Genomic DNA, 57,427 nt, shown 5'->3' with positions numbered 1-57,427 from the left:
ACGTCTCCCTCGTCCTGACCACGCTGAAGCGGGGCGGCATGCTGGCCCCCTGGCTCCAGGACTGACACCGAAACCGGCTCACGGGCCGACCCCGTTCCAGGCCCGACACCCCACCGGCCGGCCTCAGACGGCGACGACCCGCACCCCGGCCTCCTCGAACCGACGCACGGTCTCCGGCGCCGCCGCCGAGTCCGTCACCAGCGTGTCCACCGACCCCGTCGCACAGATCCAGGCGAAGGCCCGCCGCCCCAGCTTGCTGGAGTCGGCCGCGACCACGACCCGCTCGGCACGCTCGCACAGCAGCCGGTTCACGGCCGCCTCCGCCTCGTCGTGCGCGGCGGCGCCGTGCACGACGTCCAGCGCGACCACACCGAGGACGGCCACGTCCAGCGTGATCCGGTCGAGCACGCCGTCGGCGAGCGGGCCGACGAGTTCGTACGACTGGGCGCGGGCCACCCCGCCCGTCACCACGATCTTGAACTGTGGCCGCACGGCCAGCTCGCTCGCGATGTTGAGCGCGTTCGTGACCACGGTCAGCGCGGGCGCGCCGGACGCCGGATCACCCCGTCCGGCCAGATCGCCCCTGACGGCCAGCGCCCGCGCCACCTCGGTGGTGGTCGTGCCGCCGGTCAGGCCGACCGCCTCGCCGGGGGCGACGAGATCCGCCACCGCCTTCGCGATGCGCTGCTTCTCCGTGGCGCGCCGGGCCGTCTTGTAGCGCAGCGGCAGCTCGTACGACACGCCGTGCACGACCGCGCCGCCCCGGGTGCGCACCAGCATCTGCTGCTCGGCGAGCTGGTCGAAGTCCCGCCGGATCGTCGCTGCGGACACCCCCAGCTCGGCGGCCACCTCCTCGACGTCCAGCCGCCCCCGCTCGACCAGCAGTTCGAGCAGGGTCTGCCAGCGGGCGTCGCGGGACATGGGCCCTCCTCTTGCGCGCGGACGCGCCTGTGCTCGAAGATGCTCGAAAGTCGACCATACATTGCAACAACAAGCATGATCCCGGTGCCTCCCGGGGAGGGTGACCGTATGACCCATGTCGAGGACGAACTGCGCACCCAGCCCGAGTGCTGGACCCGAGCCGCCGCCGGGGCGGTCGAACACGCCGGGGTCCTGCCCGCGCCGGGGGAGCGGGTGGCGCTCGTCGGCTGCGGCACGTCGTACTTCATGGCGCAGGCCGCCGCCGTCCTGCGCGAGCGGGCCGGGCACGGGGAGACGGACGCGTTCGCGGCCTCGGAGTTCCCCCACGGACGCGCCTACGACCGGGTCGTCGCCCTCACCCGCTCCGGCACCACCACCGAGGTGCTGGAACTGCTGGACGCGCTCCGGGGCCGTACACGCACGACGGCGGTCACCGCCGACCCCGCCACCCCCGTCATGACGACCGCGGACGACAGCGTCGTCCTGGACTTCGCCGACGAGAGGTCCGTCGTGCAGACCCGCTTCGCCACCACCGCCCTCACCCTCCTCCGCGCCCATCTGGGCCTGCACACCGAGGCCGCCGTCGCCGACGCGCGCACCGCGCTGGCGGCACCGCTGCCCGAAGGGCTCGTCGACAGCACCCAGTTCACCTTCCTCGGCCGGGGCTGGACCGTGGGCCTCGCCCAGGAGGCCGCGCTGAAGATGCGGGAGGCCGCGCTCGCCTGGAGCGAGGCGTACCCGGCGATGGAGTACCGGCACGGCCCGATCAGCGTCAGCACCCGCTCCACGGCGACCTGGATGCTCGGCGAGGCGCCCGAGGGGCTGGCCGCGCAGGTGCGGGAGACCGGCGGGACCTGGGTGGTCGGCGGGCTCGATCCGCTTGCCGAACTGGTCCGCGCCCAGCGGCTCGCCGTCGCCGTGGCCGCCGCCCGCGGCCTCGACCCCGACCGCCCGCGCCATCTCACCCGCTCGGTGATCCTCGACGCCCCCGACACGAACGCCCGCTGAAACAGGAGGAGTCGTGCCGCTCACTACGACCGGTGAACTGATCACCGGGGCCGCCGCCGCGCACTCCGCGGTCGCCGCGTTCAATGTCATCACCCTGGAGCATGTCGAAGCGGTCGTCGCGGGCGCCGAGTCCGTCGCCGCGCCCGTCGTGCTCCAGGTCAGCGAGAACGCGGTCGGGTTCCACGGCGGGGACGTGCTCCCACTGGCCCGCGCCGCGACCGCCGCCGCCGAGCGGGCCGCCGTGCCCGTCGCCCTCCACCTCGACCACATCCGGAGCGAGGGCCTGCTGCGCCGGGCCGCCGACGCCGGGTTCAGCTCCGTGATGTACGACGCCTCCCACCTGCCCTACCTGGACAACCTCGCCGCCACCCACACCGCAGTGGCCTGGGCGCACGGTCAAGGGCTCTGGATCGAGGCCGAGTTGGGGCAGGTGGGCGGCAAGAACGGCTCGGCGCCGCTCGACGCGCACGCGCCCGGCGCCCGGACCGACCCCGACGAGGCACGGGCCTTCGTGGCCGATTCGGGCGTGGACGCCCTCGCCGTCGCCATCGGCAGCTCGCACGCGATGACCACCCGCACCGCCGCCCTCGACCACGCCCTCCTGAAACGGCTGGCCGCCGCCCTCGACGTCCCCCTCGTCCTGCACGGCTCCTCCGGTGTCCCGGACCACGAACTGCGGACGGCCGTCACCGGCGGCATCGCCAAGGTCAACATCGGCACCGCGCTCAACATCGCCCTGACCGGCGCGATCCGTGAACATCTCGCCGCCCGCCCCGAGGTCGTGGACCCGCGCCGGTACCTCGCGGCGGGCCGGGCGGCGATGACGGAGACGGTGGCCCGCCTCATCGGCGTCCTGCGGACGGAGGCGACCGCTCCGTCCGCGTCCCCGTGACGGCCCGTACGCGTCCGTCGCGCGTGGGATTGTGACCGTCTTGCGAAGCGCGCCGCCGGGGACCGGAGTGTGACGCCCGTCACTGATATTTTTCCGGACATGCGGGAGACGGAGATCCACCTCGGTGAGCCGCCGGATGTCGCCCTCATCGGTGTCGGCGTGCACGGCGTCGCGAGCCGCACGGACGTGTTCCGGCTGCCGGAGCTGTGGCAACTGCACCTCTACCAGTACGAGGCCGAACTGACCGTCGACGGCACGGCCCATGTCATCCGCCCCGGCCGGGTCAGTCTGGTCCCGCCCGGCACCACCGTCCGCTACCGCTACCGGGGCCGCTCCGAACACCTCTTCGCCCATCTGCGCATCGCCCCGGCCGGACCCGCCCGCACGGTCCCGGTGGTGCAGGACACCGGCCCCGAACTCCCCACGCTCACCGGCCTGTTGCTCCAGGCGGTGGCCGCCGCCCCGAGCGAGCCCGACCGCACCCGCGCCGAACTGTGGACCGCCCTGTGGCGCGTCGCCCACCTCACCCCGCCGGCCGCGGCGGCCCCAGGCCCGCATCCCGCGGTCACCACCGCCATCGCCCACATCGAGGCCCATCTCGCCGCGCCGTTCACCATCCCGGAGGTGGCCCGCGTGGCCGGTGTCTCCCACAACCATCTGACCCGGCTGTTCCACGCCGAGACCGGCGGCACGGTCGTCGCCTACATCCGCCGCCGCAGACTCGAACGCGCCCACCATCTGCTCCGCGCCACGACCCTCTCCATCCCCGCCGTGGCCGCGTCCGTCGGCATCCCCGACCTCCAGGCCTTCAACAAGGCGTGCCGCCGGGAACTGGGCGCCTCCCCGCGTGCCCTGCGCGGCGCCGCGACCCTCCCGGCCGGGGCCGCCAGGTGAGGTACCCCCACGACGCCGCGAGGCCGCCCTCCGGGCGACGACGGGAAGGTGACGACGGGGCCTAGCCCTGCCTGACGGCCCGCAGCACCACGAACTTGGCGTCGCTCGCGACGAGTTCACTGTTGCCGAAGATCCGCCGCAGCGTCACGTGATAGCCCAGATGACGGTTCCCGACCACCCACAGCTCACCACCCGGCCGTAGCGCCCGCCGCGCCCCGGTGAACATCCGCCGGGCCGTGGCGTCGGTCGTCGCCTGATGGGAGTGGAACGGCGGATTGTTCAGGACGAGATCGACACTGCCCGCCGCGAACCCCTCCAGCCCGTCGCCGACCACGAACTCGGCCTTCCCGCCCGCTGTCCCCTCGGTCGTCCCGCCGCCCGGCCGGTTCGCCCGGTACGTGTCCTCCGCCGAGGCCACCGCCTGGTACGACTCGTCCACGAACACCACCTCGGCGTCCGGGTCGGCCAGCGCGACCGCCGTACCGACCACGCCGTTGCCGCACCCCAGATCGACGACCCGTCCACCGCCCGTGTCCCCCGGCAGGTGCCGCAGGAAGAACCGGGTGCCGATGTCGAGCCGGTCGGCGCAGAACACCCCCGCGTGATTGACCACGGACCGCCCGGCCAACAGGCCGGTGTCATCGGGGAGTTGATAGGAGTACGGCCATGGAACGGCACCCCGGGCCTTGAGGACCGCAGCGTCCGGAGTGCAGAAGATCAGCCGCGCCTTCTGCTGGGCGAGCGAGGTGCGGGTCGGGCCGAGGATCCGCTCGAACAGCCTGAGCGTCGAGGTGTGGATCTCCTTGACCATCCCGGTGCCGATCACGACCGTGCCCTCGTGCACGGCGGGCGCGAGCCGGTGCAACTGGTCCTCCAGCAGCGCGAGGCTCTTGGGGACCCGGACCAGGAGCACGTCGATCCGGTCCGGGGGAGTGTCCCGGGTGGTGAGCAGCCGTACAGCGTCCGCAGCCACACCGTTGCGCCCCAGGTTGGCCCGTGTCGCCTCCCGGCTCAGGAACGAGTCGGTGATCTGCGTCGGCCCGTGCCCGGCCGACGCGGTGGCCAGCGCGGTGGTCAGCGCGCCCCAGCGGTCCCCGACGACCACGACCGCCCCGTCCAGCACGGTCCCGCTCTCCGCGAGGTGGCGCAGCAGATACGCGTCGGACGCGTCCCAGGCGCGCAGCTGGTCACGGGGGTCCTCGGGAAAGCGGGCCAGGGTGTATTCGCCCCAGGGCGCGGTCATACGGTCGCTCATCGTGTGCCCAGGCTAACCGAGCACCGGCCCACGCCCGGCCGCCGAACGGTCCCGCGCGCAGCGTCGGCTTCTGGATGCCCGCCGAGCGTGGGACCGGCCGCCCACCTGACTCCGCACGGTCCGCACGCCCGGCGGCGCCACGATGACCGCCCGGCAGGTCTGCCTCGGCCACCACTGGTACCCGTACGCCTACGCCCGCACGGCCGTCGACGGCGCACCCGTGAAACCGTTCCCGCCCTGGCTGGGCGAGCTGGGCCGGCGCGCGGTCATGGACGTCCTGGGCGCGGACGCCCGGGTCACCGGCGCCCCGGGTGAGGAGGTCGCGTCCGCCGCGTCCGACATCGCGCTGATCAACTTCTACGACGGCGACGCCCGCATGGGCACGCACCGGGACGCCGACGAGCGGCCGGACGCGCCGGTGGTGTCGCTGAGCCTCGGTGACACCTGCGTCTTCCGCTTCGGCGACACGGAGACCCGGTCGCGGCCGTACACGGACGTGGAGCTGCGCAGCGGTGATCTCTTCGTGTTCGGCGGGCCGGCACGGCAGGCGTACCACGGGGTGCCCCGGGTGTGCGCGGGGACCGCGCCCGCCCGGCTGGGGCTGACCGGCCGGCTGAACGTCACCCTGCGGGTCGGCGGGTTCGACGACGGCTGACGGCCGCCGGCGTGGTTCCGCGCCGTGCGGATCATGGGAGACTCGCCCTCATGGACGGGAAGGCGGCCCCCAAGGCGGCGGGCGAAGGGACACCGACGGCGACACGCACCCGGCTGGACCGGGGGAGGGGCGCACTCGGTCCGGCGCTGGAACTGGTGCACACCGGCCGGGCACCGACGAGGGCCGTGCTCACCGCCGAACTGGGCGTCACCCGCGCCACCGCCGGTGCCGTCGCCGCCGAGTTGGAGGCGCTGGGGCTGATCCGGGTCGACGCGCACCCGGGCGCCGCCGCCGGATCGCAGGGCCGGCCCTCGCACCGCCTCGAAGTCGCCGAGGAGGGGCCCGTCGCGCTCGCCACCCAGGTGCACGCCGACGGCTGGCGGGCCGCGCTGGTCGGGCTCGGCGGACGGATCGTCGCCACCACACCCGCCTGCGAGATCGTGGACGCCGACCCGGCGAAGGTGCTCGGCTCGGTCGTCGACGCGGGCGCCGAACTGCTGCGGGAGACCGGCCGGCGATGCGTGGGCACCGGTCTCGCCGTGCCGTCCGCGGTCGCCGAACCGGCGGGGCTGGCACTGAACCCGCTGCACCTGGCCTGGCCGGCCGGGGCGCCCGTCCGGCAGATCTTCGCCGAGCGGGTCCGCGCGGCCGGTATCGAGGGGCCCGCGTTCGCGGCCAACGACGTCAACCTCGCCGCCCTCGCCGAGCACCGGCACGGCGCCGGGCGCGGCTCCCGCGATCTGCTGTGCGTGGCCACCGGGCACCGGGGCGTCGGCGGTGCGCTGGTCCTCGACGGCCGCCTGCACATGGGCAGTTCGGGCCTCGCCCTGGAGGTCGGTCACCTCACCGTCAACCCCGAGGGCCGCCCCTGCCACTGCGGTAGCCGAGGCTGCCTCGACGTCGAGGCCGACCCGCGCGCCTTCCTCACCGCCGTCGGCCGCGACCCGGGCCCCGAGGGCTCACTGCTCCAGCAGGCCAACGAGCTGATCCGCACCCGGTACGGCGACCCGGTCGTCCGTACGGCCGCCGAGGCCATCATCGACCGTCTCGGCCTCGGGCTCGCGGGCCTGGTCAACATCCTCAACCCGGACCGGATCATCCTCGGCGGGATGCACGGCTCCCTGCTCGACGCCGACCCCGACCGGCTGCGCGCCGTCGTCGCCGACCGCAGCCTGTGGGGCCGGCAGAGCGGGGTCCCGCCGATCCTGGCCTGCACCCTCGATCACAACAGCCTGGTCGGAGCGGCCGAGTTGGCGTGGCAACCGGTGCTCGACGACCCGCTGGGCGCGCTGGTCTGACCCCCCTCACACGGGCCGGGAGCCCCGCAGCATGATCGTGCGGGACACCACGAACGTCACGGGGATCGCCGCCCCCGAAGCGAGCAGCGGGGCGAACCGGCTGCCCGCGTGCAGGACGTCCACGATCACATAAACGCCCGTCGTGGTGAGCAGGAAATTCGTGGCATTGGTCAGCGGAAACAGCAGGAATTTACGCCAGGTCGGACGGGTGCGATAGGTGAATCGCGCGTTGAGGAAAAAGGAACCCGTCATGCTCAGGATGAATGCAAGAACATGCGCGCCGAGATAGGGCAGCCAATGGAGAAACAACAGGTAAAGGCCGTAGTAGGTCAGGGTGTTGACCACGCCGACCAGGGCGAAGGTGATGATCTGTCCTGATATGCGGCGCTCCGGCCCCGGGTGGGCCTCGGGGAGCGTCCTGGTCCGTGTCGCCGTCCCCATCAGCGAATGGGGTCCTTCGTCGTGCCGCACGCCGCGTGCCCCTCCGTCCGCTCCATCCGCGCCGCCTCCTCCACATTGGTCGCCTTCACCAGGAAGTGCGGGCGCCCCTTCACCTCGTAGTAGATCCGGCCGGTGTGCTCCCCGATCACCCCGAGCATGATCATCTGTACGCCGGCGAGCCCGGTGACGGCCATGACGATGGTGACATAGCCCGGAGTCTCCACGCCGTTGACGAGTGCCGAGCCCACGATCCACGCCGTTTGGAGCCCCGCGCACACCAGCAGGCACAGGCCGACGTACAGGGCGGCCCGCAGCGGCCGGTTGTTGAAGGAGAGCAGCCCGTCCAGCCCGTAGTCGAGCAGCGACCGCAGACTCCAGGAACTGCGGCCGTGCTCGCGCACCGCGTTCTCGTACGCGAAGGTCGTGCCCGGGAAACCGACCCAGGCGAAGAGGCCCTTGGAGAACCGGTTGTACTCGGTGAGGTCCAGGACCGCGTCCACCACCCGGCGGGACAGCAGCCGGAAGTCGCCCACGCCGTCGACGAGTTCGACGTCCACGAGCCGGTTCACCAGCCGGTAGTACAGGCGGGCGGTGGCGGTGCGCACGAGCCCGTCGCCGGTGCGGGTGCGGCGGGCGTGACCTGGTCGTAGCCCTGTTCCCGTAGGCCGACCATGCGGCGGATCAGTTCCGGCGGGTGCTGCAGATCGGCGTCCATGACGATCACGGACTCGCCCGAGGCGTGCCGCAGTCCCGCGAGCAGCGCCGCCTCCTTGCCGAAGTTGCGGCTGAACGAGACGTACCGGACGCGCGCGTCCTGCTCGGCCAGTTGCTTCAGCACGGTGAGCGTGCGGTCCCGGCTGCCGTCGTCCACGTACACGAACTCCATGTCGTGGCCGAGCGGGAGCAGTTCCTCCGCGACCTTCTGGATCTCCTCGTGGAAGCGCGCGACGACGGCTTCCTCGTTGTAGCAGGGTGCGACGATCGAGATGAGCATGTTCTCCCCCCAGGGGTGCGGTTCAGCGCGCGGTGGTCAGCCGCTCGTGTGCGGTCGGGTCGTCGTCGGGCGCGGGTCGAGTGGTGGCCGGGGGTACGGGGACGGGCGCGGCCCGTTCCCGTCGACGGCGGACCAGGCCGGTCGCCCCGATCAGAAGCGTGGCGCTGAGCGAGACGGCCCCGACCGCCGTGCCCAGGCGCAGCCCCGGTGGATGGAAGGCGCAGGTCACACTGCTCGCGGAGCCGTACAGGGGCACGGCGATCAGCCCGTAGTGGTTCTTGGCGGGCAGGGCGGGGGCGTCGTCGGCGGCACAGCGCCAGCCGGAGATCCGGGGCGCCGCGATGTCGGCGATCCCCGTGCTGTGGGCAGGCAGTTCGGCCCTGATGGTGCCGTCCTCCACGCTCACGCTCGTGGCACCGGTGGCCTTCAGCCCCGCCACGGCGGTGCGCAGCCGGGCGGTGTCCAGGCAGCCGACCGCGCCGTCCGGGACGAGACTCGTCCGGTCGGGCGACAGCTCGATCCGGAACTGTCCGGAGTCCCCGACCGTGCCCAGCCGCTGCATCGGGGCGATCTTGGTGACGGGTTGATCGGACCGGAACCGCCCGGTCAACTCCCCACCGGAGCCGGAGCCGGAGCCGGAGCCGGAGCCGGAGCCGGCACTCGCACTCGCACTGGCACTCGCGCCCGTACCGGAATTGGCGCCGTCGGTGAGCCGCGCGGTGCCCGAGAGATGCGGCGCCCACAGGTACAGCTCGGCCCCCGCCGGGCAACCGCCCGTGATGGTCGGCTTCTTCGGCGCGCTCGCGTACGGCAGCGGGCCCACCATCACCCCGGGCCGCCCGTCGTCACTGGGCGACGGCGGTTTCCCGGCCGCCGTGCGCACGGTGAGCCGGGGCACGGTGTACACCCGCGAGCCCAGCAGCAGTTCCTGGTTGCGGTACGGCGACGCCCCGAAGCCGGAGAGGTCCGTGGGGCCGTCGGCGCGGTCGGTGTGCGGCCGTACCGTCACCAGTGGCGGCACGTCCCGCCGGGTCACGGTCACCCCGCTGCCGTCCTGCGGGAACCAGTTCTGGTGCGGGTCCGGCGGGGAGTGCACCCGGGCGCCGACGGAGAAGACCACGTCCGTGACGGCGTTGTCCAGGCTCTGCGCACTGCGGCCCCGCGAGGTCCAGCCGCCACCGAGCGCGGTGAGCGTCCGGCTGAGCACGTCGGAGGTCAGACTGCTGTAGTACTGGGCGCCCTGCCCGCCCACCAGCAGCGGATCGTTGCCGACGGTCTGCTCCCGGCCCGGATCGGTCCGGTGGCGGGGCCAGCCGTCAGCCTCGGCGATCGCCGCCGACTGTGCCCGCTGCCGCGCGCCCCACGGCGCGTAGTCGTCCATGTGCCCGAGGCGCAGCCGGGTGTCGGCGGCGGCGGTGACGGCGGCCTCGCCGAACTGCGTGCACACCAGCAGCGCCACGGCGAGAACCGCGAGCGGCCTGCCGTCCCTCCGCCGCAGCCCGAGCAGGATCAGCCCGCCCAGCGCGCCGGCGGCGGCGAGCAGGGCGAGCGGCAGGGTGAAGGCGCGCGTGGTCCGCTCACTGCCGCTCGCGACGACGATCACCAGCGCCAGCACCGCACCCGCCGCGCCCAGCGCACGCGGCCCGGGAACGCCGTACGACAGGGAGTGCCAGGCGGCGATCACCAGCAGCGCGCAGAGCACGAAGGCCTGCCGGTTGACGAGCAGCCCGCCGTCGGCCCCGCCGTGCGGCAGGTCCCACAGGTGCGCGTGGAACGGCACGTACTGGTTGCCGAGGTCGTTGACACCGCGGGTACGCGGCCCGAACGGGTAGCCGCGGGCCACCGCGTCGCCGGCGCAGAGCACGGCGACGGTGAACACGGCGGCGAACAGCGCGGCTTTTCCCTGCGGGCGGAGTCTCGCCGCGGAACGGGTTTTCTGTTTCACGCCCGGTCCCTGTCCGCTCGGCGCACCGAGTTCCGTTGGACTACCCACTTCATTTTTCGACGGACCCCTCATTTCGGTTCGCCGAATTAGAGGCCCGGGGATCGTTGAAGGTTGTGCCGCAGATGAGAAGTGAAAGCAATAATTCCGAACGCCGTGAGGGAGAGGAAAATTCGAATTGCTTGTGAGGGTACGAGAGTTGTCGCCGAGATGATCAGGAGGTGAACTCGGCCGTGAGGCTCCACAGGGCCGCCACCTGTGGCCGCCGCAGATCCGCCCGCCGCACGCACAGCCCGATCGGGAACGGCGCGGGCGGCGGGTCGGCGGGGATCACCGTCAGCCGGTCCCGTACGGCGCTGTGGTCGAGCACCAGTCGGGGGATCACCCCGGTGCCACAGCCCAGCGCGACCAGCGCCAACAGCGCCTCGTGGCCCTCCGGTTCGGCCGCCGGCTCGGGGGAGACGCCGTGGGAGCGGAACCAGCGGTCGGCGGCGTCGCGGACCAGGCCCCGGTGGGGCAGGACGAAGGGGCCGTCGAGTCCGGGGTCCGGGCGGTCGTGCGCGGTGACGAACACCAGGTCCGTCGTGGCCACCGTCCGGCTCACGAGTGGCTCCGGCAGCCGCGCCGGGATGCCCGCGACCGCCACGTCCGCCTCGCCCTCGTCCAGCCGGGCCAGCGCCGCCGCCGCGTCACCCGTGCGCAGATCGAGGCGCACCTGCGGATGGGCCGCGCGGAACGGCGCCAACAGGTCCGGCAGCAGTGCCTGACACGCGGTCACCGTCGCGAACACGGCCAGCCGACCGGTGAGTTCGGCGGGGTCCGGATGCTCCTCGCGATACGCGCGCCACAACTCCAGCGCCCGCACCGCGTATTCACGGAAGCGGTGCCCCTCGGCCGTCAGCGAGACGCCCCGCGGGCCCCGGTCGAAGAGCCGGTGCCCGAGGTCGGCCTCCAGCCGCTGCACGGTCCGCGTCAGCGTCGCCGGGCTGACATGGCAGTCCAGGCTGGTCCGGCCGAAGTTCAGGGTCCGGGCCAGATGCAGGAACAGCCGCAGCTCACGATGATCGTCCCGCATACCCGCCCACCTGGCTCTTTCATCATCCGCAACACACCGCTGCGAAGGTTGCGCTTGCCGCAACACTCGCCCGGACCCTACAACTCCTCCATGACCACCTCCACCGTCTTCGCCCTCGAAACCATGGACGTGCCCGGCGGCACCGAGACCATCCTGCGCGGCGGCCGGCACCTGTTCCCGCTGCTGCCCCGGGCCCTCGCCGGTGTGCGCCGCATCGGGGTCGTCGGCTGGGGCCCGCAGGGCCGGGCCCAGGCCCGCAATCTGCGCGACTCCCTCGCCGGCACCGACATCACCGTGGCCGTCGGACTGCGCCCCGGCTCCGCCTCGGCCGCCGACGCCCGCGCCCACGGCTTCACCGAGGAGGACGGCACCCTCGGCGACTGGCTCGCCGTCACCGCCGACAGCGACCTCGTCGTCCTGCTGATCGCCGACGCGGCCCTCGCCGCCCACCACCGGAAGATCTTCGCCGCCCTGAAACCCGGCGCCACGATCGGCCTCTCCCACGGCTTCCTCCTCGGCCACCTCCGCGAGACCGGCGGCGACTTCCCTCCCGGACACGGCGTCGTCGCCGTCTGCCCCAAGGGGATGGGCGACTCGGTCCGCCGTCTCTACGAGCAGGGCGCCGAGATCAACGGCGCCGGGATCAACAGCAGTTACGCCGTCCACGCCGACCCCGACGGCAACGCCACCGACCGCGCCCTCGCCTGGTCGGTCGCCCTCGGCTCCCCGTACACCTTCCGGACCACCCTGGAGAGCGAGTACCTCTCCGACATCGTGGGCGAACGCGCCGTCCTGCTCGGCGCGGTCCACGGCATCGTCGAGAGCCTGTACACCCGCTACCGGCTCGCGGGCGACGACGGGACGACCGCGTACGCGCGGTCCTGCGAGAACATCACCGGCCCGATCGCCCGCACCATCTCCCGCGCCGGGCTCCGCGCGGTCCGCGAAAGCCTCGACGCCTCCGGCCGGGACGTCTTCGACCGCGCCTACACGGCCACGTACGGGCCCGCCCGGGAGATCGTCGCCGAGATCTACGACGAGGTCGCCGACGGCACCGAGCTGCGCAGCGTGATCCTGGCCGAACGCCGTCTGGGCACCCGCCCGATGAGCCGGATCGGCGGCTCACCGATGTGGTCCCTGAGCGACCGCGCGCACGCCCGCCGGGACGAGCGCGGTCTGCCCGGGGGCCCGGTGGACCCGTTCACCGCCGGTGTCTTCGTCGCCACCATGACCGCCCAGGTCGACGAGTTCGCCGAACGCGGCCATCCCTGGTCGGAGATCGTCAACGAGTCCGTCATCGAGGCGGTCGACTCCCTCCTGCCCTACATGCGCGCCCGGGACGTCGCGTACATGGTCGACAACTGCTCCCGCACGGCCCGCCTCGGCGCCCGCCGCTGGGGTCCCCGCTTCCAGACCGCCTACGAGCAGATCGCCTACCCGGCCGCCGAACACCCCGCGGACCGAGCCCTGTTGGCCGCCTTCGACACCAACCCCGTCCACGAGGCCCTGGCCTCGGCGGCGAAGCTGCGGCCGGCGGTGGACATCTCCGTGGGCTAGCCGGGTGGGCGTCGCCCACCGCGCGGTCTACCGCGCGGGAAGTACCCGCACTGCCGCCGACCGTACGACGCCCCGCACCCCCTCCCGGAGAGAGCCTCGAAGCATCTCGAAGAACGCGCGGCGCACGAAGAGCACGAAGAGTGCGAGGCGCGCGATGGACACGACCAAGGAGATGAGTCCGAGATGCGGACCCTCGCGAGCTGGGACGGCGGCCCCGGGCCCTGGCCCCTTCTCTTCCCGCTGATCTGGGCGGCGCTCGTGGTCGGCGCCGTCACCCTCCTGCGCCGCACGCTCGGGCGCGGCCATCGGGGGCCGTGGCGCGCGGATCCCCGCCGGTACGGCGGCGACCCCCGCCCCTCCGGCGACTCCCCGATCGCGGTGCTCGGCCGCCGCTTCGCCTCCGGTGAGATCGACGAGGACGAGTACTGGCGCCGACTGTCCGTCCTGGACGAGCAGTTCGGCCCGGCAGCCAAGGGCGGTGCGGGCTGACCGTCGCGCCCACCCGCCCCGGCCCACGCGTCCACTCCGCCGTACGACGGGATGGTCACCGCCCGGTCAGCCTGCGACGGCCGACCGGGCGGGAGCGTGTTCGGACCTGCGCCCACGCGCGGCGGGCCTGCGTCCGGTGTCGTACGGCTGTCCGGTGTCGAGGGCCGGCCCGACGTCGAGCGTCCGCCCGGCGTCGTACGGCGAGATCTTCGGCACCGCCGCCGAGGACGCCGGCAGCGTGAACCACACGACCTTCCCCGTCTCGCCGTGCGGGCGCACACCCCAGCTCTCGCTGACCGCGGCGACCATCGCGAGACCGCGACCGCAGGTGGCGAAGGGCTCCGCGTCCTGGACGACCGGGAGGCGGGGGTCGTTGTCGTGCACCGAGACCGTGAGCCGGCCGAGGAGCAACTCCATCTCCACGGTGCACATCTTGTCCGGCTCGGCGTGCCGGTGGACGTTGGACAGCAGCTCGGTCACCCCGAGTGCGGCCCGCTCTATCAAGGGATCCAGATGCCAGTAGCGCAATTGCGCAGATACGATTCTGCGGACCTGGCCGATCCGCGACGGCAGGGCTTGGAGCTCCACCGTGCAGTGCCTGCTTTGCTGGCTGATCACGGCTGCGACTCCCCGAAGTTGAGTCCGGAAGAAGATCGGAGTACGGATCCAGCGAGGTGGCTGGGCGAAAACCGCCGCCTGCTGACATGGCCGGCGGGCTGGTTCGCAGCGTTATCGCCGGTAAACCCAGAGTGATGTGAGACCAGAGTGACCCAGGGGGTCCCGTCCCGCAACTCGCGGTTCGTCAGCCGCGCCCCGCGGCCCTGCGCACCGCCTCTATGAACCGGCGCGCCGAGGGCGGTCCCGGCTTCCCCGGGGCGGGGTCGTGCTCGTTCAGCGTGAGCGTGTAGCGGGTGCCGTTGACGTCGGCCAGCGCCCGGTCGTCGTTCGCGAACCAGGGCTTCGAGGCGCGTACCGCCTGCACCGGCGCGCTGTCGATCTCGCTGCCGTAACTGGTCAGCAACTGCAGCCTGCCGCCCTCGATCCGGACCTGCCCCGCCCGGGTCAGCTGCCGCAGCCGCTTTCCGATCCGCACGCCCGTGGCCGTGAATTCCGGCTCGGCCATGTACCCCGCCCCCTAGTGCGCCTCGACTGTCCTCTGTCGTGATCCGTGTCCGGCGGACCGTGATCCAGTGTGCCCGAGGCCGCCTCCCCCCGGGTGACCCCCGGGCATCGACCCGGCCCGTGCGGTGAAGTCTGCACGTCCCCCGCGTCGAGCACCAGTGCGCACGGTGGACCGGGGGCGGGGTTCCGGCGCACGCGCGGCATGCGCCCCCCATGCGCCCCGCGCATACTCGCCACAGGAGTGTCTTTGAGGTGCTCAAAGGACTGTTTATGCAGGTGAGAAGCGTGCGGAAGGTGCTTATGATCGGGTTGTCCGACGCCGCGATCCGCCGTCGGCGCAATGCGTGAGGAGCACGCCGTGAGCACCCCCCACCCCACCCGTCCTGGCGCGACCCTCGACGTCGATCACAGCGACACCGAGTACCGAGGCTGGCTCAAAGAAGCCGTGCGGAAGGTCCAGGCCGACGCCAACCGTTCCGCCGACACCCATCTGCTGCGCTTCCCGCTGCCCGAGAGCTGGGGCATCGACCTGTATCTCAAGGACGAGTCGACGCACCCCACCGGCAGCCTCAAGCACCGCCTCGCCCGTTCCCTCTTCCTCTACGGCCTGTGCAACGGCTGGATCCGGCCGGGCCGCCCCGTCATCGAGGCCTCCAGCGGCTCGACCGCCGTCTCGGAGGCGTACTTCGCCAAGCTGATCGGCGTCCCCTTCATCGCCGTCATGCCCCGCACGACCAGCGCCGAGAAGATCCGTCTGATCGAGTTCCACGGTGGCCGCTGCCACTTCGTGGACGACTCACGGAGGATGTACGAGGAGTCCGCCCGCCTCGCGCGGGAGACCGGCGGCCACTACATGGACCAGTTCACCTACGCGGAGCGGGCCACGGACTGGCGGGGCAACAACAACATCGCCGAATCCATGTTCCGCCAGCTCCGGTTGGAGCGCTTCCCCGAGCCCGCCTGGATCGTCGCCACCGCCGGCACGGGCGGCACCTCCGCGACCATCGCCCGGTACGTCCACTACATGCAGTACGACACCCGTATCTGTGTCGCCGACCCCGAGAACTCCTGTTTCTTCGAGGGCTGGACCACCGGCGACCCCGACGTCACCTGCGACTGCGGCTCCCGTATCGAGGGCATCGGCCGCCCACGGATGGAGCCCAGCTTCGTCCCCGGCGCCGTCGACCGCATGATGAAGGTCCCCGACGCGGCCACTGTCGCCGCCGTACGCGCCCTGGAGAACGCCATAGGCCGCAAGGCGGGCGGCTCCACGGGCACGGGCCTGTGGAGCGCCCTCAAGATCGCGGCCGAGATGGTCACGGCGGGCCGCCAGGGCAGTGTGGTGACCCTGCTCTGCGACCCGGGCGACCGCTACCTCGACAAGTACTACTCGGACGACTGGCTGAGACAACAGGGCCTGGACATCGCCCCGTTCACGACAGCGATCGAAAGACTGCTGACTACAGGCAGGTGGATGGACTGAGAGCCCTTATCCGTCGCCGGGCCCTGCAGCGCACCTCAAGGGGCGCGGGGAACTGCGCGACCAGCCACAGACAGCCCGCACCCTCAAACCGTCCTCATCGACAACGGCGCTCACACATCGGCATCGTCGTCGGCGTCCTCCCCGGCCACCACCAACCGCCGCAGATGCTCAGCGATCTCGGCCCGCGCCTGCGCGGCCAACCCCGCGTCGGTCACCAACGTGTCCACCTGCTCCAACGCGGCGAACGAACTCAGCCCGACCGTCCCCCACTTGGTGTGGTCGGCCACCACGACGACCCGCCGCGCCGACTGCACGAGCCGCCGGTTCGTCTCGGCCTCCGCCAGATTCGGCGTGGACAGCCCCGCCTCGACCGATATCCCGTGCACCCCGAGGAACAGCACATCGAAGTGGAGCGCCGCGATCGCCTGATCGGCCACCGGCCCCACCAGGGAGTCGGACGGCGTCCGCACGCCCCCGGTGAGCACCACGGTCGCCGCGCCCTGCCGGGGCCCCGACGAACGCTGGGCGGCGTGGAAGACATCGGCGACCCGCACCGAGTTGGTGACCACGGTCAGGTCCGGCACGTCCACCAGCCGGTGCGCCAGCGCGTACGTCGTCGTACCGCCCGACAGGGCGATCGCCGAACCCGGGGCGACCAGCTCCGCGGCGGCCCGCGCGATGTCCTCCTTGGCGCTCAGCTCCAGCCCGGACTTCGCCTCGAAACCCGGCTCGTGCGTGCTCGCCTCGGCCACCGGGACCGCGCCCCCGTGCACCTTCTCCACCGCGCCCTGGCGGGCCAGCGCGTCGAGATCGCGGCGCACCGTCATGTCCGACACGCCCAGCCTGCGGGTCAGCTCGTTGACCCGGACCCCGCCCCGCCGTCGTACCTCGTCGAGGATCAGGGCTCGGCGCTGCTCCGCGAGGAGGTTCTGGTTCTCACTCACGCCCGCTCCGGTCCTCTCGCCCCATCACGCCCGACACGCCTTCCCTACCCCCTCCGACGAGGACATTCCCCCGTCCCCGGTCCCGAGGACGTCCCATATTCGCACGCCCCACCAGGGGCGACGCCACTGTCTGCACAGTCACGTGCACGTACACGCTCCGTTCCTCGCGCCCGCCACTATCACACGGATCGGGGAGATTCGGTGTCCACAGGTGTACGAGGCCCGCTCAGCGGCGATCATCAGTGCCTGCACATCACACCTGACTTGCGGCGCATCACGGGGGAAGCGGAACAGTGGATCGTGCGAGGGAACATACGACACATACGGAACCCAGGGAACATCCGCAGCCCGCCGAGGCGCAAGATCAGCCGGAATCCGACCGGTCCACGCCCGACGGCACCGCCCTCGAACTCCTGGTCCACGGCGTCGGCGGCACCACCCCCGAACGCATGCTGGACGACCCGCGCACGGTCCGGATCACCGGTGACGACACGGCCGCCGTCTTCCGGCGCATCGACGACGCCGACGCGGAGAAACGTCCCGCCGACAGCCGTGGCAGGCCCGTCCCCGAGGCCTATGTCTGGTGCAACCTCACGTCCGGAAACGGCTCCCGTGCCCTGTGGCTGTTGCTGCTGCCGTTCATGGTCGTCAACCTCGCGCACTGGATGCGCCCCAGCGCCCGCGACCGCCGACGGACGGTACGTCTCTACGGCCTCCTCGTCCGGCTGGCCGGTCTGACCCTGACCGTGCTGCTCGTCGCGGCGGCCTGCGAGGTCGCCCTCGACCTGACCGCCTGGCAGTGCGCGGGCGCACAAGCGTGCGCGCGGGCGCACACCTGGCTCGGCTTTCTCTCCCCGGCCGTCTCCGACGACGGCTGGTGGAGCCAGCCGGGCCGCCGCCTCGCCCTGGCGGCCCTGGTGCCCTCCGCCCTGACCGGCCTCCTGTGGTACCTCTCCCACCGCACCTGGAGCGAGTACGAGTCGCAGCGCCCCATGGACCGCGACGACGGCACCCGCCCCGACGACGACAGGGCGCCCCGTATCGCGCCCGACGTCGAGGACACGGCACGGGTCGCGCTCGGCCGGCCCGGCTTCTGGTACGGACGCCGTCTGGTGGCCAGGCTGCGGGCCGCGCACGCGGCGGCCGGCTTCCTGACCGTCGCGGCGGGCGTCGGCACGTCAGCGGCCCGCCACGACCGCCGCGCGGGCGGCCCCGCCCTCCTGGAACTGCTGGGCTGGCTGCTGAACGGGGCACTCGTGGCCCTCGCCGTCGTCGTGGTGTGGGTGGTGTGCCGCCGGGGCCGCAGCGAGCGGCGCCTCGACAGAGGCCTGGACGAGCATCTGGTCCGCCGACTGCCCGCCTGCGCGATCGCCGTGCTCCTCCTGGCCGTGGTGTACGCGGGCTGGTCACGCCCCGGCTGGCGGTCGGCGGGGCGGCTGCCCGGTGACATGACCTTCGGCGGGATCACCCTGGTCCAGAGCCTGCTGGTGATCGCGCTCGGCGTGGTCGCCCACACCCTGTACCGCTCCCGCCCCGATCCCCGCACCGCCATGTACGGCCTCGCGGGCCCCGCCGTCGCGATGCTCGCCTGCGCCCTCGGCGGAGTGATGTCCGCCGGGGTCGCCCAGCGCGTCGCCGACTGGCTGGGCGGCACCACCGACACCCTGCCCGGCCCACCCGTCCTCCTCACCTGGCAGGCCTCTGTCATCCCACCCCTCCTCCTGGTCGTCCTCGCTCTCCTAGGCTGGCTCGCCCGCCGCACCTGGGTCCTGAGACGGACGGAGACCGCGGCGGTGGAACGGGAGTACGACGTAACGGAGGAACGAGCGCGGGGGAAGCGCCCGGGGGCGGACGGGCCGGGCGAGGAGCAGGAGTCCCGGGACGCCGGGCGCACCCGCCGTATCGCCCGCACCCGGGCCATGGCGGCGCTCACCGACCGGGCGCCCCGGATCATCGGCATCACCTCCACGGTGACCCTGCTGCTCGGCGCCGGAGCCCTCACCGGTGCCCTGGTGACGCGCGAGACACCGGCGAGGGCGGCGCACGGCTCGCCCGACTTCGTCGCGGGCGCCGCCCAGACCGCCCAGACGCTCGGCTCCTGGCTGATCGGGGTGGGCTTCCTGCTGTTCGTCACCTGGGGGCGCCGGGCGTACAAGGACGCCTCCGCGCGCCGCACGATCGGCATCCTCTGGGACGTGGGCACGTTCTGGCCACGTGCCGCACACCCGTTCGCACCGCCCTGCTACGCCGAGCGGGCCGTGCCCGACCTGACCTGGCGGATGGCCACCTGGACCCGCACCACGGGCGGCCGGCTCGTCATCTCCGGCCACTCCCAGGGCAGCGTCCTCGCGGCGGCAGCGGCCTGGCAGCTGACCCCGTCGGTCCGCAAACGGGTCGCGCTGCTCACCTACGGCTCACCGCTGGAGCGGCTCTACGGCCGCTGGTTCCCCGCCCACTTCGGTCCCGAGCCGCTGGCCTCCCTGCACCGCGAGGTCGACTGCTGGCGCAATCTGTACCGCCGCACCGACCCCATCGGCGGCCCGGTGCGGCTGACGAGCCGGCACGGCCCGCGGGTCGACGCCGAGCCCTTCACGGACCCGCTCGCCTACGGCCGTACGGGCGCCCACCCGCTGCCCGCCCCGATCCTCGGCCACTCCGACTACCAGGCGGACCCGGCCTTCGCCCACGAGCGACAGGAACTGCTCGCCCGTATCGGCCCGGAGCTGCCGAAGCCCCGGCAGTCCTAGGGCCTGTCGTTTGGTCACGCCGGCTTCGGGCCACGGTGCCTGGTGACCGCCGGTGAGCGGGGTGTGGTGCGTGCGGCTGCGAGGCGGAGGAGGGAGTCGACGCGATGGGGGTACCTCCCGCTCAAGCGAAGTCGGGAGTGGGGGAGTCGGCGACCGACGACAACGCGGCTGGGGGTCCCCCCACGCCCTCAAGGCAGTGAGGGAGTGCGTGCCACGCCCCGCGGCCCAGGCGTGATCCAAACGGCAGGCCCTAGTCGTCCGGGCAGGTCACATCCCGCTCCGGGCGCTGTCCGGTGCGCAGGAAGGCCGTCACCGCGCGGTCGCCGCACGCGTTGCCGTGGGCGAGATACATCCCGTGGCCGCCGCTCTCCACCGTGACGAGCCGGGCCCGGTCGCCCAGCGCGGACCGCAGGTTCAGGGCGCCGGAGTAGGGGGTGGCCGGGTCCCGCCGGTTCTGGACCATGAGGATGTTGGACGGCCCGTCGTCGGTGATCCGGGTCGGCTCCTCCGCCGGCCGGTCCTTCCAGAAGGAGCACGGCGTGATGTTCACCGGCATCCCGGCCGTGAGCGGATACCGCGCCCGGCTCTCGGCCACCGCCCGCCGGTGCGCGCCCACCGACGTCGGCCAGCGCACGTCGTTGCAGACCACCGCCATGATCACCGCCGCCTCCTCGTCGCTCAGCGGTCCGGCCACGTCGGGCGGCAGGACCGGCGTCGCCCTCGGGTCCCGCGCCTGCCGTATCAGCCGGGCCAGGTCGTCGAACGCGTCGTCGCCGTACAGGGCGGTCTGCATCGCCTGCCGCAGCCGGTTCCCGGTCAGGGGCACGCCCTTGGTGGTCGTCTCCCTGGGTGCCCGGTCCAGTTCGGCCGCCAGGGACAGGAACAACGGCCGTACGTCCTCCGGCCGTTCGGCGAGCCGCAGGCCCGACTCCTCCTGGGCCGGGTCGGCGGCGAAGGCGGCGAAGTCCGGGAACCGGTCCTCCGCGCCCCGTGCCATGTTCGCCAGCCAGCCCCGCGCGACCCGCCGGGGATCCGGGTCGTCATTGCTGTCCAGCACCCAACGGTCCGTCCGCCGCGGGTACTTCTGCGCGTAGACGGCACCCACATACGTCCCGTACGACACCCCGTGTGCCGACAGCCGCTCCTCGCCCAGGGCCTGCCGGAAGCGCTCGATGTCCCGTACCTCGTTGGCGGTGGTGAGGCCGCGCAGCACCGCGCCGCCGTTCGCCGCGCACGCCTCGGCGACCCGCCGGGACCGTGCCACGTTCTCGGTGATGTCGCCGTCGGGCGCGGGCCAGGACCGCAGCGTCACCAAGTGCCGGTCCTCGGCGGCGAGTCCACAGCTCGCCCGGGTACTGCCGCCGGTGCCGCGCGGGTCGAGGCCGACGAGGTCGTACGTGCCGCCCAGCTCCCGCCGCAGGGCCTCTCCCCGCTGGGTCAGCCGCCTGACGCCGGAGCCGCCCGGTCCGCCCGGGATGACCAGCAGGGTGCCGCGCCGGGCCTCGGGGTCCTCGCTGCGTAACCGGGAGACGGAGAGGGTGAGTTGTGGGCCGTCCGGGGCCGTGTAGTCGAGCGGTACGGGCAGTTCCGCGCACTCCTGGCCTGCGGGGCCGTCGGGCCGTTCGCAGGGGCGCCAGGTGAGGGCGGGGGACGCGAGGGAGGAGGGGGTGGCCGTGGCGGACGCCGCCGGGCCGGTGACGGCGGTCAGCGTGGTGGCGGTGGCCGAGACCGAGAGGGCCAGGACCAGGGTTCGTCGGGTGCGGATTCTCATGGGGATCATGCTGTCCGCCGGATCACTCCGGTCCCATCCGGCAGACAGCACACCTCTGGTGGGGCCAACCCCCGGGGGTTAACCCCAGCAACACCCGCTACGGCAGCTTCGGCAGGTCCTCCGCGTAGAGCAGCGTCAGCGCGTCCTTGTCCGGTTCGTCGACCTGCGCCACCCGGCTCGCGTGCCGCTCGACCATCGCCTCGAAGGTCTGGCGCGCCGTACGGCCGTTGCCGAAGGCCGGGCCCTTGGGGATCGCCGTGAAGTAGTCGAGCAGGGCCCCGCCCGCGCCCGGCGCCAGCCGGTACTCGTGCTCCTCGGCCTGCTGCTCCACGATGCGCAGCAGCTCGTCGGGGACGTAGTCGTCGAAGGTGATGGTCCGTGAGAAACGGGACGCCACACCGGGGTTGACGGTGAGAAAGCGCTCCATCTCGGCCGTGTAGCCCGCGACGATCACCACGACCGCGTCACGGTGGTCCTCCATCAGCTTCACGAGCGTGTCGATGGCCTCCTTGCCGAAGTCCCGCCCCGAGTCCTCCGGCGACAGCGCGTACGCCTCGTCGATGAACAGCACACCGCCACGGGCCCGTTCGAAGGCCTCCTGGGTGCGGATCGCGGTGGAGCCGATGTGCTCGCCGACCAGGTCCACCCGGGACACCTCCACGAGATGCCCCTTCTCCAGGACACCGAGGGAGGCCAGGATCTCGCCGTAGAGACGGGCGACCGTCGTCTTGCCGGTGCCGGGGGAGCCCGTGAACACCAGATGCCGTTTGACGGACGCCGCCTTGAGGCCGGCCTCCTGGCGGCGGCGGCCCACCTCGATCATGTCGGTGAGGGCGCGGACCTCGCGCTTGACGCTGTCCAGGCCGACCAGCGCGTCCAGTTCACCGAGCACGGCCTTCGAGGCCCGCGCCGGTGTCTCCGGCTCCGCGACGGGCACGGCGACCGGCGCCGGCTCGGTGGTGCGCTGGCCCGGGATCGAGCCCAGCAGGCCGGACGACGGGGCCGTGGTCTGGGTCGCCGTCTCCGGCGGGGCCGGGGGCCGTACCCCGGCGCTTTCGTCGCTCGTGCAGTCCTCGACCACGGGGCCGCCGCCCGGGGTGCCGGGGCCGCCGTCCGCGAACTCGTAGCCACCGCGCGAGCAGCGCTCCGTACGGCACTTGCGCAGGGTGGCCCGGCAGCCGTCGATGATGTGGAAGCCGTAGCCGCCGCTGCCCGTGACCCGGCAGTTGAGGAAGCTGCCGCGGCCCTCGGCGGAGACGTAGAAGCCCGCCTCGGCGGGCGAGGTGACCGTGCAGCGCTCGATGGTCGGGTCGGCGCCCTTGGTGACGATCACGCCGGTCTGGGTGCCGTCCACCGTGCAGTTGTTGAGGGTGCCGCCGCTGCCGTGGTCGCGGAACCAGGCGCCCGTGGCGGCGTCCCGGATTCGGCAGTCGTCGAGCTGCGCGGTCGCCCCGTCGCTCACCGACACCGCCGTGTTCCGCACCTGAGACAGATCGCTGTCGACGACGTCCGCGCGCGAGCCCCGGTCCAGCACGAACAGCGCGTCCGGTACGTCGTGCACCCGGCAGGACTCCAGCACCACGGTCGCGCCGTCGCTGACCCAGACCGCCGGGTAGTCGCCGGTGCTGTCGAAGATCTCGCACTGGTTGGCGTCCACGCGGGTGCCCGGGTCCCACACCGACAGTCCGTTGCGCCCGAACTGCCGCACCGTGGTGCGGGTCAGGGTGAGGACGGAGCGCGAGCGGAGGTCCACCGCGTTCTCCGGGATGTCGTGGATACGGCAGTCCGCGAGGGTGAGCACGGCGTCCGTGTCGAGGGTGACGCCGTCGGCCGTCGTCCGGTGCACATCGCAGTCGGTGAGATGGGCGGTGGCCCGCCCGGTGATCTGCACACCGCTGCCGCGGACCTCGTAGACCTCGCAACCGACCGCTTCCAGCGAGGAGTTCTCCCCGGTCGCCGACAGGCCCGAGCCCGAGGTGTGGTGGATGCGGCAGCGCTCCAGCCGGGGGTGGCCGCCGCCGCGCACCACGACTCCGGCCTGGCCGGCCGCGACGACCTCGCACTCCTCGAACACCCCGCCGCCGCCGTCGACGACGGCGATGCCGATCCCGGCCGGGTTGTCGACCGTGCAGCGGCGGACCGTGGGGCGGGCGCCGCCGCGCACCTCGATGCCGGCCGCGGACCGGGTGACGATCCGCAGGTCCAGCAGCTCGGGGGTGCCGTCCTCGACGAGCAGCGCGGGCGCCGCCGCGTCCTGGCCCTCCACATGCAGGTCCTGTACCACGGCGGAGGCGGACACCGTCAGGGGCACCCCGTCCACGGGCGCGATACGGACGGAGCCGGGCGAACCCTCCGGGCCGCGCAGCGTGACCCCGCGCCGCACGACGAGGTTCTCCCGGTACGTGCCGGGGGCGACGATGAGCACATCGCCGTCGCTCGCGGCCTCCAGGGCCGCGGCGAGCGATGCGTACTCACCTGTGCGGCGCCGCCACCGCGATGTACCGGTGTGCGTCACCTGGACCGTGCCCTGTGCCATGGCGTTGCTGTGCCCCCACCTCGTGGAACGCGGGTCGATGCCGAACAGTTCGGCTGGTCGGTCCACCGTAGCGTGCGCGGGCAGGGGGAGTTGACCGGAGTGCGAAGGCCGTCAGCTGCCCGTGCCCGTCCTGCCCCAGTCCGGCCCCGCCCTGTCCCATGCCTGGTCCCAACGGGCGTACCGCCGGCGGATCATGCGCCACACGAGCAGGCGTCTGGCACCCTCGACGAGGCCCGCGGCGAGCACGGTCGCGCCGAATCCGGCCAGCACCGCGTGGGTCGTGGCGGTCGCGGTGTCCAGGGGGCGGCCCACTATTCGGCCCTGGCCGTCCGTCCACAGCGTGAAGTGGTCGCCGGGGCGCGGGGTCTTGAGGTTCGCCATGACCGTGCCGTGCCGGTCGGTGCCGTCCGGGCCGGTCCAGTCGGCGACCACCCGGCTCTGCCGGTCGCGGGTCGTGGCGGTCTCCGGATCCGGGTCCAGCGGGGAGCCGTCGACCTTCTTGACGACCGTGGCCGTCACCCGGTGCCGGGACTGCTGCTGGTCGCGCACGGACTGCTGCAGGGCGCTCTGGGCGCTGGTGCCGGCGGCGGCGCCGATCAGAGGGGCGGCGACGAGGATCAGGACGAGGGCCGCGAACGCCAGCCAGGCCTCGACCAGATCGGTCGTCCGCCGCAGTGGATTGTGCCGCCAACGCCACAGCCCGCCGAACGCCCGTAGCCCACCGATTGCCCGCACTGCCCCACCACCCCCCTACGAGAGAGCGAAATCACCCTCGCGCCGGCCTTCTCATGGACTTCTCACAAAGGGCCAACGGCCGGGACCGAGGTCTGTGTTCCCTGCACGGACAGAATCATAGGAGGTTGAATATTCAATGAGGATGGAGGGTGTCGGAAGGGGGCGCTATTCGAGCACCCGCACCGGATCGCCGATCCGTACCGTGCCCCCGGATTCCGGAACGAGGTTCTGCCCGAAGACCAACTTGTCGCCGAAACGGCGATGGCGGGCGAGGGTGCGCAGCGGCTCACGGCCGCGCGCGGCCGTCTCCTGGTCCGTGGTGGTGACCACGCACCGGCCGCACATCTTGGCGACCCGGAAGGTGACCTCGCCGATCGCGAGGCGCCGCCAGCCGTCCTCGGCCCAGGCGTCGGTGCCGTCGACGACCACGTTCGGCCGGAAACGGCTCATCGGGAGCGGGCCCTCCTCGGGGTGATCGCCCTGCGCGACCAGGGAGTTCAGGGCGTCCAGCGAGGCGAGGGCGGTGAGCAGCAGCGGATAGCCGTCGGCGAAGCTGACGGTCTCGCCGGGGCGGGCGTACTCGGGGTCGATCGGGCGGCGGGTCGCCGGGTCGTCGAGATGCACGAGCCGCACGGGGAAACCCAGGAAGTCGCTGAACCAGGCGTGCGCCGAGGCGTCGGCGGGGACCCCCTCCACCTTGTCCCGCCAGATCTCCACGGTGACCGTGCCGATGGGCTCGGGCACGGCGACGGAGAGGGGCGCGCGGCCGGACGCGGACAGCAAGAGACCGCCGCCGGGCAGCAGCCCGGCGGCGGCCAACGCCATACGCGGATGCGGACGTTGAGTGATGACCTTGCCCGAGCCGTCGACCAGCACCCAACGACGGTCGCCCGCCAGCCCCCAGGGCTCCACGACGGCCTCGTCGGGGGCGAAGCCCCGGGCCGCCTTCAGCGGGTGGACGTGGATCGAGTGCAGTGACGGATTCCCCATGGGGTCATCCTGCCAGCAGGCTGTGACAACCCCGCACGGAATATTGCAAATGCCTCAGTACCCGCGGTACTGCTGACCGTTGTACGGGTCCTGCTGGTACGGGGTCGAGGGGGCCGGGCGGGGAGCCGCCGGGCGCATGGCCTCGTAACCGGCCATCGGACGTTGCTGTTGCTGCGGCGGCTGGGCACCCGGGTAGCCACGCGGACCCGCGGCCTGCTGCGGGATGTACGCGCCCGGGGCCTGCTGCAGCGGCGAGGGCTGCTGGGCCTGCGGATAGCCGTAGGAGGGCTGGGAGGGACCGGCCGGCAGGGCGGGGAGCGCCGACGGGAGCGCGGGCAGGTTGCTGCCCGGGGTGTCGTACTGGGCGGGTACCCGGATCGGGGCGATCTGAGGGGTTCCCCGCTCGGCGACGAGTGAGTCGTAGATCGGGGTGTCCGCGAAGGACGAGGCGGAGTAGTAACCGCCGCCGTAGGTGGAGCGGGGGGAGGTCATGGCACATAAGTTAAGCCCACGATGTGCTGGTTGGGGAGACCGATAAGAGGGTTGTTTTCCGTGTCGGCAGTGACGCCGGATCCCCAATGCGAGCGAACTCGGCGAAAAAGGGCAGCAAAGCGCGTACTGATCGTGTAAAGGCCGAGTTCCCGGCGGGTTACCAGCGGTTGGCCAAGCATCTTTCCGTCCGGGTTCTGGGGGTTCCGGGCCCCGGGGGAATAGGTTTGGCGCCGACAACGGATCCGGCCGGATCCGACGGTCCGCGTGGGACGCGGCCTGGCGACGACCTTCTGGATGACCTTCTGATGGGGGCGGACATGTCAATGCCGAAAGGATCGAACACAGCGGTGCCCACGGCGGCACTGCGCGTGGAACTGGGCCGGCGCTCCGGGCCGGGAGTGCCCGATACGGATGCCTCGGCGCTGCTGCTCGTCGGCGGAAAGGTGCGCTCGGACGCCGACTTCGTCTTCTACAACCAGCCCGCGCACTCCTCCGGCGCGGTCCGGCACGAGGGCAAACGCAACGCGGGCGACCAGGTGACCGAGTCCCTGCTCGTCGACCTCGCGCGCGTGGAGCCCGCCGTCGAGACCGTGGTGGTGGCCGCCTCGGCGGACGGCGGCACCTTCGGGCGGGTGCCCGGACTGTACATCCGGGTGCTCGACGAGCGGGCGGGCACCGAGATCGCGCGCTACGACAGCACGGACGCCGGAGCCGAAACCGCTTTCGTGCTCGGGGAGTTCTACCGCCGCCAGGGCGCCTGGAAGTTCCGCGCCGTCGGCCAGGGTTACAGCAGCGGCCTCGAAGGACTCGCCACCGACTTCGGTATCACCGTGGACGAACCGCGGCAGACCGCGGCGGCACCCGCGCCCGTGGCCGCGCCCGTCGCTCCTCCCGTGACCGTACGGCCCCCGGTGACGCCCGCGCCGCCCCCGCCGCCCGCCCCGCCGGCGGCGCCCCCGGCTCCGGTCCGGCTCAGCAAGGTCACGCTCACCAAGGAGGCCCCGGCGGTCTCCCTGGCCAAGCAGGGCGGCACCTCCGGTGCCATGCGTGTGAACCTCAACTGGGAGGTGCGCAAGCAGTTCAAGGGGTGGGGCAGCAAGCTGGGCCGGGCCGTCGCCATGCACGCGGACCTCGACCTCGACCTGTGCGCGCTCTTCGAACTCTCCGACGGCAGCAAGGGAGTCGTCCAGGCGCTCGGCAACGCCTTCGGCTCGCTGCGCCAGCCGCCGTTCATCCATCTCGACGGCGACGACCGCACCGGCGCCGTCAGCAGCGGCGAGAACCTCACCATCAACCTCGACCACCAGCAGTACTTCCGGCGCATCCTCATCTTCGTCACCATCTACGAGGGCGCCCGCTCCTTCGCCGATCTGCACGCGACGGTCACCCTCCACCCCCAACACGGCGCCCCCATCGACTTCTCCCTCGACGAGTGCACCGTCCCCTCCACCGTCTGCGCCCTCGCCCTCATCACCAACCAGGGCGGCGACCTCATCGTCCAGCGCGAGGCCCGCTACCTCGTCCCCGAACGCGGAGTGAGCCCGCAGCGTACGGTCGACTACGCGTACGGGTGGGGGATGAACTGGACGCCCGGCAGGAAGTAACCGTGCTCGGCTAGCCCTCGTCCGGTACCGGGTCCGGGCGCGCGTAGGTGCGGCCCTTCCAGGCCGCACCTCGTCCCCGGTGGTGCCGCACCGCCGAGTCGACCGTCATCAGGAGGTACAGGAACGCGGTGAACGGCAGCAGGGGAGCGAGTTGGGGCGGCTGACCGTAGTGGCGGACCATCGGCAGATACGTCGCCGTCATCAGCAGCCAGGCGAGACCGCCGAGCAGCGCCGTCGGCAGGTCTCCCGTGAACAGGCCCGTCAGGAACGCGACGGGCGGTACCAGGTAGACCAGCGCCAGACCGAGGACCGTGCCCGCGAGCAGCAGCGGATTGTGCAGCAACTGGGCATAGGCGCTGCGCGACACCATGGCCCACAGATCGCGCAGCCGGGGGTAGGGCCGCACGCTGTCCACCCGCTCCGCCAGCCCCAGCCAGATGTGGCCGCCGCCGCGCTTGACCGCGCGGGCCAGCGCCACGTCGTCGATGACCGACTGCCGGATCGCGTCCGGGATCCGCGCCCGCTCCGCCGCCCCGGCGGACAGCAGCACACAGCCGCCCGCCGCGGCGGCCGTGCGCGAACCCCGTACACCGATCCACCGGAACGGATACAGCTGGGCGAAGAAATAGACGAACGCGGGCACCACGAGCCGCTCCCAGACGCTCTCGGCGCGCAGCCGGGCCATCTGGGAGACGAGGTCGAAGCCACCGGTACGCGCGGCGGCCACCAGTCCGCGCAGACTGTCCGGCCGGTGCGCGATGTCCGCGTCCGTCAGCAGCAGGAACTCGGGCCCACGCGCGCGTGCCAGCTCCATCCCGTGGCGTACGGCCCAGAGCTTGCCCGTCCAGCCGGCGGGCGGCTCCCCCGGCGAGGAGACGGTCAGGGGCAGCCCGCCGAAGCGCCGGGACAGATCATGGGCGAGGTCACCGGTGCCGTCCGCGCTGCCGTCGTCCACCAGGAAGACCTCGGCCCGGCCGGGATAGTCCTGGGCCAGCAGCGACGGCAGGCTCTCGGGCAGCACGGCGGCCTCGTCACGGGCGGGGACGACGACACAGACGTACGGCCAGTCGTCCGGGTCCCGGCAGGGCGGCAGACGCACATCCGTGCGCCAGAAGAAGCCCTGGCCGAGCAACAGCCACAGCCAGGCGGTGAGTGATCCGGCGGCGATCCAGGCGAAGGCGCTCACGCCCGCAGTCTGCCCCACGGGAGCGGCCGTACCGAGGCCATCGTCTATCGTGGCCGGGTGAAGATCGCGCTCATGGACTCCGGTATCGGTCTGCTCCCCGCCGCCGCCGCGGTACGGCGGCTGCGGCCCGACGCGGATCTCGTGATCTCCTCGGACCCCGACGGCATGCCCTGGGGCCCGCGCACCCCCCAGGATCTGACGGAGCGTGCCCTCGCCGTCGCCGAGGCCGCGGCGGCTCACCGGCCCGACGCCCTGATCGTCGGCTGCAACACCGCGTCCGTGCACGCCCTGCCCGCCCTGCGCGACCTCCTCGAACCCGGACTGCCGGTCATCGGCACCGTCCCGGCGATCAAGCCGGCCGCGTCCGGCGGCGGCCCCTTCACCATCTGGGCGACGCCCGCCACCACCGGCAGCCCCTATCAGCGCGGCCTCATCGAGGAGTTCGCCGACGGAGTGCCGGTCACCGAGGTGCCCTGCTGGGGACTGGCCGAGGCGGTGGAGCACGCCGACGACGCCGCGATCGACGCCGCCATCGCCGCCGCCGCCGCGCTCACCCCCGCCGATGTAACGACCGTCGTCCTGGGCTGCACCCATTACGAACTGGTCGCCGAACGCATCCGCGTGGCCGTCCAGCGGCCCGGCCGGCCGCCCCTCGTCCTGCACGGTTCCGCCGGTGCCGTCGCCGCGCAGGCGCTGCGCCGCATCGGCGAACTGCCCAAGCCCGAGGCCGACTGGACCCGGTCCACGCTCACCGTCATCCTCAGCGGTCGCGAGGGCTCGCTGCCCGCCCCGGCACTCGCCTACGAGGAGGGCAGGCTGCTCGGGACGACCACACCCGCGCCGGCCGTCCACGCGGAGCAGTGACGTTCCGCAACCAGGTGCCCGCGCTGCGGAACCTGAGTAGTCTCAAGGCCATGAGGGACCACCCCCACGGCGAGACGGGCGCCACAGCGGGCCCGCACCCCGAGGTCTGGACCGGCCGCGCCACCAACCGCGGTCAATGGCTGCTGGCACTCGGCGGCGCCGCCTTTATGGCACTGGGAATCGAACTCGCGGTCGACTCGGCTTGGGCGTCCGGGGTCGCCCCGCTCGTGATGTCGGTCGTCGGCTGCATCGCGGCCGGGCTGCTCGTCCTCTTCGGCACCCTCGCGTTCGTCCATGTCTCCGTGAAGGTCGACGACGAGTGCCTCGAAGTCCGCTGCGGCCACATCGGCGTGCCCCGCCGCCGTATCCCCCTGTCCCAGGTCGCCGACGCCGTCTTCGCCCCCTGCGTCACCCCCCACCAGTGGGGTGGCTGGGGCTACCGCTGGCGGCCGGAGAAGGGGACCGCCGTCGTCGTACGGCGCGGGGAGGCAGTGGTGCTGCGGCTGTGGGACGGACACACCTTCACGATCACGGTCGACAACGCGGAGACGGCCGTGAGCGTCATCCGCGCCCGGCTCACCCCGAAGGCGTCCGGCGCCGCGCGCTGACACCGTCGCCCCCTCGGCTACCGGTCGTCGAGGTCCGGCACTTCGGCGCCCTCCTCCGTCTCCGTCAGGGGCCGGGCCGTCGCCATTCCCGCCAGCAGACCCGCGCCCGCCGTCACCGTCGTGAAGCTGAGCGCGTTGCCGACGGCCGCGATCGCGGCCAGCGCGGTGAGGGCCGCGCCCGCCGTGAGGACGATCGGTGTGGCGCGCGGGGTCCGCCACAGGACGTACAGGATCCAGCCGAACACCGCGGCGAGCAGGGCGACCCCGACGAGCCCCTGCTCGGCCGCCAGCTGCAGGGGCGCGGAATGGGGCTTGTCGTCGGCCGTCAGGGACTGGGCCACCGTCGGACTCAGCTCCCCGAAGCGGCCGGGACCCGCGCCCAGCAGCGGATCGTCGCGGACCAGACCGAGCGCGTCGTGCCACAGCAGGATCCGGTGCGGGGTGAGCTGACCCTCCAGCGAGTCCGTCAGCCCGGCCGGCAGGACGTCCTCGGCGATCGCCCAGACCGTCGCCGTCACCAGGGCCGTGCCGAGCGCCAGACCCGCGAGCCCCAGACCCCGATGGGGCATCCGGGCCGCCGCGAGCGAGCAGAGCAGCACCCCGGCGCACGCGGCGAAGCCGGTGATCGAGCCGAGCACGGCCGCCGTCACCGCTGTCCCGCAGGCCAGCAGCCGCAGGGCCGCCCGCAGCCCGGACGAGCGGGCCGCCCAGGCGGCACAGCAGGCGGCGCCCGCGGACAGCGCCAGCAGCGCCGAGGTCGCGCCCGTGTGCCCGAGCGGCGAGATCAGCGGCGAGCCCGCCATGGTGTCCGGGGCGGTGACCGCCAGACCGACACCGGCCAGCGCCGCGGCGGACGGCGCCACCACCGGCAGCAGCGCCCCGCAGATCCGGCCCGCCGCGTAACCGGCCGCCACCGCGAGCACCGCCAGCAGCACGCCCTCCGGACGGCCGCCCCGGGCCGTCGCCGTGATCAACGACCATGCCGCGCACGCGCCGAGCAGGAGCACGCCCGTGACATCGGAGACGTTCCGTCTCTCGTGCGCGGCCGACGCCCCGGCCGCGGACTCCGTCCCCGTGGACCCCAAACCGTCGCCCCCCGACTGTGCCGGGCCCCGACCGCCCGGACCGCCTTCGGCCGCACGTCAGAGGCTCGCGCACACCGTAACGGGTGATGCGCCGGTTTGTGGACGAGTTATGCAGGAACGATGCGGCTGGTGTGCGACAAAAGCCTCGGCGGGGACGCACGGGCCGCGCTGTCGGCGCCGGGGTGACGCGCCGTACACTCCCCGAGTGACCGTCACCGCCACTCCCGTAGACGAGCCGGAACAGCTCGAACCCCAGGCCGTGCCCGTTTCCCGGGTGTCCCGTTGGGTCGGCCGGCTTCTCCCGGCCGCCGCCGCGGCGCTCTCCGGGGTGCTGCTCTACGTCAGCTTCCCGCCCCGCACCCTGTGGTGGCTGGCCCTGCCGGCCTTCGCGGTGTTCGGCTGGGTGCTGCGCGGGCGGAGCTGGAAGGCGGGCCTCGGTCTCGGCTATCTCTTCGGCCTCGGGTTCCTGCTGCCGCTGCTGGTGTGGACCGGCGTGGAGGTCGGCCCCGGCCCGTGGCTCGCGCTCGTGGTGATCGAGGCGGTGTTCGTGGCGCTCGTCGGCGCCGGTGTCGCCGTCGTGTCCAAACTGCCCGGCTGGCCGCTGTGGGCCGCCGCCGTGTGGATCGCGGGCGAGGCGGCACGCGCGCGTGCCCCGTTCAGCGGCTTCCCCTGGGGCAAGATCGCCTTCGGGCAGGCGGACGGCGTCTTCCTGCCGCTGGCCGCGCTCGGCGGCACCCCGGTGCTCGGCTTCGCGGTCGTCCTGTGCGGCTTCGGCCTGTACGAGGTGGTCCGGCTGGTCGTCGAGAACCGGCGCACCGGCGAGGCCGTACGCCGGGGCACCGCGATCGTGGCCGCGCTGACCGTCTCCGTTCCCCTGGTGGGCGCCTTCGCCTCCCGCGCGCTCGTGAGCGACAAGGCCGAGGTCGGCACCGCGACCGTGGCGGTCATCCAGGGCAATGTGCCGCGGCTGGGGCTCGACTTCAACGCCCAGCGGCGGGCCGTGCTCGACTACCACGCCAAGGAGACCGAGCGGCTGGCCGCCGAGGTCAGGGCCGGCAAGGTCGCGCGGCCCGACTTCGTGCTCTGGCCGGAGAACTCCTCCGACATCGACCCCTTCGCCAACTCCGACGCCCGCGCGGTGATCGACAAGGCCGCCACCGCCATCGGCGCGCCCATCTCCGTCGGCGGTGTCGTCGAGCGGGACGGCAAGCTCTACAACGAGCAGATCCTCTGGGACCCGGAGAAGGGCCCCGTCGACACCTATGACAAGCGGCAGATCCAGCCGTTCGGCGAGTACCTTCCGCTGCGGTCGCTGATCGGCGCCATCAACAGCGAGTGGACGTCCATGGTCCGCCAGGACTTCAGCCGGGGCACCGAGCCCGGAGTCTTCACCATGGACGGCGCCAAGATCGGCCTCGTCACCTGCTACGAGGCGGCCTTCGACTGGGCCGTGCGCTCCGAGGTCGTCGACGGCGCGCAGCTGATCTCGGTGCCGAGCAACAACGCCACCTTCGACCGCAGCGAGATGACGTACCAGCAGCTCGCCATGTCCCGGGTCCGCGCCGTCGAACACAGCCGTACCGTCACCGTCCCGGTGACCAGTGGCGTCAGTGCGATCATCATGCCGGACGGCAGGATCACCCAGAAGACCGGAATGTTCGTCCCCGATTCGCTGGTGCAGAAGGTGCCGCTGCGCTCCTCGCAGACGCCCGCCACCCGGCTCGGCATCGCGCCCGAGATGCTGTTGGTGCTGGTCGCGGCGGGTGGGCTCGGCTGGGCCATCGGGGCCGGTGTGCGCGGGAGGCGCGCCGGTGGCGTGTAGCCGTACGCCTCTCGTGCGCGTCCAGGATGCGACGGGGTGACGGAACCGGCCCGTTAGGGTCGGCTCCATGGCTACCCCTGATTTCCTGCTCACACTCCGTGTTTCCGCCGGCCACCAGCTGCTCTGGCTCCCCGGAGTCACCGCCCTCGTCTTCGACGACGAGGGCAGAGTGCTGCTCAACCGCCGGTCCGACAACGGAGAGTGGTCGCTCATCGGCGGCATCCCGGACCCGGGGGAGCAGCCGGCGGCCTGTGCCGTGCGCGAGGTGTACGAGGAGACGGCGGTCCGCTGTGTGCCCGAACGGATCGTCCTCGTCCAGGCCTTGGACCCGGTGCGGTACGACAACGGGGACGTCTGCCAGTACATGGACACCACGTTCCGCTGCCGTGCGGTCGGCGGCGAGGCCCGGGTCAACGACGACGAGTCGCTGGACGTCGGCTGGTTCTCCCTGGACGCCCTGCCGGACCTGAGCGAGTTCGGGCTGTTCCGGATCAAGCAGGCGATGTCCGACACGGCCACCTGGTTCGACCCACAGGTCTGAACCGGCGTCCCCCATCGCACAACACGAGTCCCGCGCTCCACGCCCCGACGGCCCGTGGCGGGCTGCCCCGCCCCGCCCGCGCTCGCCGACGCCTTCTGCGCGACCCGGCTCGACGGCGACTGGGGCCACGCCTACGGCACCCCTCCCGGGCACCGCCGACCTGGACGGCATCCTGCGCCGGGCCCTGCCCGCCGGGTGACCCCGGGGCGCGGTGGTGACATGGCGGTCGGGCGTTCGGGCTGGCTGCACATCGCGGTAAGGCAGCCCTAAGTGGACATCTGTCCGTCAGGGCTGGGCGGGTGTCAGGGAAGAAGGCCAGTGGTGTCTACGGGTGAGGTGCCCCAGCGGTCCGACGCGCAGCGCAACCGCCAGCGCATCCTGGAAGTGGCGCTGGCCGAACTGCCGCGTGCCGCCGACGTCCCGCTCAGCACGATCGCCAAGAAGGCGGGCGTCGGACAGGCCACCTTCTACCGCAACTTCCCCGACCGCGACGCGCTCGTCCTGGAGGTCCACCGCCAGGAGATCCAGCAACTCGTCGACAGCGCCGACGCGTTGCTGCGCACGCAGGCGCCCGACGACGCGCTGCGCGCGCGGATGGACGGCCTCGCCCGCTACGCCACGGCCAAGGCCGGTCTCGCGGACGCGCTGCGCCAGGCCTCCGCCGCGACGGGCGGCGCGGCCAAGCCCGGCCATCCGCTGCTGCTCGCCGCGATCGAGCGGCTGATCGACGCCAACCACGAGGCCGGCACCATCCGTTTGGGGGTGACCGCCGACGACTTCGTCCTCGCCATCGCCGGTATCTGGCAGATCGCCCCCCAGGGCGACTGGCAGCCCCGCGCCGCCCGTCTCATCGACCTCGTCACGCGCGGCCTGCGCGCCGGAGCGCCCGGCCGCGAGTGACCCCGCCGGGCCGTCCGTTCAGGAACGGTCCAGGGTGCGGCGGACGACGTACGGCAGGATGCCGCCGTGGCGGAGGTACGACAGCTCCTGCCCGGAGAAGATCCGCAGCCGCAGCGCCACGGTCTCCACACGGCCGTCGCCACGGGTGACGCGCAGCAGGACGGGACTGCTCCCCACGGACACCGCGTCGACGCCCTCGAACGTCAGCTCCTCCTCCCCGGTGAAGGTGTACGAGGAGGCGCCGTCGCTCCCGGTGAACTCCAGCGGCAGTACGCCCCTGCCGATCAGATTGCTGCGGTGGATGCGTTCGTACGACTCCGCGACGACGGCCCGGACACCCAGCAGGGCCTGCGCCTTGGCCGCCCAGCCGCGGTGGTCGGGTTCGGCCGCGACATCGGTCCCCGCGCTTGTCGAGTGGAGATGGAGGTGGAAGTGGAGGTGGAGGTGCAGGACAAGGTGGAGCGAGTGGAGTAAGGGGCCATCCTAGGAGTTCCGGTGCGCCCTCGGTGGGGCGGCCGGGGGCGTCGGCGGAGCGAGGGGCGACCGGTTGCCCGGCCGGCCCTCAGACGGTTGAGGTTTCGCCGAGTGCGCGTCGGTACACGGCCTCGTCGTCGGCTTCGAAGACGTTGAGGACGACCCGGTCGAGGCGGCCGGGGTGTGCGGTGAGCCAGTCGGAGACGGTGCGCAGGGCGACGCGGGCCGCTTCCGGCTTGGGATAGCCGAAGACGCCGGTGCTCACGGAGCAGAAGGCGAGAGTACGGATCGTCCCGACCTCGGCGGCGAGGTCCAGACAGGCCCGGTACGCGCAGGCCAGGGCCTCGGCGTCGCTCGGCGCGGGGCGGCCGTGGATCACCGGGCCGACCGTGTGCAGGACATGGGCGGCCGGCAGATGGTGACCCCGGGTGATCTTGGCGGTGCCGGTGGGCTCCGAGGCGCCCTGCAAGGTGACCACGGTGTGGCAGTCGTCCCGCAGCCGGGGCCCGGCGGCGCTGTGGATCGCGTTGTCCACGCAGGGGTGCAGGGGCTGGAAGCAGCCGAGCAGCGCGCTGTTGGCCGCGTTGACGATGGCGTCCGCCGCGAGCGTGGTGATGTCGCCCCGCCACAGGGTCATGTGCTCGGCCGACCGGTGGGCGGTGTGCGGGAACTCCTCGGCGATCGTGGGCAGCCCGTCGACGGGGACGGCCGGCCGCAGCCGGCGCTCCAGGTCCAGGACCGTGTCCACCGCGTCGTGCGCGTCGGCCGGCAGGGGGCCCGGCGGACGCACGGTCAGCAGCGCGCGCAGCACCCGGCGAGCCGTCGCCGCGTCCGCGTCCGCGAGGTCCCGCAGGGTGTCGGCCCGCAGGCCGAGCCGGGGTACGGCCGGGTCGGTGCTCAGCAGGTTCAGCGCCGCGCGCACGGACGCGTCCAGTTCCCCGGCCGAGGCGGCGGAGGAGGGAGTGGGCCGGGCGACGGGCTCGTCCAGGGCGATCGCCGCGCGGTAGGCGGCGAGCGGCAGCGCCGAGGGCGCGACTGTCCGTGCGGTCCGGCCGTCGTACGGGGTGTGCGGCATTGTCACGGGAGGTTCCGGGTGGTGGTGCGCAGGACGTCGGCGAGGGAGCGGGCGGGGTGGCCGGTGAGGTCGGGGACGGCACCGCTGACGCCGTCGAGTTCGCCGGTCGCGATGGCCGTGTAGGTGGAGACCCAGGCGTCGAGCTGCCAGGGCGGGGCGTTGTACGAGGCCCGCGAGGCGTACGCCTCCTCGATCGTCTCGGCCTGATAGCGGACCGGGCGCCCGAGCCGCTCGGTGAGGATCGCGGCGGCCTCGTCCAGCGTGAGCGACTCCGGGCCGGTCAGATCGTAGGTCGCCCCCGCGTGGTCGGCGGGCCGCGTCAGGATCGCCGTGGCGGCGTCCGCGATGTCGTCCTGGGAGACGAACGCGGCGCGCCCCTGCCCGGCGGGGCCCCGGATGACGCCGTCCTCGCCGGCCAGACGCGGGACGAAGTCCGCGTACAGGTTGTCCCGCAGGAAGGTGTGGGCGAGGCCGCTCGCCCGGATGTGCTCCTCGGTGTGGAAGTGGTCCCGGGCGAGGGTGAAGGCGGCGTCGGGCGCGGCGCCGAAGAAGGACACGTACACCAGGTGCGCGACCCCCGCCTCCACGGCCGCGTCGACGAACGCCCTGTGCTGGGCGACCCGGTCGACGCTCTCCGAGGCGGAAACCATGAACACGGTCCGCGCGCCGGTGAGACCGCGTACGACGGCGTCACGGTCGCCGAAGCCGCCCTTGACGACCGTCGCGCCCGGCAGCACGGGTACCCGCTCGGGGCTGCGCGCCAGCAGCCGCTGCGCCACCCCCTGCCCGGCGAGCAGCCGGGCGACGCGTCCGCCGAGGTGTCCGGTGGCTCCGGTGACCACGATCGGCGTGTTGAGGTCGGCCGGGTCGGCCGGGTCGGCCGGTGTGGTCGGTTCTGAGGGGCTCGTCATGGTGCCTTCACGTCCTGGTGGGTCGATGTCTTCGATGGTTCTGCCGCGCTGGTACCCGCAGCGGTCCTGCCGTCCTCCGTGCGCGCCCTCGTGTTTCTCACGTGGTGAGCGCGGCCAGCAGCCGGTCCGCCGTGAACGGCAGGGGCAGGGCCCGGTCGCCGAGGTCGGCGGGGACCTCCGGGTGGTCGGGATTCACCCGCACCAGGCGGGCCCCGGGGGTGTGCCGTACGACGTTCTCCATGGGCCACCGGATCACGCCGGGGGTATTGAACCCGGCGCCGATCTCCAGGACGAGCAGGCGGGCGGTGTCGGGCGCGTCGCCGAGCCAGCGGTTCAGCCGGTCACCGGCGGGCATATGGGCGCCGTCCACGAACTCCGGGCCCACTCGCACGTTCGGGAACACGTCCGCGCCGCAGTTCGGGCAGACGGGCAGGGCGGCCGGGTCGGTCACCCGGCCCGTCTTCCGGTCGTAGGCGGCGAGGACCCGGTCGAGGAACGGTTTCGCCGCCCAGGTCTCCTGCACGCACGGCACGGTGCACTGGAGGCGGCCGTAGTCGCCCTGGGGGGCGAAGATCCGGTCCGGGGCGAAGCCGTTGCGGGCGAACAGCGCGTCGACGTTCGACGTCATCACCCAGTGGTCCCGGTCGCCGACCAGCGAACGCAGCCGCCGGTACAGCGGGTTGGGCGCGGAGCCGTGGCGGATGTCGTCGATATGTACGGCCCAATAGCCCCACATCATGTCCGGCGGCAGCGGTACGCCCAGCAGATAGCGGGAGCGCAGACCGAGTCCGTACAGCGCCGGGAGCAGTTCCCTGAAGCGCTCGGTGTCGCCGTAGTCGTATCCGGCGGCGGCGCTCAGCCCCGCGCCGGCCGCGACCAGGACCCGGTCGGCCGCGCCGAGCCAGGAGCGGAGTGTCTCGGCGGCGGCCGGGAGACCGGCGGGTGATGCCATGTCGTGCGCGGCGTCGTTCTGGACCGTCATCTGTCGTGATCCTTTCAGGGTTCCCTCCCAACGTAGGGCGGCCGGCCGCCGGGGTGAGGGTCGGATCGGGACCGATGATGGTCGGAATCGGTCCCGTCACTCGTTGCGCAGCACCTCCGCGACCGTCAGCCGTGCCGCGCGGCGGGCCGGGACGTACGCGCCCAGGACCGCGATGACGAGGCCCGCGAGCGCGAGGCCGGCCAGGGCCGGGGCGCTCCAGACGTCCGTCATGTACGACGGCAGGGTGATGTTCACGGCGTCCGCCATGCGCGGGACGACCAGCCGGTGGCCCGCCATGCCGAGGGGGATGCCGAGGAGCGAGCCCAGGGCGCCGAGCAGCGCCATCGAGGCCACCGTCATCACCGTGACCTGGCGCGGTGTCATCCCGATGGACTTGAGCATGCCCAGGTCACGGCGGCGGTCGCGGGTGTTGAGGACGGCCGTGTTGAAGACACCGAGGGACGCGACGGCGGCCAGCAGGAGCGTGAGGGCGGTGGCCGACCCGATGATCGTCTGTGTGACGGAGTTGGCGCCGGTCGGTGACGGGCTGAGCCCCGGATCGGCGGCCTCGGCGGCGCGGGCGTAGGCGTCCGGGTCGGCGCCGTCGCGGAGCCGGACGTGATAGGCGATGGGCTTCTCGCCCGGGGCCACGGACCGCATGGTCGACCAGTCGACGACCACGACACGGGCGTTGCTCTCCATGAACTCCCCGACGACGACCAGGTCCGCGTGCCGGTCGCCCTTCTCCACACGGATACGGTCACCGACGCCCAGCCCGTTCCGGCGCAGGAACGCCGAACCGGCCACGACCTCGCCGGAGCCCTGGAACCACCGGCCCCCGGTGAGCACGCTGTCCATCCGGGGCCGGTCCCCCCGCCGTGCTTCGAGCCACAGTTTCTCCGCCGAACCCGCGAGCCGGGCCTCGGTGTTGCCCCTGGCGGTCACCTCGCGCGCGCCCGGCAGCGCGCGCAGCAGGGAGCGCAGGGCGAGGTCGTCGTGCACCGGCCTGGTCTCCTTGCCGGCGTGGACCTTCCCCACGTAGACGGTGACCTGGTAGGCGTCGCGGCCCGCGTTGCCGAACCGGTCCATCGTCGTGGCCAGACCGGTCGCGAAGGTCACCGTGGTCACGCCCAGGACCACGGCCGCCAGGGTGAGGGCGCTGCGGCCCGGCCGGGCGAACGGCAGCCCCAGCCCCAGGCTCACCGGGCGCGGCAGCCGGCTGCCCGCCAGCCGGCGCTGGACACCGAGCGCCCGCCCGGCGCGCGGCGCGCTGCCCGCGCTGATCGCCCGCGCGGCGGACAACCGGTGGGCGCGCACGGCCGGCGCGAGCGCCGCGAACAGACACACGGCGGGCATCCCGAGCAGAGCGAGCACGTTCACCCAGGGCGCGAGCGCGACACTGCCGTGGAACACCCCCGCGTCCGGCCCCGTGAACACGGACTCCAGCAGGGGCCGCGCCGCCAGATTGCCCGCGACGGTCCCGAGCACACAGCCGAACACGGCCGGGACGGAGATCATCACCAGATAGACGGCCACCACCTGCCCCGGCGTGAACCCCAGCGACTTGAGGATGCCGATGTGCCGGAAACCGGAGATCACCGCGCCGCTGACCACGTTGGCGACGATGAGCACGGCCACCACGATGCCGAGGAAGCCGAAGGCCAGCAGATACGGCGCGTAGGCCCGCGCCGAACTTCCTATCTGGTCCTTGAGGGTGAGGTACGACCTCGAACCGGTCAGCGCTCCCGTCGGCAACCCCTCTGTCACCGAGGCCAGTTGTGCGCGCAGTCGGCTCTCCGACGAGGCGTCCGTGAAGCGGAACAGCAGCTGCGCGGCCGTGGGCTTCAGGGCCCCGATCTGCTCGGGGGCGACCCAGGCGTCGGCGGTGCGGCTCAGGTCGAAGGCGAAGCCGACGATGGTCAGGGCCGGGCCCGAGGGCACCCGGAGCTTCTTGCCGAGGTCGTCCGCCGTCCAGTCCGACTGCCGGTTGAGGACGACCTCACCGGGTCCGGTGGCCCAGCGGCCCGCCCACAGGTCGAGCCGGTCCACCGGGCCGCCGGGGTCGGACCGGCCCACGACGGTGAGTTCGTCGCCGAGGCCGAAGTTCATCGCCTCCCGGGGCAGTTCGACCGAGGCCTGGGCGAAGGGGCCGGCGCTCGCCGCCACCCCCGACCGCCGTGCCGCGCGCGCCAGTCGGCCGTCCGAGACCTTCCCGGAGTCGAACGCGGCGATGACATGGGGTCCGCGCTGCTCGCCGAAGGCCTTGTCGAACGGCGAGGAGGCCGCGTCGACCAGACCGAGCGCCACCACGATCGCCGTCGTCGAGGTCAGCGTGACCAGGGCGATCACCAGTGTCTGGAGCCTGCGCCGCCGTACCGCCGCCCGCGCGGCCCGCCACACGGCCCTCATACGGACGGCTCCAGGGTGTGTTCGCCGGTGACCCGGCCGTCGGCGAACTCGACGAGACGGCCGGCGCAGCGCCGGGCGAGATGGTCGTCGTGGGTGACCAGGATCAGCGTCTGGCCGATCTGGTTGAGGTCCAGCAGCAGATCCATCACCTGCTCCCCGGCCCGGCTGTCCAGTGCGCCGGTCGGCTCGTCGGCCAGCAGCAGGGCCGGACGGTTCATCAACGCCCGCGCCACGGCGACCCGTTGCCGCTCACCGCCGCTGAGGACCGCCGGGTAGGCATTGCGCCGGTCGGCGATACCGAGTTCGTCGAACAGCTCCAGCGCGCGGCGGCGGGCCTGCCGCGCCGGGCTGCCGGTCAACTGGGCGGCCAGCGCCACGTTGTCGAGCGCCGACAGATCGTCGATCAGGTTGAAGAACTGGAAGATCATGCCGATACGGCGCCGCCGGTACAGCGCGAGCCCCTTCTCGCTCAGCTCCCCCACGTTCTCGCCGTGCACCGTCACCGTGCCGCCCGTCGGACGGTCCAGCCCCGCGATCATGTTCAGCAGCGTGGACTTGCCGCACCCCGAGGGCCCCATCACCGCGACCGCCTCCCCGGCCCGTATCTCCAGCGACACCCCGTCCAGCGCCGTCGTCTCCCCGTACTCCTTGCGCACCCCGTCGAGCCGTACGACGGTCTCCGCCCCGCTGCCCGCGTCGTCCTCGCCCTCGTGGTTCTCATGGCGTTCGTTGTTCTCAGTGACCATGCGTCGGACGCTAGGCGAAGGACGCGGCCCGGACATCCCTCCCCGGACGGCACCCGGTTCCGCTCCTCATCCCGCAGATGCAGGGGCCCGCATCCCTGGGCTGATGCGCGGCGCCGGGCCGTTCTGCGAAGGTGAACCCCATGTGGGAGTGGGGGGTCGACGGTCCGGTGGCGGCGCTGGGAGCGGTGGGTGCGCTCGCGGCCTGGCTGGCGGTGGTACTGGTGCGCACCCGGCGACGCTGGCGGCGCGCCGTGGGGGAGCGCGGCTGGCTGCTCGAACGGGAGCGGGAGAGTGCCGCGTCGGCCGCGATCGCCGCCGAACGGGACCGCATCGCACGGGAGTTGCACGACATCGTCAGCCACAACGTCAGCCTCATGGTCGTCCAGGCGGGGGCCGCCCGCGAGGTGCTCGGCACCATGCCGGACGAGGCCGCGGCGGCCCTGCTGGCCGTCGAGGACGCGGGGCGCGGCGCGATGACCGACCTACGGCATCTGCTGGGGCTGCTCGCACCCTCGCAGGACGGCGAGGACGCGGGGGACGTGGGGGATGCGGGAGGCATGGAGAAGGCGGGGGACGTGGGGGAGGGTGTGGCCGGGGGCGGGAGCGGGACGGTCCCCTCGGGTACGGGTCGGCGCGGTGGCGACCGGGGAGAGCTGGCGCCGCAGCCCGGCCTCGACCGGCTGGGGTCGCTCGTCGACCGGATCTCGTTCGCCGGGCTGCCCGTGGAGGTACGGATCTCCGGTGAGCCCCGCCCGCTGCCGCGGGGCGTCGACGTGACGGCGTACCGGATCGTGCAGGAGGCCCTCACCAACGCGCTCCGGCACGGCGACGGCGGCAAGGCCGAGGTCACCGTGCGCTACGCCGACCACGCGCTGCGCGTGGAGGTCCTGAACACCGGCCCCAGCGTGCTGACCGGCGGCGACCCGGGCGGGCCGCACCCCGCGCGGCCCGCCCGGCGTCACCGGGACGGCACCGGGCGCGGGCTGCTGGGCCTGCGCGAGCGGGTCGCCGTGTACGGCGGCGACCTGGACGCCCGGCGCCGCCTCGGGGGCGGCTACCGGGTCCGGGCCCGGATCCCCCTGGACCGGCCGTGACGGCGGCGGACGCGGTGTCGGCACCGGCACCCCGGGTGCTCGTCGTCGACGACCAGACGCTGATCCGGACCGGGTTCCGGCTGATCCTCACCGCCCGGGGCATCGACGTGGCCGGCGAGGCGGCCGACGGCGTGGAGGCGGTGGCGATGGCCCGTGAGCTGGAACCGGACGTCGTCCTGATGGACATCCGGATGCCGAACATGGACGGCCTGGAGGCCACCCGCCGCATCCTGGACCGCGCCCCGGCCTGCCGGGTGCTCATGCTCACCACCTTCGACCTGGACCGCTACGTGTACGCGGCCCTGTCGATCGGCGCCAGCGGCTTCCTGCTGAAGGACGTCACGCCACGCCACCTCGCGGCGGCCGTACGGCTGGTCGACACCGGGGACGCCCTGCTGGCCCCCACCATCACCCGGCGGCTGGTGGAGCGCTTCGCCACGGAGGCCGCCCACCCGCCCGCCGCGCACGCCGACCTCCGGTCCCTGACACCCCGCGAACTGGAGGTCCTGACCCTCCTCGGACGCGGTCTGTCCAACGCGGAACTCGCCGCCGAGCTGACCCTCAGCGAAGCCACCGTGAAGTCCCATGTGGCCCGTATCTTCGCCAAGCTCGACCTGCGCGACCGCGCCCAGGCCGTGGTGGTCGCGTATGAAAAGGGGCTGGTCAGGGCCGGGGGAACCTAAGCCCGACGGGGAGCGACGGGGAGCGGCGGGGAGCGATGGGGAGCGATGGGGAGCGATGGGGGCGGCCGAGGAGCAGCGGGGAGCGCCGCGCCGGGGGGCGGGGTGATCGCGACGGTCGCTTCCGGGAACGAAGATCGGGTCGCGATCGTTCACGTGCCGCACACCAACTGAAGGAGCAAGCCCGTGTCCGCCAGACCGACGGACTCCCCGGGGCACAGTCCCCGACCACCCCGCCAGACCTTGGCTGATCGTTTCGATCGCGGCACGCGACGGGGTGGTGTTCGATGAGTGCCGCGAACGCCGTGCTCGGCCTGCTGGCCGTCCTCGTCCTCACCGCCGGTACCGGCTATTTCGTCGCCCAGGAGTTCGCGTACGTCTCCGCCGACCGGCTCGCCCTCGCGCGCGAGGCGGAGGCCGGCGACCGCCGGGCGGCCCGCGCCCTGACCGTGCTGGAGCGGCTGTCGTTCATGCTGTCCGGTGCCCAGCTCGGCATCACCGTCACCGGTCTGATCGTCGGCTTCATCGCCGAACCGTCCGTCTCCGCCCTGCTCGAACCGGCCCTGACCGGCGTCGGCGTCCCCGAGGGCGCGGTCGGCGGGATCTCCGTCGTCCTGGCCTTCGCGGCGGCCACCGTCGTGCAGATGGTGCTGGGCGAGCTGGCCCCGAAGAACCTCGCCCTCGCCGTCCCCGAGCGGCTGGCCAAGTCGCTGGCCGGTTCCACGCTCGCCTATCTGAAGGTCGTGGGCCCGGTGGTGCGCGTCTTCGACGGCGCCGCCAACCGACTGCTGCGCCGGGTGGGCATCGAGCCCGTCGAGGAACTGCACCACGGCGCCACCCTGGAGGAGCTGGGCCATCTCATCGGCGAGTCCCACGAGCAGGGCGAACTGCCCAAGGACACCGCCGAACTCCTCGACCACGCCCTGGAGTTCTCCGAGCGGACCCTCGACGAGGTGATGGTGCCGCGCGCGGCGGCCGTCTTCGTCCGCAAGGACGCCTCCGGCGCCGAGGCCGTCGAACTGATCGCGAGGCACGGCCACTCGAACTACCCGGTGCTCGGCGACCACCCGGACGACATCACCGGCGTACTCGGCGTCCGCGAGCTGATGCGGCTGCCCGCCGGACCCCTCACCGCCACCAGCGCGGGCGCCCTCGCCCGCCGCCCGCTGCTCCTGCCGGACACCCTGCCGCTGCCGGAAGCGGTGACCCGGATGCGGGAGCGGGACGACGAGTTCGCCGTCGTCCTCGACGAGCACGGCGGTGTCGCCGGCATCGTCACCTACGAGGACATCGCCGAGGAGCTGGTGGGCGACATCGCCGACGAGTCCGACACCGTCATCGCACTCGCCGTCGCCGACGGCACGGGCTGGCTGGTGGACGCCGGTCGCCGCCTCGACGAGGTCGCCGACGCCACCGGGGTCGACCTGCCCGAGGAGGAGGACTACGACACCGTCGCCGGGCTCGTCGTGGACCGCCTCGGCCGCTTCCCCGCCATCGGTGACCGGCTCACCGTCGACCTGCCCGACGGCGGGCGCGCCGTGATCGACGTACGCACACTGGACCGGCATGTCCCCGACCGGGTCCGCCTGGAGCGGCTGCCCGCACTCGTCGAGCCCGAGCCCGAGGCCGAACGCGACGGGAAACACGACCAGAAACGCGACCATGAACGCGACCAGAAACGCGACCAGAAGCGTCGGGAGGAACAGGCATGAGCTTCCCCATGGCGCTCTTCGTCACCGTTCTGCTGCTGATCGGCAGCGGGTTCTTCGTCGCCGCCGAGTTCGCGCTCGTCGCCGCCAAACGCCACCGCGTGGAACAGGCGGCGGCCACCGGGCAGCGGGGCGCCAGGGCGGCCCTCGCCGGGATGCGCGAGCTGTCCCTGATGCTGGCCGGCGCCCAACTCGGCATCACCGTCTGCACCCTGGGCCTCGGCTCCGTCTCCAAGCCCGCCATCTCCCACGAACTCGACCCCCTGCTGCACGACCTGGGCCTGCCCAGCGCGCTCAGCTACGGCGTGGCCTTCGTGGTCGCCATGGTCGTGGTCGTCTTCCTGCACATGGTCGTCGGCGAGATGGCGCCCAAGTCCTGGGCCATCGCCCACCCCGAGCGCTCCGCGATGCTGCTGTCCCCGTCCTTCCGGGCCGTGGTCAGGGTCGTACGACCACTGATCGGGCTGCTCAACCGGGTCAGCAACGCGCTGGTACGGCTGTGCCGGGTGACCCCGCGCGACGAACTGGCGTCCGTGCACAACCGCGAGCAGCTCACCCATCTCGTGGCGGAGTCGCAGCGGCTGGGGCTGATCAGCGAGGCCGACTCCGAGCTGATCACCCGTTCGCTGACGGAGCCCGGGACCCCGGTGCGCGAACTCGCGGTCCCGGCCGCCGAGATCACCGCGGTCGACGCGGACGCCGATGTGGAGGCCGTCCTCCGGGCCGCCGCCGACCACGACCGCACCCGGCTCCTGGTGCGCGCCGACGACACCACCGTCCTCGGCTCCGTCCACGCCCGTGACGCCCTGGTCGCCCGGACGAAGGGGCGCGCGGTCACCGCCCGTGCCCTCGCCCGGCCGGTGCCGCGACTGTCGCAGGACGCGACCGTGGCCGACGCCATCGACGTCCTGCGCCGGCACCGCGCCACGCTCGCCCTCGTCCACGACGACACGGGCCGCCTCACCGGTCTCGTCAGCCTGGACGACCTGCTGGCGCGCTATCTGCAACCCAGGGCGGCGTGACCGGCCGCACACGACGCACCTCGCCCCGGCGGCTCGCGCCGACGGTGCTGTAGAAGTCTCCTGGAGCGTGATCGTTCCACCGGACCCGCCGCCCGCACCCGGGGCGGCGGGACGTCGCGCTGCGCGAAGGAGCAGGTACAGCAGGATGACCGACCCGCACGACCGTACGACCACGGACCGGCGGCCCCCGCGCCGGGCACTCGCGGAATGGGCCCGCGCCGTCACGGAGGCCCGCTGGTTCGCCGTCACCGTGTTCGCCCTGATCCTCACCAACGCGGCACTGCTGGGCGTGGAGACCTACAGCGCGCTGGTGACGGGCTGGGGCGGCTGGTTACGTCTCGCCGAGCACCTCTGCCTCGCCGCGTTCACGGTCGAGATACTGCTGCGTGCCTGTGCGCACGCCGACCGCCCCCGCGACTTCCTCCGCGACCCGTGGAACCTGTTCGACCTGGCCGTCGTGGTCTCCGCGTTCCTGCCCGTCGTCCGCGAGAACGGCACGATCCTGCGGCTGCTGCGCCTCGCCCGGGTCCTGCGCACCGCCCGCTTCCTGCCCCAGCTCCGCGTCTTCATGGTCGCCGTGGGCCGCAGCCTCCCCGGCACCTTCAGCTTCCTCCTCGTCGGCGCCCTGCTGCTGTACGTCTACGCCATGGTCGGCTGGGTCTTCTTCGCCGACCACGACCCCGAGCACTTCGGCTCCCTCGGCCGCGCCGTCCTCACCCTCTTCCTGCTGATGACCCTGGACGGCCTCGGCGACGCGGTCCGCGCCGGCCTGGAGATCTCCCGCTGGAGCATCGTCTACTACGCCTCCTACGTCCTCCTCGCCTCCTTCGTCCTCGTCAATGTCCTCATCGGCGTCGTCATCAGCTCCCTGGACGAGGCCCGCGAGACGGAACGGGAACAGGAGGACAGCGCGCGGGCCCAGGCCGCGGAGGGGGGAACCGCCGCCGACGGGGGAACGGCCGCCGAGGACGAGCTGCGCGCCCGCATCCTGGCCGCCCGCCAGGCCCTGGACGCCCTGGAGTCGACCCTCCGGCCCAGCCCACCGCACCGGCAGAGCCCGCCACACCGGCACGTCACGTCCCGCGCCGCTCAGGACTCCTCGGACGCGCTCAGCTCCCGCTGACCACGTGCGAGCCGGTCCCGTTCCGTGGAGTGCCACCGCGGCAGCGGCCCGGCCACGCCCAGGTCGTGGCGCATCGCCTCGCGCAGGGCCTCGATGAGGCCCCACAGCGCGTGCTGCGCCTCGGCCGCCGCGGCCACGCTCTCACCCGGCCGGGACGTGCCCTGCTCCAGGCGTTCGACCTGGCCGTAGGTCCGGTTCAGGGCGCCGTTCACCTCGGCGCCGGGAAGGACCACCGTGTCCGGGGCGATCATCAGGGCCTCGGACCAGCGGTCGCGGTAGCGGTCCTTGGTGTCCTCCAGGGCCTGGATGTCGTCGGTGTCGGCGGTCCGGTCCCGCAGGACGTACAGGTGGCGGCTGAGTGCGGTGGCGAACTGCCTTGCGTCCCGGTGGAGTTCGGCGTAGCAGCCGCGCCGCAGCTCGCGGTGGAGGCGGGCCTCCTCGAAGGCCTGGGCCATTTCCAGCTCGCGCCGCTTGGCCCGTTCGGCGCCGCGCTGGGTGAGCAGCGCGGCCCCGAGGGTCCCTGCGACACCCGCCATCGCGATCAGTACCGCACCGAGATCCATCCGATCACCCTAACCGTCCTACGGGGAAAGGGGGTTGGACGGCCTACGGGCGAGGCGGGCGGCCATTTCTCGGCGCCGTGCGGCGGCTCGGTGGTGGTCAGCCGTCGGAGGACGGTGACCGCCAGGTGGCCTGGACCAGGGCGCGTTCCGTGCCGGCCAGGTAGACCGCCGTGGCGAGCCAGGCGCGGGCGTAACGGTCCGGGTCGGGGTCGGTCACGCGGCCGAAGACATCGCGGGAGCGGCGGTCGGCCTCCGTCGTGAGCGCGGCCGACAGTTCGGCGGCCCCGCGGAACCCGCTGCGCCGCAGCGCCGCGACCCCGCCGTTCCGGTCGCCGTCGCGGGCCGGCTCGGCGACCGCGCGGCGGCCCCCGGAGACGGCGACCTCGACGAGCCGCCGCAGCCGCCACAACGGCGCCTCGGCGAGCGGGTCGGCCGGCACCCCGGCGGGGCCGTCCACGGCGGGCAGCGCGTCCGGGGGCGGGAAGTGCGAGCCCTGGAGCCGGTCGTAGCCCAGATCGGCGTGACCCTGCCACTCGTCCGGCAGCCGCAGCGTCGCCTCGGCGCCCGGCACGGGCCCGATCGCGAGCGGGCGGAGCGTGGCCGCGCGGTCGGGTTCGAGACGGCCGAGCACCCGTAGGCGCAGACCCGGCCGGGCGGCGAGCTGACGGAAGTTGGCCGTGTGGGTGAGATCGGGGTGGCCGTTGGCCGGAGCCAGCCGCACGAGCGGGCCCTCGCCCGCCGAGTCCCCGGAGTCCGCCGATTCCCCGGAGTCCTCGGAGCGGGACACCTCACGGGCGAGCAGGTGGTCGCCGGCCGCGCCGACGAGGACCAGATCGCAGCCGATCAGTCTGCGTGCCGCCTGCTCCGCCCGCTCGGGGTCGGTTCCCGGCGCGACCGCGAGCCGTTCGGCGACCGCCTCCGCCAACGGGCGGGCGAAGAGGGCGGCGAGCGGATCCGAGGTCCAGGCCAGACCGGCGAGCGGAGTCGCCCGGACCCCCTTGCCGGAACCGAGCCGGCCGTCCGGGGAGAGCGTGGCACCGGAGATCAGCAGCCCGCCTCGGGAGAGCTGGGAGTGGTCGAGGGTGCCCGAGCCGAGGGCGACGGTGGCCTTGGCGGCACCCCGGGCGCGCGCCGGGCCGCCCGGCTTGACGTCGGCGATCGAGAACCACTCCCCGTCGTCGGAGACGAGATGGGTGACGACACCGCCGTACCCGGTGGCCGAGATCACCGGCTCCCGGCACACACCGTGCACCCGCAGACCGCCGCCCGGCCGGTAGGCGCGGCGGGCGTTGCCGACGAGGGCCGGATCCGGGTTCGCCGCCGCCAACAGGCCGGTGGTGAGCAGCAGTTCGCGCACATTGGCGACGAGGTCGGCCAGCCGGTGCCCGTCGTGCCGGGCGCGGGCCCCGCGCAGCCCGCGGACCACCCGCAGGGCCGCCGCCTCGGCGCGGTGCAGCCCGGCGAGCCGCGCGGTGTGCGCGGCCCGCAGCAACTCCGCCTGCGGCACCGCCCCCGCCGCCGGGACACCGGCCGCGAGCACGGCCGCGGTCGCCGCCCAGAGGCCGTGCGCGGCGGAGATCTGGGCGGGGGTGGGGGGCATGGAGGAGGCGGGCATGGAGGAGGCGGCGGACGCCGGTGCGCCGGTCGTGCCGGTCGTGCCGGTGGTGCCGGTGGTGCCGGTGGTGCCGGTGGTGCCGGTGGTGCCGGTGGTGCCGGTGGTTGACGTGCCTGCGGCCTGCGGGCCGCCGTCCGGGGAGGCCTCACCCCGGCCTCCCCGGAGGCCGGTCGACGTTTCGGACGGCTCGGCCTCCGTCCCGGCCTCCGTCCCGACGGTGGCCGTCGCGCTCTGCGTCCCGTCGACGGCCATGGCCTCCGCGTCGGCCACCGGGCAGGCGCTCAGGACGGCGGCGCGGTGCAGACAGCGGGGCGCGAGCAGACAACCGCACACCGCCCCCTCGGCGTCCGTCACCGCGCCCGAGGGGCCGGGCGTGAGCGTCACCTCGGCGTCCTCGCCGCACCGGACACGCAGGGTGCCGCCGTCGACCGTGACGGGCAGCGCCGCGTACGACTCGACCGCGGCGTCCAGCTTCTTGCGCAGCCGGGAGGTCAGACTCTCGACCGCGGCGGCGACCACATCGGGCGCCGCCGGGGGCAGTTCGGCGTTCATCGGGACTCTCCGCGGAGCCGGTCGCCCACCCAGCGGGCGAGGGCGAGGGGACTGAGGGCGGCGACCGGCATCCCGGCCGCGACGAGCTGCTGGGCGACCGGCACCGAGTAGCGCGGGGTGCCGGTGTCGTCCAGGGCGGCGCAGCCCATCAGATGGACCCCGGAACCCGCGAGGGCCCGTACCTCGCCGAGGAGCCCGCCCAACGGGTAGCCCTCCTCGAAGTCGCTGACCACCACCACGAGGGTCCGGCTGGGCACGGTCACCAGGGAACGGGCGTGCGCGAGCCCCGCCGCGATGTGCGTACCGCCGCCGACCCGCACCTCGAGGAGCAGCGACAGCGGGTCGTCCACCCGGTCGGTCAGATCGATCACATCGGTCGAGAACGCCAGGAAGTGCGTCGACAGCGTGGGCACCCCGCCCAGGACGGCCGCGGTCAGCGCCGACCAGATGACGGAGGCCTCCATCGACCCGGACACGTCGACGACCAGGATCAGCCGCCAGTCCGCCTCCTTGCGGGACCGGGTGCTGAACACCGGCCGCTCCGGTACGACCACGGTCCGGCCGTCCGCCGTACGGTGGGTGCTCGCCAGGTTGGCCCGCAGGGTGCGCGGCAGATCTAGTCGGCCACCGGGGCGGCGGGTCGGGCGCGGGGTGGCGAGACCGGTGAGCGCGGGGCGCATCCGGGTGGCCAGCTCCTTGGCAAGTTCGTCGACCAGCCGCCGTACCAGCGGGCGCAGCTTGGCCAGTCGCTGTTCGGGCATCCCTCCGGCGAGGTTCAGCACGGAGGTCAGCAGGTCGACCGAGGGGCGGACGGCCTCGGGGTCCAGCTCGGCCAGTACGTCCGTACGGCCCTGGTCGGCGGCGCGTGCCAGCACCTCCTCGCGGACCTCCGCGCCGAACAGCGCGTCCAGTTCGTCGGCCCATTCGCGGGCCGTCGGGAACGAGGCGTCCTGGCCGCCGCCCTGCCCCTGGCCGCCGTTGCCCCGGCCGAGGTCCGACGAACCCTCGCCCCGGCCGGTCCCGTACAACTCGTCCAGCGCGTGCGCGTAACGACGGGCACCCTGCGGCAACTTCTCGCTCTCCCGGCCGAGCAGCAGCCGCCAGCGGTCGGTGGGGCCGAGGTGGAGGAGGGAGGGCGAGGAGGAGAGAGCGGAGGGGGAGGAGGGGGTGGCGGCGTCGGCTTGCGGTTCGGCTCGCGGTTCGGATGGAGGTTCGGCCGCGGTGACGGGTGTCCCCGGGGCGTCGGTGCCGTCCGTGGCCTCGGGAAGCCCCGAGGCGTCCGTGCCGTCCGAGGTGTCCGTGCCCGCCGTGCCGTTCGGCAGTCGCAGTGCGGCCACCGTCGCCAGGCCCGCCGTGTCCGCCGCCGTCCACAGGGCGAGGAGGGCCGGTGAGGCGGTGAGGGACAGGTCGAGGCGGTCCCCGAGGCGCTCGGTGACCGTGTCGAGCAGACGGTCGCGGCCCGCCGGGGTGAGGGTGTCGAAGCCGCCGCGCAGGGCGGGCAGCCGGTCCAGGAAGCCCTGGTCGGTGAGGGTGTCGATACGGTCGAGCAGCGGGTCCAGCGCGGTCGGCGCGGACTGGAGCAGCGGGGCCGCGCCGCTGAGCAGCCCGGTGAGACGGCGGGCCAGCCCCAGACGGCGGTCGGGGCCGGTGGCCGTGTCGATCCAGCCCGCCGCACGCGCCCCGAGGGTGTCGGCGCCGTCCAGGTCGAGCAGGACCCTGGCGGCCAGCGCGGCACCCTGGATCAGCGGGGAACCGGTGCGCGCCAGCGTGCCCAGGGCGTCGTCCATCCGCAGACCGAGGCGGTGTTCGCCGGCCCGTGAGGCGAGCGCGACCAGCGCGGCGGCGTCCTCCGGCTGGTCGCTGCCCGCGAGACCGGGCAGCGCGCGGACGGCCGCGTCCAGCAGGTCGACGGCCAGCTCGGCCGCCGACTGCCTTCCGCCGGGCGTGGTCCCGGGCAGATGGCCCCGGCGCAACGCCTCCAACAGGTCCAGCGCTTCCAGGAGTTCGGGGAGCGTGGCCGAGGCGGGAAGCACGGCGGCGGCATCGGCCAGCCGGTCCGCGACCAGGGCCGGCAGATCGCAGCGGGCCGCCGCCCGGAGCCCGGTGAGGACCAGGGCACAGGTGGGCCCGCCGTCCGCCGACTCCCGGCGGAACGTCTCCCGCAGGGTGCCCTCGGCCGCCAGCGCCGCCGTCACGCCCCGGATCCCGGCCAGGTCGAGCCGTACCGGAACAGCGGGCGTCCACGACAGCCGCCACCGGGTGGTGAGGGCCGTGCCGTCGCCCGTGCCTGCCACCTCCACGGCCTCGCCGTAGCCCGCGCCGCACACCGCGAGTCGCTGGAGCAGGGTCTCGCGGCGGCCGTCGAGGGCGGAGCGGAGCGGGTCGAGACGGAGTTCGCGCGCGTCCGGGTCGTCCGGGCCCGGCAGCCGCAGCGCGGCCAACTCCGCCTCCACGGACGGGCCGAGACCGGAACGCGGGGTGCCCGGAGCGATCCGGCCCCGGTCGGTGCCGACCAGCACCACTTCGAGGGCGCGGGCCAGCGCCCGGCCCCGGCCGAGCGGCTCGCCCTGGCCCATCACGGTCGTCAGCGCCTCCAGGACCTCGCCCCGGCCGGGGGCGGTCAGCCCCCGGATACTGGCCAGGTCCCCCGCCATCCGCAGCGTCTCGGTGGCCTCGCCCGTGCCCGCCGTGTGCCCGGCCGCGCGCAGCTCCCGGCACACATCGGTGATCGCCCGCGCGGCGGCGCCGTACAGCAGACCGGGGTCGCCCCCGGCCGTGAACACCGCCTGCTGCCAGCGCGGGTCCCGGATGCCCGCCGGATACCCGGAACGGGAGTCCAGCAGATCGAAGGCGTACGGGACGAGCGAGGTGACGACCGGCGGGTGCTCCCCGACGAGACCCGCTCCCCGGGCCCCGGACACGGTCCCGCCCGCACGCGGCGCCGACACCGGGCCGGACGCGCCGGTCGCGCCGGACGACTCCGTGCCGTCCGAACCGCCCGTTCCGGCCGGGTCGGTGTCCACGCCGGTCACGTCCGTCAGCGCCGGGGCGTGGAACGCGCCGATGACGGCCGCGACCCGGCGCCCGCCCGTCGCGGCTCGGGCGATCGTGTCCCTCATGTGCGCCTCACGGGCCAGGTCCACCGACGGCACCCCGCCCGCCGACTCGGCGTCGCGCCGCAACGCCCACCCCACGCCGAGCGCCGCCCGGCGGATCGCCTCGGGGGCGCAGCCGGGAGCGAGCACCTCCACACACCGGTCCCAGAGATCGTCCCCGTCACGACCGGTCCCGGCGGCGGTGAGCGCCGCCGCGAAGGCGGTCGGCCCGGCGCCCGCGATCCCCTCGGCGACCGCGCTCCGGGTCTCCGTGCCCGTGGCGGAGCCGTCACCGCCCGCCGGGGCGGAGCCGTCACCGGCCGCCGTGGCTCCCGAGCGATCCGCGCCCGCTGCCCCCGGCCCGTCCACGTCCGCTCCCGGACGGCCCCCGTTCGACGCGGGCCCGTCCATGGTCCAGGCCGGATCCGACATCGGCAGGTCGCAGCAGACCACCTCCACGCCCCGCTCCCGGGCCCAGCGGAGGGCGGCGAGTTCGGGGGAGAAGTCGGCGAACGGGTAGAAGCCGAGCCGGCCGCCCTCGCTCGCCCCGGCCAGGGCGACCGGGGCGAGGGTGCCCGGCGCGGCGAGGTGGGGCAGCCAGTGCTGGAAGTCGGCCGGCAGCTCCACGCAGACGACGTCCGCGCCGGAGGCGTCCAGCAGGGCGGGCACGGCCGCGGCGAGCGCCGGGCTGTGGTGCCGTACCCCCAGCAGATAGGGCGCCGCCGAGTCGGCGAGGGCCGTGACGGCCGCCCGTGGTTCCTGAGTGGTCGTCACCGAAGGTTCTCCCGCAGGTCCCAGAGGCGGCGCCAGGTCGCCGAACCGTCCTCGGCGCGCCGGCGCACCGGACCGTCCCAGTAGCCGAGCAGCCGGGCGTGGTCGGCAGGGTCGTCCTTGCGGACCACGCCCAGCAGATGCCCGGGGACGAGGTCGAGCGCGTCCCCGCCCGGCAGATACGCGGCGGCCACCCCGAGCGACGCGGCGACCTGCACGGCCTCGGCGGTGGACATCACCGTGCCGGGCCGCTCCACGTCCCAGCCCTCGGCGGAACGCCCCGCGCGCAGATCACGGAAGACGGTCACCAGCACATCGAGCACCGCGTCGTCCACGCCGAAGGCCGCTCCCGCCCGCTGGACGGCCGCCTCCGCCTGCCGCCGGACGAGGGCCGTCTCGGCGTCGACGTCCGCGATCGGGTGCACGGTCTCGAAGTTGAAGCGGCGCTTGAGCGCGGCCGACATCTCCGAGACGCCCCGGTCGCGCAGGTTCGCCGTGGCGATGACGGTGAACCCGGGCACCGCCGGGACCTGCGCGTCGTCCGTGCCGGACAGCTCCGGCACGCTCACCCGGCGGTCGGACAGGATCGACACCAGGGCGTCCTGCACCTCGGGCAGACAGCGGGTGATCTCCTCGACCCGCGCCACCCGCCCGGAGCGCATCGCGCCGAGCACCGGCGAGTCGACGAGCGCCTGCGGGGTCGGGCCCTGGGCCAGCAGCAGCGCGTAGTTCCAGCCGTAGCGGAAGGCGTCCTCGGTGGTGCCGGCGGTGCCCTGCACGGTGAGCGCGCTGGTGCCGCACACGGCGGCCGACAGCAGTTCGGAGAGCATCGACTTGGCGGTACCGGGCTCGCCCACCAGCAGCAGGCCGCGCTCACCGGCGAGGGTGACCACGCACCGTTCGATCAGGGCGCGTTCACCGACGAACTTGGGCGCGATCACCAGCTTGTCGGGCAGCGTCTCGTGCGGCTTGGCGAGCTTCAGGGCCTCGCCGCCGCTGCCGCACACGAAGGTGACCACGGCACGCGGGGTGAGCCGCCAGCCGGGCGGGCGGGGGCCCTCGTCATGGGCGGCGAGGAAGGCGAGTTCGGTGGCGTGGCGCTCCTCGGCGGGCAGCGTCTGCCGGGCCGGAAGGGCCGTCGCCGTGTCGGTCGCGGTCATGGATGTCCTTGCTCGATAGGTCTGTCGGACGTTTCTCGGGCGGGGGGCCGGGGGCGCCCGGTGATCGGGCGCCCCCGGGTCTCCTCAGCGGCGGCGTCCCCGCCGCACCTTCAGCTCCTCGAACCGGGGCGTGTCGCCGTCCTGGACGCGCTGCCAGGCCCTGCGGTACAGCGCGGCGGCCGGTTCGGCCGGCACGATCACGCCGAACGTCGCGTGCTCGTCGCTCATCAGGGCGTCGTACAGCGGCAGCTTCCACCGCTCCAGCGGCAGCCGGGGCGCCTTCGGGTCGACCCAGGCGCCGGGCAGGAACAGCGAACGCCCGGCCCGGGTGCGGCTGGCCTCCACCACCAGCTCGCCCGCGGCCAGTTCGGCACGGGCCGCCTTGAGGCGGGCGGGCTTCCACCCCGTCCAGCGGGCCGTCATCCGGTCCGTCGGGTCGGGCATGGCGAGCAGCATCAGATAGAGCGTGGCGGCGTCCTCACCGATGCCGTACTCCTTCGCCGCCTCCGTCACCAGCTCGGGCACGGAACGGCTCGGGTCCTGCGCCCACCAGACGCCGTCCTTGTCCCGCTCGCCCGCCACCGGGTCGCCCGGGTCGGCGAGGAGCGCCCCGAACGGGGCGGATCGGGCCAGCCGCAGCGCCACCTCGGCGGGGTAGGGCCGCTGGTCGTCGATGCGCAGCGCGGGCAGATACGGGTCCTCGCCGGCCTCGTCGAGCAGCGCGACCCGGATGCCCGGCGACGGCTGGTCGTCGTGGGTGGCCAGGACGACCGCGCCGTACCGCTCGAAGCCGTCGCCGACCTCCGTCGGGGTGCCCGCGGTCTTCCGGAACGCGGGGAGCCCGATGTACCGGCCGAGGTCCAGCACCAGCCCCGGGTGGGCCAGCCGCTCGCGTACGGCGGTGAGCGCGGCCGGCAGCGCGGCCCGGAGCGGGTCGCCTGCGGGCAGCCGGTGGGCGAGCCACGCGGCGAGGCCGACCGAGCCGACCAGCGTGTCCGCCGTGAAGCCGACCGCGTCGTCACCGACGGGCTTGACCCGGTCCCCGTCGACCGCCCACTCCAGGTCCCGATGGAACCGGGGCTCGTCGGCCGGGTACAGCACCGCCGGCAGGGCGCTCCGCAGGTTCCACGCGGAGTGCTTGACCGCGCGGTGGGCGTCGGCGAGCAACTCCTCGGGGATCGCCCTCCGCCTGCCCACCCCGTTGTTCCAGACCTCCGCCGCGGCTGCCACGTCCGGACCCTCGGTCCACAGCCGGGCGGGGTCGGCGGGCAGCAGCGCGCCCACCACGGCGGCGCGGATACCGCCGTCGAGCGCGCGCAGTTCACCCTTGGCGACGGCCGCCGGCGCGAGCTTCACACCGATGGCGTCGCGTACCTCGGCGGTCAGGAACGAACGCTCGTACGTGTCGACCCACGGCAGACCGGCCACGATCAGCCGGGCCGTCGTCTCCGTGACCCCCGTGAGCCGGGCGAACTCCTCGGCCGCCTCCGGGAACCAGGGCGCCGGGCCGCGCTCGGCCAGCTCCGTGAGGAACCTGTCCAGCAGGTGCGCCTCCCGCTCCCCGCCCAGCGGTGCGGACCCACCGAGCGTGTACGGCTCGGGCGTCTCGAACCGCTGCGCCGGGTCGTGGAACAACCCGGTGAACGTGCACCCCTCGTCGTCGTGCGGATAGGTGTGCTGCAGGAGCGCGACGAAGGCGCCGCCGCCCAGCGGCAGCAGTCCGTGCCATGCGCCCTCGCGCCACTCGCCCGACGAGGTGCGCAGTTGCTCGGGGGTGAGCCGCAGAGTCGCCTTGCGCCACCGCTCGGGTGTGGCACCGACACCCAGTCCCAGGGTCCGGAGCCGGTCGAGCAGGGCGTCCAGCGTCTCCCGGTGCTCCTGCGGGGTGGTGCCGGCCGCGGCCCGGAAGACGATGGCCGCCGCGCGGTCGGCCAGCGACACCAGTTCCGGTTCCCCGGTCGGCAGCCGGGGCCCGTCGAGGTGGAGGCGTACGGTCCGCTCCTCCGGTACGGCGGTGTCCGGGAGCAGCCCGGCGGCCCCGGTCATCGTGCGCAGGGAGCGGAAGACGGTGTCGGAGCCGTCCTCCCGCTCCCAGGAGCGGCGCTCCCCGACGCCGAGGCCGTTCAGCACGTCCCGGAGCACCCAGTCGGTGGGTCCGGCGGGCCCCTCCGGCTCCTCCACGCCCTCGTCGAGCGCCCGGGTGAGCCGGGCGGACGCCTCGTCCAGGACGGCCTGCTGGCCGGCGGCGTGCCGTACGACGCCGGCGATGCCCGCGACGAGCGCGTCGTCCGTGACCGGCAGCATCGCGCGGATCCCCGGTGACAGCGTGTCCTCGTACGCCTTGCCCGCCGCCTGCCGCTTCTCCTCGGCGGCCGCGTGCAGCAGGGCCGCCGCCGTGTCCTCGTCGAGGGCGCGCAGCGCGGCGGACCCCTCCGGGTCGCGGGCCGTCATGCACTCCCAGTACTGCACCGGCGGCAGCAGCAGTGTCCCCTCGCCGAAGACGCCCGGTGTGCGGTCCACCTTCGCGACGGAGGTGACGACACCGTCCGTGTCGACGATCTCCATCTGCCAGCCGTTGCGGATTACGGCACGCGC

47 protein-coding genes and 2 pseudogenes (2 of these 49 only partly in view) are annotated in these 57,427 nt (G+C 73.5%); 22 read left to right on the top strand and 27 right to left on the bottom strand.

Annotation, left to right across the window (positions count from 1 at the left end; all coding sequences use genetic code 11):
- On the top strand, positions 1 to 65 hold the end of the coding sequence (locus F9278_RS03445; RefSeq protein WP_152166930.1) for an Lrp/AsnC family transcriptional regulator. Its footprint begins 940 nt before the window's first position; the window shows 65 of its 1,005 coding nt (coding positions 941–1,005); its start codon lies off the left edge, out of view; it ends in the stop codon at positions 63 to 65.
- 58 nt (positions 66 to 123) lie between these two features.
- On the opposite strand, the gene F9278_RS03440 is transcribed toward F9278_RS03445, so the two are convergent.
- Positions 124 to 921, bottom strand: coding sequence for a DeoR/GlpR family DNA-binding transcription regulator (locus F9278_RS03440; RefSeq protein ID WP_152166929.1), 798 nt, complete (start codon positions 919 to 921; stop codon positions 124 to 126).
- Between the two features lie 108 nt (positions 922 to 1,029).
- Between F9278_RS03440 and F9278_RS03435 the strand changes: the two genes are divergently transcribed.
- The 3 genes from F9278_RS03435 (at position 1,030) to F9278_RS03425 (ending at position 3,715) form a co-directional block, all read left to right on the top strand.
- A complete protein-coding gene (locus tag F9278_RS03435; protein WP_152166928.1) occupies positions 1,030 to 1,929 on the top strand; it encodes an SIS domain-containing protein in 900 nt (299 codons plus the stop codon).
- Positions 1,930 to 1,942: 13 nt separating this feature from the next.
- A complete protein-coding gene (locus F9278_RS03430; protein ID WP_152166927.1) occupies positions 1,943 to 2,821 on the top strand; it encodes a class II fructose-bisphosphate aldolase in 879 nt (292 codons plus the stop codon).
- A 99-nt stretch (positions 2,822 to 2,920) separates the two neighbouring features.
- Entirely contained in the window at positions 2,921 to 3,715 is a 795-nt protein-coding gene (locus tag F9278_RS03425; protein WP_152166926.1) for an AraC family transcriptional regulator, read from the top strand.
- 61 nt (positions 3,716 to 3,776) lie between these two features.
- Here the strand turns inward: F9278_RS03425 and F9278_RS03420 are convergent, their stop codons facing one another.
- Positions 3,777 to 4,970, bottom strand: a complete 1,194-nt coding sequence (locus F9278_RS03420; RefSeq protein ID WP_193241353.1) for a methyltransferase — start codon at positions 4,968 to 4,970, stop codon at positions 3,777 to 3,779.
- A gap of 70 nt (positions 4,971 to 5,040) precedes the next feature.
- Between F9278_RS03420 and F9278_RS03415 the strand changes: the two are divergent.
- Positions 5,041 to 5,625, top strand: a pseudogene (locus tag F9278_RS03415) (alpha-ketoglutarate-dependent dioxygenase AlkB).
- A 50-nt stretch (positions 5,626 to 5,675) separates the two neighbouring features.
- Positions 5,676 to 6,923 (top strand): ROK family protein, encoded by a 1,248-nt coding sequence (locus tag F9278_RS03410; protein ID WP_152166925.1) that lies wholly within the window; start codon positions 5,676 to 5,678, stop codon positions 6,921 to 6,923.
- Between the two features lie 6 nt (positions 6,924 to 6,929).
- Here F9278_RS03410 and F9278_RS03405 read toward each other — a convergent pair whose 3' ends face one another.
- The 4 genes and pseudogenes from F9278_RS03405 to ilvY all read right to left on the bottom strand — a co-directional run bounded on the left by F9278_RS03405 (position 6,930) and on the right by ilvY (position 11,375).
- On the bottom strand, positions 6,930 to 7,364 hold the full coding sequence (locus F9278_RS03405) for a GtrA family protein (RefSeq protein ID WP_152173672.1): 435 nt from the start codon (positions 7,362 to 7,364) through the stop codon (positions 6,930 to 6,932).
- Positions 7,364 to 8,358 (bottom strand): annotated as a pseudogene (locus F9278_RS03400) (glycosyltransferase family 2 protein). The gene F9278_RS03405 and the pseudogene F9278_RS03400 overlap by 1 nt, the downstream one beginning before the upstream one ends.
- 22 nt (positions 8,359 to 8,380) lie before the next feature.
- Positions 8,381 to 10,303 carry a hypothetical protein gene (locus tag F9278_RS03395; RefSeq protein ID WP_226966615.1) on the bottom strand — a complete coding sequence of 641 codons (1,923 nt, stop codon included), beginning with the start codon at positions 10,301 to 10,303 and terminating at the stop codon, positions 8,381 to 8,383.
- Positions 10,304 to 10,514: 211 nt separating this feature from the next.
- A complete protein-coding gene (gene ilvY, locus F9278_RS03390; RefSeq protein ID WP_152166924.1) occupies positions 10,515 to 11,375 on the bottom strand; it encodes an HTH-type transcriptional activator IlvY in 861 nt (286 codons plus the stop codon).
- 90 nt (positions 11,376 to 11,465) lie between these two features.
- Between ilvY and F9278_RS03385 the strand changes: the two genes are divergently transcribed.
- Together F9278_RS03385 and F9278_RS03380 are read left to right on the top strand one after the other, a co-directional pair.
- Positions 11,466 to 12,932 (top strand): ketol-acid reductoisomerase, encoded by a 1,467-nt coding sequence (locus F9278_RS03385; RefSeq protein ID WP_152166923.1) that lies wholly within the window; start codon positions 11,466 to 11,468, stop codon positions 12,930 to 12,932.
- A gap of 183 nt (positions 12,933 to 13,115) precedes the next feature.
- Positions 13,116 to 13,421 carry an SHOCT domain-containing protein gene (locus F9278_RS03380; RefSeq protein WP_152166922.1) on the top strand — a complete coding sequence of 102 codons (306 nt, stop codon included), beginning with the start codon at positions 13,116 to 13,118 and terminating at the stop codon, positions 13,419 to 13,421.
- A 66-nt stretch (positions 13,422 to 13,487) separates the two neighbouring features.
- Here the strand turns inward: F9278_RS03380 and F9278_RS03375 are convergent, their stop codons facing one another.
- The gene (locus F9278_RS03375; protein ID WP_193241352.1) at positions 13,488 to 14,039 is read right to left on the bottom strand and encodes an ATP-binding protein; all 552 of its coding nucleotides are present in this window, start codon (positions 14,037 to 14,039) and stop codon (positions 13,488 to 13,490) included.
- 184 nt (positions 14,040 to 14,223) lie between these two features.
- Positions 14,224 to 14,544, bottom strand: coding sequence for a hypothetical protein (locus F9278_RS03370; protein ID WP_152166921.1), 321 nt, complete (start codon positions 14,542 to 14,544; stop codon positions 14,224 to 14,226).
- A gap of 357 nt (positions 14,545 to 14,901) precedes the next feature.
- Here F9278_RS03370 and F9278_RS03365 point away from each other — a divergent pair, with 357 nt between their 5' ends.
- On the top strand, positions 14,902 to 16,026 hold the full coding sequence (locus F9278_RS03365) for an L-cysteine desulfhydrase Cds1 (protein WP_152166920.1): 1,125 nt from the start codon (positions 14,902 to 14,904) through the stop codon (positions 16,024 to 16,026).
- A 110-nt stretch (positions 16,027 to 16,136) separates the two neighbouring features.
- Here the strand turns inward: F9278_RS03365 and F9278_RS03360 are convergent, their stop codons facing one another.
- Positions 16,137 to 16,970: a DeoR/GlpR family DNA-binding transcription regulator gene (locus tag F9278_RS03360; RefSeq protein WP_152166919.1), complete on the bottom strand. Its 834-nt coding sequence runs from the start codon at positions 16,968 to 16,970 to the stop codon at positions 16,137 to 16,139.
- Positions 16,971 to 17,263: 293 nt separating this feature from the next.
- Here F9278_RS03360 and F9278_RS03355 point away from each other — a divergent pair, with 293 nt between their 5' ends.
- On the top strand, positions 17,264 to 19,717 hold the full coding sequence (locus tag F9278_RS03355) for a hypothetical protein (protein ID WP_152166918.1): 2,454 nt from the start codon (positions 17,264 to 17,266) through the stop codon (positions 19,715 to 19,717).
- A 250-nt stretch (positions 19,718 to 19,967) separates the two neighbouring features.
- Here the strand turns inward: F9278_RS03355 and F9278_RS03350 are convergent, their stop codons facing one another.
- The 5 genes from F9278_RS03350 to F9278_RS03330 form a co-directional block, all read right to left on the bottom strand.
- The gene (locus tag F9278_RS03350; RefSeq protein ID WP_193241351.1) at positions 19,968 to 21,488 is read right to left on the bottom strand and encodes an alpha/beta hydrolase; all 1,521 of its coding nucleotides are present in this window, start codon (positions 21,486 to 21,488) and stop codon (positions 19,968 to 19,970) included.
- A gap of 97 nt (positions 21,489 to 21,585) precedes the next feature.
- Positions 21,586 to 24,024, bottom strand: a complete 2,439-nt coding sequence (locus F9278_RS03345) for a right-handed parallel beta-helix repeat-containing protein (protein ID WP_193241350.1) — start codon at positions 24,022 to 24,024, stop codon at positions 21,586 to 21,588.
- Positions 24,025 to 24,135: 111 nt separating this feature from the next.
- On the bottom strand, positions 24,136 to 24,759 hold the full coding sequence (locus tag F9278_RS03340; RefSeq protein WP_152166915.1) for an Rv1733c family protein: 624 nt from the start codon (positions 24,757 to 24,759) through the stop codon (positions 24,136 to 24,138).
- 165 nt (positions 24,760 to 24,924) lie between these two features.
- Positions 24,925 to 25,749, bottom strand: coding sequence for an MOSC domain-containing protein (locus tag F9278_RS03335; RefSeq protein WP_152166914.1), 825 nt, complete (start codon positions 25,747 to 25,749; stop codon positions 24,925 to 24,927).
- A 54-nt stretch (positions 25,750 to 25,803) separates the two neighbouring features.
- Positions 25,804 to 26,241: a DUF6643 family protein gene (locus F9278_RS03330; protein WP_152166913.1), complete on the bottom strand. Its 438-nt coding sequence runs from the start codon at positions 26,239 to 26,241 to the stop codon at positions 25,804 to 25,806.
- Between the two features lie 305 nt (positions 26,242 to 26,546).
- Between F9278_RS03330 and F9278_RS03325 the strand changes: the two genes are divergently transcribed.
- Positions 26,547 to 27,845 (top strand): TerD family protein, encoded by a 1,299-nt coding sequence (locus tag F9278_RS03325; RefSeq protein ID WP_193241349.1) that lies wholly within the window; start codon positions 26,547 to 26,549, stop codon positions 27,843 to 27,845.
- Between the two features lie 10 nt (positions 27,846 to 27,855).
- Here the strand turns inward: F9278_RS03325 and F9278_RS03320 are convergent, their stop codons facing one another.
- Complete coding sequence (locus F9278_RS03320) at positions 27,856 to 29,031, bottom strand: glycosyltransferase (RefSeq protein WP_193241348.1); 1,176 nt, start codon at positions 29,029 to 29,031, stop codon at positions 27,856 to 27,858.
- Positions 29,032 to 29,088: 57 nt separating this feature from the next.
- On the opposite strand from F9278_RS03320, the gene F9278_RS03315 reads away from it, so the two are divergent.
- Both F9278_RS03315 and F9278_RS03310 read left to right on the top strand, forming a co-directional pair.
- Complete coding sequence (locus F9278_RS03315) at positions 29,089 to 29,895, top strand: glutamate racemase (protein WP_152166910.1); 807 nt, start codon at positions 29,089 to 29,091, stop codon at positions 29,893 to 29,895.
- 50 nt (positions 29,896 to 29,945) lie between these two features.
- Complete coding sequence (locus tag F9278_RS03310) at positions 29,946 to 30,503, top strand: hypothetical protein (RefSeq protein WP_152166909.1); 558 nt, start codon at positions 29,946 to 29,948, stop codon at positions 30,501 to 30,503.
- A gap of 17 nt (positions 30,504 to 30,520) precedes the next feature.
- Here the strand turns inward: F9278_RS03310 and F9278_RS03305 are convergent, their stop codons facing one another.
- Complete coding sequence (locus tag F9278_RS03305; protein WP_152173670.1) at positions 30,521 to 31,510, bottom strand: O-antigen ligase family protein; 990 nt, start codon at positions 31,508 to 31,510, stop codon at positions 30,521 to 30,523.
- 283 nt (positions 31,511 to 31,793) lie between these two features.
- Here F9278_RS03305 and lnt point away from each other — a divergent pair, with 283 nt between their 5' ends.
- The 3 genes from lnt to F9278_RS03285 all read left to right on the top strand — a co-directional run bounded on the left by lnt (position 31,794) and on the right by F9278_RS03285 (position 34,851).
- Positions 31,794 to 33,410 carry an apolipoprotein N-acyltransferase gene (lnt, locus tag F9278_RS03300; RefSeq protein ID WP_152166908.1) on the top strand — a complete coding sequence of 539 codons (1,617 nt, stop codon included), beginning with the start codon at positions 31,794 to 31,796 and terminating at the stop codon, positions 33,408 to 33,410.
- A 67-nt stretch (positions 33,411 to 33,477) separates the two neighbouring features.
- Complete coding sequence (locus tag F9278_RS03295; protein ID WP_152166907.1) at positions 33,478 to 33,951, top strand: NUDIX hydrolase; 474 nt, start codon at positions 33,478 to 33,480, stop codon at positions 33,949 to 33,951.
- Positions 33,952 to 34,272: 321 nt separating this feature from the next.
- On the top strand, positions 34,273 to 34,851 hold the full coding sequence (locus F9278_RS03285) for a TetR/AcrR family transcriptional regulator (protein ID WP_152173669.1): 579 nt from the start codon (positions 34,273 to 34,275) through the stop codon (positions 34,849 to 34,851).
- An 18-nt stretch (positions 34,852 to 34,869) separates the two neighbouring features.
- On the opposite strand, the gene F9278_RS03280 is transcribed toward F9278_RS03285, so the two are convergent.
- Positions 34,870 to 35,193, bottom strand: a complete 324-nt coding sequence (locus F9278_RS03280; RefSeq protein ID WP_264300206.1) for a hypothetical protein — start codon at positions 35,191 to 35,193, stop codon at positions 34,870 to 34,872.
- Here F9278_RS03280 and F9278_RS46810 point away from each other — a divergent pair.
- Positions 35,149 to 35,325, top strand: a complete 177-nt coding sequence (locus F9278_RS46810; protein WP_226966614.1) for a hypothetical protein — start codon at positions 35,149 to 35,151, stop codon at positions 35,323 to 35,325. The genes F9278_RS03280 and F9278_RS46810 overlap by 45 nt on opposite strands.
- Before the next feature lie 88 nt (positions 35,326 to 35,413).
- Here F9278_RS46810 and F9278_RS03275 read toward each other — a convergent pair whose 3' ends face one another.
- The 5 genes from F9278_RS03275 to F9278_RS03255 form a co-directional block, all read right to left on the bottom strand.
- Entirely contained in the window at positions 35,414 to 36,400 is a 987-nt protein-coding gene (locus F9278_RS03275) for a protein-ADP-ribose hydrolase (protein ID WP_152173668.1), read from the bottom strand.
- 2 nt (positions 36,401 to 36,402) lie between these two features.
- The gene (locus F9278_RS03270; protein ID WP_152166904.1) at positions 36,403 to 37,311 is read right to left on the bottom strand and encodes an SDR family oxidoreductase; all 909 of its coding nucleotides are present in this window, start codon (positions 37,309 to 37,311) and stop codon (positions 36,403 to 36,405) included.
- Positions 37,312 to 37,408: 97 nt separating this feature from the next.
- Positions 37,409 to 38,293, bottom strand: a complete 885-nt coding sequence (locus F9278_RS03265; protein ID WP_226966613.1) for an SIR2 family NAD-dependent protein deacylase — start codon at positions 38,291 to 38,293, stop codon at positions 37,409 to 37,411.
- Positions 38,294 to 38,389: 96 nt separating this feature from the next.
- Positions 38,390 to 40,702 (bottom strand): ABC transporter permease, encoded by a 2,313-nt coding sequence (locus F9278_RS03260; RefSeq protein ID WP_152166903.1) that lies wholly within the window; start codon positions 40,700 to 40,702, stop codon positions 38,390 to 38,392.
- Positions 40,699 to 41,448, bottom strand: a complete 750-nt coding sequence (locus tag F9278_RS03255; protein ID WP_226966612.1) for an ABC transporter ATP-binding protein — start codon at positions 41,446 to 41,448, stop codon at positions 40,699 to 40,701. The genes F9278_RS03260 and F9278_RS03255 overlap by 4 nt, the downstream gene beginning before the upstream one ends.
- Positions 41,449 to 41,588: 140 nt before the next feature.
- Between F9278_RS03255 and F9278_RS03250 the strand changes: the two genes are divergently transcribed.
- The 5 genes from F9278_RS03250 to F9278_RS03230 all read left to right on the top strand — a co-directional run bounded on the left by F9278_RS03250 (position 41,589) and on the right by F9278_RS03230 (position 47,076).
- Positions 41,589 to 42,542, top strand: a complete 954-nt coding sequence (locus F9278_RS03250) for a sensor histidine kinase (protein WP_152166902.1) — start codon at positions 41,589 to 41,591, stop codon at positions 42,540 to 42,542.
- A complete protein-coding gene (locus tag F9278_RS03245; RefSeq protein ID WP_152166901.1) occupies positions 42,539 to 43,225 on the top strand; it encodes a response regulator in 687 nt (228 codons plus the stop codon). Before F9278_RS03250 ends, F9278_RS03245 begins: the two co-directional genes overlap by 4 nt.
- Positions 43,226 to 43,509: 284 nt before the next feature.
- The gene (locus F9278_RS03240; RefSeq protein ID WP_152166900.1) at positions 43,510 to 44,934 is read left to right on the top strand and encodes a hemolysin family protein; all 1,425 of its coding nucleotides are present in this window, start codon (positions 43,510 to 43,512) and stop codon (positions 44,932 to 44,934) included.
- Positions 44,931 to 45,953 (top strand): hemolysin family protein, encoded by a 1,023-nt coding sequence (locus tag F9278_RS03235; RefSeq protein WP_152166899.1) that lies wholly within the window; start codon positions 44,931 to 44,933, stop codon positions 45,951 to 45,953. Before F9278_RS03240 ends, F9278_RS03235 begins: the two co-directional genes overlap by 4 nt.
- 145 nt (positions 45,954 to 46,098) lie before the next feature.
- Entirely contained in the window at positions 46,099 to 47,076 is a 978-nt protein-coding gene (locus F9278_RS03230) for an ion transporter (RefSeq protein WP_152166898.1), read from the top strand.
- Here the strand turns inward: F9278_RS03230 and F9278_RS03225 are convergent.
- The 5 genes from F9278_RS03225 to F9278_RS03205 form a co-directional block, all read right to left on the bottom strand.
- Complete coding sequence (locus F9278_RS03225; protein ID WP_226966611.1) at positions 47,043 to 47,639, bottom strand: hypothetical protein; 597 nt, start codon at positions 47,637 to 47,639, stop codon at positions 47,043 to 47,045. The genes F9278_RS03230 and F9278_RS03225 overlap by 34 nt on opposite strands.
- Before the next feature lie 97 nt (positions 47,640 to 47,736).
- Complete coding sequence (locus F9278_RS03220) at positions 47,737 to 49,806, bottom strand: hypothetical protein (RefSeq protein ID WP_152166897.1); 2,070 nt, start codon at positions 49,804 to 49,806, stop codon at positions 47,737 to 47,739.
- Positions 49,803 to 53,675 (bottom strand): vWA domain-containing protein, encoded by a 3,873-nt coding sequence (locus F9278_RS03215; protein WP_152166896.1) that lies wholly within the window; start codon positions 53,673 to 53,675, stop codon positions 49,803 to 49,805. Before F9278_RS03215 ends, F9278_RS03220 begins: the two co-directional genes overlap by 4 nt.
- The gene (locus F9278_RS03210) at positions 53,672 to 54,832 is read right to left on the bottom strand and encodes an ATP-binding protein (protein WP_152166895.1); all 1,161 of its coding nucleotides are present in this window, start codon (positions 54,830 to 54,832) and stop codon (positions 53,672 to 53,674) included. Before F9278_RS03210 ends, F9278_RS03215 begins: the two co-directional genes overlap by 4 nt.
- Positions 54,833 to 54,916: 84 nt before the next feature.
- Positions 54,917 to 57,427: the 3' portion of a DNA-binding protein gene (locus tag F9278_RS03205; protein ID WP_193241347.1), read on the bottom strand. Its footprint extends 2,454 nt past the window's final position; only the last 2,511 of its 4,965 coding nucleotides appear in the window; its start codon lies beyond the right edge, outside the window; it ends in the stop codon at positions 54,917 to 54,919.

This window comes from Streptomyces phaeolivaceus, from assembly GCF_009184865.1.
GTDB lineage: Bacteria > Actinomycetota > Actinomycetes > Streptomycetales > Streptomycetaceae > Streptomyces > Streptomyces phaeolivaceus.
Note: the sequence above shows the minus strand (reverse complement) of the source record. Positions and strands in the feature narration are given on the sequence as shown.

Excerpts from the sequence above, each read along its gene's own strand:
- F9278_RS03440 (WP_152166929.1), bottom strand. The coding sequence starts at position 921 with ATGTCCCGCGACGCCCGCTGGCAGACCCTGCTCGAACTGCTGGTCGAG.
- F9278_RS03435 (WP_152166928.1), top strand. The coding sequence starts at position 1,030 with ATGACCCATGTCGAGGACGAACTGCGCACCCAGCCCGAGTGCTGGACC.
- F9278_RS03425 (WP_152166926.1), top strand. The coding sequence starts at position 2,921 with ATGCGGGAGACGGAGATCCACCTCGGTGAGCCGCCGGATGTCGCCCTC.
- F9278_RS03420 (WP_193241353.1), bottom strand. The coding sequence starts at position 4,970 with ATGAGCGACCGTATGACCGCGCCCTGGGGCGAATACACCCTGGCCCGC.
- F9278_RS03410 (WP_152166925.1), top strand. The coding sequence starts at position 5,676 with ATGGACGGGAAGGCGGCCCCCAAGGCGGCGGGCGAAGGGACACCGACG.
- F9278_RS03405 (WP_152173672.1), bottom strand. The coding sequence starts at position 7,364 with ATGGGGACGGCGACACGGACCAGGACGCTCCCCGAGGCCCACCCGGGG.
- ilvY (WP_152166924.1), bottom strand. The coding sequence starts at position 11,375 with ATGCGGGACGATCATCGTGAGCTGCGGCTGTTCCTGCATCTGGCCCGG.
- F9278_RS03385 (WP_152166923.1), top strand. The coding sequence starts at position 11,466 with ATGACCACCTCCACCGTCTTCGCCCTCGAAACCATGGACGTGCCCGGC.
- F9278_RS03380 (WP_152166922.1), top strand. The coding sequence starts at position 13,116 with ATGCGGACCCTCGCGAGCTGGGACGGCGGCCCCGGGCCCTGGCCCCTT.
- F9278_RS03370 (WP_152166921.1), bottom strand. The coding sequence starts at position 14,544 with ATGGCCGAGCCGGAATTCACGGCCACGGGCGTGCGGATCGGAAAGCGG.
- F9278_RS03350 (WP_193241351.1), bottom strand. The coding sequence starts at position 21,488 with ATGAGAATCCGCACCCGACGAACCCTGGTCCTGGCCCTCTCGGTCTCG.
- F9278_RS03345 (WP_193241350.1), bottom strand. The coding sequence starts at position 24,024 with ATGGCACAGGGCACGGTCCAGGTGACGCACACCGGTACATCGCGGTGG.
- F9278_RS03335 (WP_152166914.1), bottom strand. The coding sequence starts at position 25,749 with ATGGGGAATCCGTCACTGCACTCGATCCACGTCCACCCGCTGAAGGCG.
- F9278_RS03330 (WP_152166913.1), bottom strand. The coding sequence starts at position 26,241 with ATGACCTCCCCCCGCTCCACCTACGGCGGCGGTTACTACTCCGCCTCG.
- F9278_RS03325 (WP_193241349.1), top strand. The coding sequence starts at position 26,547 with ATGGGGGCGGACATGTCAATGCCGAAAGGATCGAACACAGCGGTGCCC.
- F9278_RS03310 (WP_152166909.1), top strand. The coding sequence starts at position 29,946 with ATGAGGGACCACCCCCACGGCGAGACGGGCGCCACAGCGGGCCCGCAC.
- F9278_RS03295 (WP_152166907.1), top strand. The coding sequence starts at position 33,478 with ATGGCTACCCCTGATTTCCTGCTCACACTCCGTGTTTCCGCCGGCCAC.
- F9278_RS03275 (WP_152173668.1), bottom strand. The coding sequence starts at position 36,400 with ATGCCGCACACCCCGTACGACGGCCGGACCGCACGGACAGTCGCGCCC.
- F9278_RS03270 (WP_152166904.1), bottom strand. The coding sequence starts at position 37,311 with ATGACGAGCCCCTCAGAACCGACCACACCGGCCGACCCGGCCGACCCG.
- F9278_RS03265 (WP_226966613.1), bottom strand. The coding sequence starts at position 38,293 with ATGACGGTCCAGAACGACGCCGCGCACGACATGGCATCACCCGCCGGT.
- F9278_RS03260 (WP_152166903.1), bottom strand. The coding sequence starts at position 40,702 with ATGAGGGCCGTGTGGCGGGCCGCGCGGGCGGCGGTACGGCGGCGCAGG.
- F9278_RS03255 (WP_226966612.1), bottom strand. The coding sequence starts at position 41,448 with ATGGTCACTGAGAACAACGAACGCCATGAGAACCACGAGGGCGAGGAC.
- F9278_RS03250 (WP_152166902.1), top strand. The coding sequence starts at position 41,589 with ATGTGGGAGTGGGGGGTCGACGGTCCGGTGGCGGCGCTGGGAGCGGTG.
- F9278_RS03240 (WP_152166900.1), top strand. The coding sequence starts at position 43,510 with ATGAGTGCCGCGAACGCCGTGCTCGGCCTGCTGGCCGTCCTCGTCCTC.
- F9278_RS03235 (WP_152166899.1), top strand. The coding sequence starts at position 44,931 with ATGAGCTTCCCCATGGCGCTCTTCGTCACCGTTCTGCTGCTGATCGGC.
- F9278_RS03230 (WP_152166898.1), top strand. The coding sequence starts at position 46,099 with ATGACCGACCCGCACGACCGTACGACCACGGACCGGCGGCCCCCGCGC.
- F9278_RS03225 (WP_226966611.1), bottom strand. The coding sequence starts at position 47,639 with ATGGATCTCGGTGCGGTACTGATCGCGATGGCGGGTGTCGCAGGGACC.
- F9278_RS03220 (WP_152166897.1), bottom strand. The coding sequence starts at position 49,806 with ATGAACGCCGAACTGCCCCCGGCGGCGCCCGATGTGGTCGCCGCCGCG.
- F9278_RS03210 (WP_152166895.1), bottom strand. The coding sequence starts at position 54,832 with ATGACCGCGACCGACACGGCGACGGCCCTTCCGGCCCGGCAGACGCTG.